Raw genomic sequence first — 53,638 nt, forward strand, 5'->3', positions numbered from 1 at the left:
ACCGGCGCCATATCGCGGGGTGGAGCAGCCCGGTAGCTCGTCAGGCTCATAACCTGAAGGTCGTCAGTTCAAATCTGGCCCCCGCAACCAAATCACAAAACACACACAAAACCCCCGCTCGGCGAAAGCCCGCGGGGGTTCTTGCGTTTGCAGTCGAAGACCGCCCGAGCACTGTCAACTTCTAGTCCGCCGCTCGATCCGATCTCGATTCCCAGCGCTTCAATGCGTTGTAGTGCTGCAGCAGGCTCTTGCGAGCCACGGGGTCGCTCAGGGTCAGCAGGGCAGGGGCGATCGGCCCGTGCGCCTCCGCGGCATAAGGCTTCGCTTGCTGGTCCATTGGCGCCTGGCCGTATGCCTGCGCCTCCTCTGCGAATCCGAGGGAGGCCGGCTGTGATGGCGTGGTCTCGCTGACGAATTGATCCAGTGTCCTGTCGAACAGCCGTTCGAGCTCGCCCAGCATCGTGTGCGACAGGCGGTTCTTGCCCTTCTCGTACTTGTCGACCTGCTGCTGGCGGACCTCCAGGATGACCGCGAGCATCGCCTGCGTCATGCCGGCAGCCTCGCGGCAGGCACGGATATAGGAGCCGATGACCGTGTCAGTCGGACCCGCTCGTTTCTTGGGCATGGTATCTCGATCCCCGCAGTGATCGACGGCTTGCAGTGCTCGGGAGATCGGTTGCAACGCGCTAGAGGTTGCAAGCATTGCGCCGGTACAACGTGACGTAGCGTAATCACTTCCTTTGCGTCATATGTGGGGATTCTGTCCCACATTGCGGTGAGGTCAGCAGGCTTCGAGAGCGCCCAGCGCGCTGGGAGGCGTCCGCCGAGACCATCATCAGACCCCCTGCTGCTTGCGGCGTCGAGAGGCGGCATGCGAGATACCCGTTGGATGAGCCCGGACCCAGCATGTCCTCGACCAGATGCCATGAGCCCGATGACGGCCCCGATCGTGAAGTGCTCGATCTCGGCGCCTATGTCCCGTATTTCCTGACGGCGATCTCGAACACCTGGTCGCGCAGTTCTTCGCGGCTCTACCTCGAGCGCTTTGGTGTCGGCGTCACCGAATGGCGGGTGATCTCGCAACTGGCGATCGAGCCCGCGATCGCGGCCCAGCGGATCTGCGAGGTCATCGGCCTCGACAAGGGGGCAGTCAGCCGCAGCGTAGCCGCCCTGGTGGCGGCCGGGCAGGTCGAGGAGCAGGTCGATTCTCGCGACGCACGGCGCCAACTCCTCAGCCTCACACCGAGCGGCTATGGGCTGCACCGCAAGCTGATCGACGTGGCCACGGCGCGCGAGCAGGTCATGCTGGCGGATCTGTCAGCCGAGGAGCGCGCGCAGTTGATCGGCTTCCTGCGGCGGATCCATGCGAGATTGCCGCAACTGCGGGAGCCCTAGCGAAGCCTGACCGGCCTCCGTCGCGCCCGCGCCCGCGTAGCGCTGCGTCGGCCCGGGCTCAGCGATAGCGCAGGGCTGCAGCGCTGTGCGCCAGCCGCAGGCCCGCGACATCGAGCCCGGGGACGGCGCCGTCGATCACGCGCCAGCGCCCGGCGACCATCACGCGATCGGCCCTGTTGGCTCCGCAGAGGATCAATGCGGCCACCGGGTCATGCGCGCCGGAGAATCGCAGTTCGTCGAGCTTGAACAGAGCGAGGTCAGCCTGCATGCCGGGTGCGATCGCGCCGATATCCGAGCGCCCGAGGCAGCGCGCCGAGCCTTCGGTCGCCCACCGGATCACGTCGCGCGCCGTCACGGCCGTGGCGCTCTCATAGCGCAGGCGATTGATCAGCAGCGCGTGGCGCAATTCCTCCATCAGGTTGGAACCGTCATTCGAGGCCGAGCCGTCGACGCCGAGCCCGAGCGGCGCGCCGGCCGCCACCAGTTCGCGCGTCCGGCAGAATCCCGACGCCAGCACGCCGTTCGAGGTCGGGCAGTGGCAGACGCCGACGCCCGCTTTGCCCAACCGCTCGCATTCCTCACAGGAGAAGTGGACGCCATGCGCGAGCCAGGTCTTCGGCCGCATCCAGCCGGTCTCCTCGAGAAGATCGAGCGGGCGCTTGCCATAGACCTCGAGGCAATAGGCGTCCTCGTCACGGGTCTCAGCGAGATGGGTGTGGAGCGGGGCGTCGAAGCGCGCGGCTAACTCGGCGCTTCTGGCCATCAGCGCAGGTGTGACAGAGAAGGGCGAGCAGGGTGCGAGCGCGATCTGGATCATGCTGCCGGGCGCGGGATCATGGAACAGGTTCAGCACCCGCTCGCTATCGGCCAAGATCGTGTCCTCGTCCTGCACGACGCTGTCGGGCGGCAGGCCGCCATCCTTCTGCGACAGGTTCATCGAGCCGCGAGAGATCGTGGCGCGGATGCCCAGCGCGCGGGCCTCCTCGACGGCGATGTCGACCGCGTTCTCCAGGCCCCTGGGGTAGAGATAATGGTGGTCGGCGGCAGTCGTGCAGCCGGACAGCAGGAGCTCGGTCAGCGCGACGCGCACCGCCAGCCTGAGATCGTCGGGCGTCAGCCGCGCCCACAGCGGATAGAGCGCGGTCAGCCACGGAAACAGCTCCCGGTCGATCGCGGCGGGGTGGGCGCGGGTGAGCGTCTGATAGAAGTGATGATGCGTATTGATCAGGCCCGGCAGGACTACATGGGCCGAGGCGTCGAAGACCTCATCGACGGCGAGGGCAGGGGCCGCGCCTGACGCCACGAGCTCGACGATGTGGCTGCCATCGAGCACGATGCCGCCGCCGGCATTCTCGGCGACGATGCCGAGCGGGTTCCTGATCCAGAAGCGCATGGTCGTGACGTCCAGAAAGCGGGCGGGATTGCCAGGCCCGTTCTAGGGGAAGCAGCGCAGCTTTTGCAAAGCCTGCGCGGCCCCGGTCACGGCCACGGGGCTCAGTTGTCGAAGATTCGGTCGCGGCTCTTGCAGCGATAGCCGACGAAGCAGGTCTGCGTGTCGCGGCTGGGGACCCAGGCCGGCTCGGTCGTCTCGTCGAATTCGCAGAAGCTGCGGTCGCGCACGAACCTGTCATAGGTGAAGCCGCCCGTGCCGAGCACGATCGCGCCATTGGACGCGACGATCTGCCGGTTGGCGCTGCAGATCTGCGTCGTGGTGGAGGGGCGCGATTGCGAAAGTGCCGCCGTGGCCGTCAGGCTCAGCAGCAATGTCAGGACGATGCGTTTCATGAGGTCTCCAGGGGCTCGCGAGTGTCGCTGCATTACCATAACCGAATGGCGGGCGGCCCGTTCCCGCCGCAACGCAGCGCCTTGACGTGGCGGCGCCCTTCCGGCATCGCTCGGCCCGAGCTGCCCGGTTATACCCGGGCATCCCCGCCTTCCTTCATCCATGTCGCCCGGCATGGACCTCGGCCGCACGCCGAGCTTGACGAGAGAGCCCGCGCCATGACGTCCCTGACCGATCTCGCCGCCACCATCGATGCCGCCTGGGAAGCCCGTGCCGAGATCGGGATCACCACCAAGGGTGCCGTCCGCGATGCCGTCGAGCACGCGATCGAGATGCTGGATTCCGGAGAGGCCCGCGTCGCCGAGAAGATCGGCAGCGAATGGGTCGTGCATCAGTGGCTGAAGAAGGCCGTGTTGCTTTCATTCCGCCTGACCGACAACCAGATCATGGCCAACGGCCCCGGTGAGGGCGTCTTCTGGGACAAGGTGCCGTCGAAGTTCGAGGGCTGGGGCGAGAACCGTTTTCGCGCCGCCGGCTTTCGCGTCGTGCCGCCGGCCGCAGCCCGCAAGGGCTCGTTCATTGCGCCCAACGTCGTGCTGATGCCGTCCTTTGTGAACATCGGCGCCTATGTCGACAGCGGCACCATGGTCGACACCTGGGCGACCGTCGGCTCCTGCGCCCAGATCGGCAAGAACGTCCATCTCTCGGGCGGCGTCGGCATCGGCGGCGTGCTCGAGCCGCTCCAGGCCAACCCGACCATCATCGAGGATAACTGCTTCGTCGGCGCGCGCTCTGAAGTCGTCGAGGGCGTGATCGTCGGCGAGGGTTCGGTGATCTCGATGGGTGTGTTCATCTCGGCCTCGACCAAGATCATCAATCGCGCCACCGGCGAGGTCCATATCGGCAAGGTGCCGCCCTATTCGGTCGTCGTCTCGGGCTCGCTGCCCGGCAAGCCGCTGAATGACGGCACGCCCGGCCCCTCGCTTTACTGCGCCGTGATCGTCAAGACCGTCGACGCGCAGACCCGCGCCAAGACCGGCATCAACGAGCTGCTGCGCGACTGATCGCGGCCTGACCTATTCACTGGCAACGGCGGCTGCGGCCGCCGCTGCCGCGGACCCGCGCAACGGCAGCTCCTTCATCTTCATGATGAACAGCAAAGCCATCGCGAAACCGAAGAACGTCGCGGCGAAGACATACTGGAACAGCCGCACCATCGTCTCGCGATCGACCGTCCCGAGCTTCAGCGTCTCGGGCGAGAGCACGGCGCCGGTGCCACCGACGCCCCCGAGCACGATCGCGCCGAACACTGCCACGATAAGCGCGCCGCCGATCTGGCGGAAGAAGTTGGCCACTCCCGTGGCCGTTCCCAGCTGATAGGGCAGCACGGCGTTCTGGATCGAGATCGTGGCGACAGGCAGTAGCGTGCCGAGCCCGACGCTGACGAGCGCGAGGATCGCGCAGAACGGCACCAATGGCATTGTCCCCGCGAAGACCGTCAGCAGCGCCATGCCCACCAGTGCCATGCTCAGCCCGACCAGTGGGACGCGCTTGTAGTGCGTGAGATGCGCGATCGCACGGCCTGAGCTGGTCGCGCCGATCACCGTGCCGCAGGTGAGCGGCAGCAGGCCGAGCCCGGAGGACGAGGCGCTCAGCCCGGCGACGGTCTCGAAATACAGCGGCAGATAGATGGTGAGGCCGATGAAGGTACCCATGCCGAACCCGGCCGCGAGCGTGCCCGAGCGCACGACCTGATTGGCCAGCAGGTCGAGCGGTATCAGCGGCTCGGCCGCGCGCCTCAGCTGCCAGGCGAAGGTGATCCAGAGCAGGACCGAAAGGCCGACCATCCCGACGATGACCGGCGAGCCCCAGGGGTAATAGGTCCCGCCCCAGGAGAGGGCGAGCAGCAGCGACATGGTCGCACTCGTCATCAGCACCGCGCCGAGCACGTCGAGCTTATGCGGGCGCTCATGGCGCGGCAGGCGCTTCAGCGCGGAGCTGGTCATCCAGTAGGCGCCGAGCCCCAGGGGCAGGTTGATCCAGAAGATCACCGACCAGTGCAGGACCTCGGCGATGATGCCGCCTAGCACCGGGCCGAGGACAGAGGCGGAGAAGAAGACGGTGGCGATGTAGACCTGGTATTTGCCGCGCTCCTTGGGCGGCACCATGTCGCCGATGATGGTCTGCGCCAGCGCGATCAGGCCGCCACCGCCCAGGCCCTGAAGGAAGCGGGCGACGACGAGCAGCCACAATGTCGGCGCCAGCGCGCAGGCGATCGAGCCGATGAGGAACACGACGATGCCCGCCAGCATCGTGACTCGGCGGCCATGGATGTCGGCCAGCTTTCCGTAGAGCGGCGTCACCGCCGTCGAGGCCAGCAGATAGGCAGTCACCACCCATGGCAGATGCGTGACGTCGCCGAGTTCGCGCCCGATCGTCGGCATCGCCGTTGCGACGATGGTCTGGTCCAGCGCGGCCAGGAACATGGCGAGCATGATCCCGAAGATGATGGAACGAATATCGGCATGGGTGAGGGGCGCAGCCGGCGCCCCCGTCTCGACCCGCTTGTCCATCGTGAGCGTTCGCCTGCGTAAAGGGAATGGCTCAACTATAGGTCGCGCCTTGGCCATGCGATATGCGCAGGGCGGCAGGACGGTGTTGCGCGCTGCGTCGGTCAGCGCTCCCGACGCAGGACCATCCCGGCATGATGGAGCACGTCATCGACGAAGTCGCCGTCGGCCGTGAAGCCGGTATCGTCGACATAGTCGATATGGTTGCCGGTGATGGTGTAGCGCCCCTGATAGGCGCTCTTGCGATTGCCCCTGGCCTCGTCGTAGCGGCCGTTGGGGAGAAGCTCGTGCCTGATATGGCCGTCGGCGGTGACCCATATGCCGACACAGGGATACGGAGCCGCCCCGGTGCCGGCGTGGCTGGGGGGCTGATCGGTCGTCGTCATCGTGCGCGTGCGCTCCTGAGACTGGCCTCGTCTCGGAGCGACGCCGATCAGGACTAGCCCGAGGAGGATGGTCCTCCGAGGGGCGGTAGGCGCCTTGATGGGATCGCAATGGCCCGTGCTGTCGCTCATGTCCGTGCTCCTCCTCGTGGTCGCGAAGAGACATGAGGATGCAGCGTTGCGCGGAGCAGGGGATAGACAGCTACTCGCGCGTTATTGCCCGATCCGCCAGGACAAGGCCGCGTTCAGCTCTGCTGCGTCACCGCGGCGGGGTCCATCCACATCACCTCCCAGACATGGCCGTCGAGGTCCTGGAAGCCGTGGCCATACATGAAGCCATGGTCCTGCGGCTGGTTGTAGGTCGTGCCGCCGGCCGCCACGGCGGCCTTGACTATCGCGTCCACGGCCTCGCGGTTGTCGCGCGACAGGCAGGTCAGCACCTCGATCGAGCTGGCGGTGTCGGTGATCGGCTTTGGCGAGAAGCCGGCGAATTTCTCGTGGGTGAGCAGCATCGCGTAGATCGTGTCGCTGATCACCATGCAGGCGGCGGTCTCGTCGGTGAACTGGGCGTTGAACGCGAAGCCGAGGGCCTTGAAAAATGCGACCGACCGGTCGAGATCCCTGACGGGCAGGTTGACGAATATCATCTGCGGCATGGCTTTTCCTTCGCTTCCGCGCAGCCCCGGAGGGCGCCGATCGAGACAGTCGCAGCATGCGAAGACATGGCCCCGATGGCAAGGTTTCGGATATGCTCCGGCTTTCAGGGCCGCGTCGTGCCCGTCTGGGGATGAGAAGAGAAACGCAACGATGCCGCTGATCAACGCTCCCGACAGCATTCTCGTCATCATCGATTTCCAGCAGCGCCTGATGCCGGCGATCCATGATGGCGAACGCCTCGTCTCCAATGCCAGGCGGCTGGTCGATGCCGCTGGCCTGCTCGCGGTGCCCATCGTGCTGACCGAGCAGAACCCGGCGGGGCTGGGCACGACGGTTCCCGAGCTTGCCGGCAGCGGCCCCGTCATCGCCAAGATGAGCTTCGATGCCTGCGGTGCGCCGGCCTTTCTCGAAGCGCTCGCTGGTGACAAGGATCTCGTGATCTGCGGCTGCGAGGCGCATGTCTGCGTCGGCCAGACGGTGTTGAGCCTGCTCGACTATCTCCGTCGCGTGATCGTCGTCCAGGATGCTATCGGTTCGCGCGCCCCGGAATCGAAGGAGGTTGCGCTGCGCCGGATGGAACGCCACGGCGCCGAGATCGTGACGACGGAAATGGTGGTCTTCGAGTGGCTGCGCACCGCAGAGCACCCGCTGTTCCGGGCCGCATCCCGCTTGATCCGCTGAGTGCGGAAACCCGTAAGCCGCCTGCCGGTCGTTCGATGTTGCAAGCGCACCATCGGCTCGGCTAGTCCTTAAGGCGAGCCCTCCGGCAATATCTTCCAGCGACAAAAGGCAACGCGATGAAGAAGGTCTACCCAGACGCGAAGACGGCGCTCGCCGGTGCTATCAAGGATGGCATGACGATCATGGCCGGCGGCTTCGGCCTCTGCGGCATCCCCGATCTCCTGATCGAGGCCGTTCGGGAATCCGGCGCGAAGGACCTGACCTTCGTCTCCAACAATGCCGGCATCGACGGCGCCGGCCTCGGCATCCTGCTCGAGACCCGCCAGATCAAGAAGATGATCAGTTCCTATGTCGGCGAGAACAAGCTGTTCGCCCAGCAGTTCCTGGCCGGTGAGCTCGAGCTCGAATTCACCCCGCAGGGGACGCTGGCCGAGCGCATCCGCGCCGGCGGCGCCGGCATCCCGGCCTTCTTCACCAAGACCGGCGTCGGCACGCTTGTCGCCGAGGGCAAGGAGGAGCGCGAGTTCGACGGCGAGCGCTACATCATGGAGCGCGGCATCTTCGCCGATGTCTCGCTGGTGCATGCCTGGAAGGGCGATACCGAGGGCAACCTCGTCTACCGCAAGACCGCGCGCAACTTTAACCCGATGATGGCCTCGGCCTCGCGCATGACAGTGGCGCAGGTCGAGAACCTCGTCGAGGCCGGTCAGATCGACCCCGACCACATGCATACGCCGGGCATCTTCGTGAAGCGCATCGTTCACGTCACCAATGCCGCCAAGCGCATCGAGCAGCGCACCACCCGCAAGCGCGCCGCGTAAGGAGAAGCGACATGGCATGGACCCGTGAACAGATCGCCGCTCGCGCCGCGAAGGAACTGAAGGACGGTTATTACGTCAATCTCGGCATCGGCATTCCGACGCTGGTCTCGAACTACATCCCCGAGGGCGTCTCGGTTCAGCTCCAGTCGGAGAACGGCATGCTCGGCATGGGCCCGTTCCCCTATGAGGGCGACGAGGATCCCGACCTGATCAATGCCGGCAAGCAGACCATCACCGAACTGCCGACGACGAGCTATTTCTCTTCGGCCGACTCCTTCGGCATGATCCGGGGCGGGCATATCGACCTGTCGATCCTCGGCGCCATGCAGGTCGCGGAGAATGGCGACCTCGCCAACTGGATGATCCCCGGCAAGGTGGTGAAAGGCATGGGCGGCGCCATGGATCTCGTCGCCGGCGTCAAGAAGGTCGTGGTGGTGATGGAGCACGTCGCCAAGAACAAGGACGGCTCGGAATCGCCAAAACTGCTCAAGTCCTGCGACCTGCCGCTGACCGGCGCGGGAGTGGTCGACATGGTGATCACCGATCTCGGCGTCTTCTCGATCGACGAGAATGGTGGCGGCATGAGCCTGATCGAGCTCGCCGAGGGCGTCACCCTCGACGAGATCAAGGCGAAGACCCAAGCGTCCTTCAAGGTGGCCCTGTAGAAGCGGCTAACCGTTCACGTCATGGTCGGGCTTGTCCCGACCATCGACGCCTTCGCTGGGCGAACTCGAGACGTGGATGCTCGCCACGAGGGCGAGCATGACGCGGAGCGCTATCGGCCCGACTCCCAGCCGGCCCGTACCAACTCCGGCGCATCGTGCTCGTCCTCGGGCCAACCGATGCAGAGATAGGCGATCAGCTTCCAGTCCGGCGGCGTGCCGAGCGTGGCGGTCAACGCGTCCGGCTCCAGGATCGAAACCCAACCCACGCCGACGCCCGCGACCCGCGCCGCAAGCCAGAACTGCGTGATCGCGGCAACGACCGAATAGTCGAGCATCTCGGGCATGGTGCGCCGCCCGAGCCCGTGGCCGCGCTGTGTCCCGTGATCGCAAAACACGGCGATCTGCTCGGGAGCCTCGTGCAGGCCCTCCAGCTTGAGTTGCGCGTAAAGCTGCGCCCGTTCGCCGTCATAGGCGCCAAGCGCCTGCGCGTTGCATCGCGCAAAACTCTGCTGGATCGCGGCGCGTTGCTCGGCTTGCGTCACGCGCATCCAGCGCCAGGGCTGAGAGTGCCCGACGGAGGGCGACAATTCTGCCTGGCGCAGCAAGGTCTCGACCAGCCCCTCCGGCAGTGGCTCGCGGCGGAACCGCCTGACATCGCGCCGCCAGGCCAGCAACGCGGCGAACTGTGCCGCAAAGCTTGCGTCGAAGACAGGCGGCTCGCTCACGACGCGACGGCGATCGCGTGGAAGAACGACCCTGTCACATGGCCCCGCCGGCTGCCGGCGGGTGCAGGAGCCGATCCGTGCGGGTCCGTCACCACGGCGAAGGGCGGATCCTCGCCGGGCGAGACGGTCGTGGCGTAGTGGAATTCGTGCCCCGTCAGAGCCTCGCCCGTGCGGCCGAGCGGCCCGTCAGCCTGCAGCACGGCGCGGCGATAGCCGAGGTTCATCTTGCGCCTGGCAAAGCTGGTGGACACGCCGAGCAGCCCGGCCATGCCGTGGCTGATGCCATCGGCATCGACCAGCGTCTGCCCCAAAACCATGTAGCCGCCGCACTCGCCATGGACAGGACGTGTCCTGGCGAAATCGCGCAAGCCGGTCATGAAGCGGCTCGCTTGGGCGAGCACGCCCGCATGCAGCTCAGGATAGCCGCCCGGCAACCAGCAGGCGTCGCAGGATTCAGGCGGAGCCACGTCGGCCAAGGGCGAGAACGGCACGATTTCGGCGCCCGCAGCCAGCCAGCCCGCCTCGACATGCGGATAGACGAAGCTGAAGGCCGCATCCCGCGCCAGGGCGATCCGCCGTCCCGGCGCGGGCAGGGCTCGTGCCAGTGCCCCCGCTGCCGGAAGCTGCGTTGCGCCCGCTGCCGCGATCACGGAGTCTAGGTCGATGGCCTGTGCGATCGCATCCGCGAGCGCGTCGAGACGCGCATGCAGGTCGTCCGTCTCGCCTGCCTGCACCAGCCCGAGGTGGCGCTCCGGCAGGATCAGGCTGGCTTCGCGCGGCAGTGCGCCGAGCACGGGCAAGCCGATCTTCGCCATGCCCTGCGCCACTAGGCGGCGATGACGCTCGCTGGCGACCTTGTTCAGGATCACGCCGGCGATGCGGATGCGCGGGTCGTAATGCATGCAGCCGAGCGCAATCGCCGCTGCCGATTGCGCCTGGCCGGAGACGTCGATCACCAGTACGACCGGCCAGCCGAGCAAGGCTGCGATATCGGCGCTCGCGCCGGTATGCCCATCAGGCCCGGGCACCCCATCGAACAGGCCCATCGAGCCCTCGGCGATGACGAGGTCGGCCGCGCCGGCCGCCTGGCCCGCGATCTGGCCGAGCAGGGCATCGGGCATCGCGAAGGAATCGAGATTGGCGCTGGGGGCGCCTGTCGCTGCGGCGTGAAAAGCCGGATCGATATAATCGGGCCCGCATTTCAGTCCGCGCACGGTCAGGCCGCGCTTGACCAGCGCGCGCTGGAGCCCGAGCGTGATCGTGGTCTTGCCCGACCCAGACCGTGGCGCGGCGATGAGAAGTCCCGGCGCGATCATGTCCCGCCGCCCGGCCGGAAGCGCCGGTCGTAGCCGGTCGAATAGAGGGCGCTCTCGTCAAAATCCTCCGCGGCCAGCGCCGGCCCGACCAGGATCAGCGCCGTGCGCTCCAGCCCGGATTCGCGCACCTGTGCCGCAATCGAGGCCAGCGTACCCCGCAGGATGCGCTCGTCGGGCCAGGAGGCGCGGAACACGATCGCGACCGGGCAGTCGACGCCGTAGAGCGGCGTGAGTTCCTCCACCACCTTGTCGATCACATGGATCGAGAGATGCACCGCAAGCGTCGCGCCGGTCTGCGCGAAACTGGCGAGCTGTTCGCGCTCGGGCATCGCCGAGGCGCGGCCAGAGGTGCGGGTCAGGACGAGGGACTGCGCCACGCCCGGCAGGGTGAGTTCGCGCTTCAGCGCCGCCGCGGCGGCTGCAAATGCCGGAACCCCCGGCGTGACGCTGTAGGCAATGCCGAGGCCATCGAGCCGGCGCATCTGTTCGCCGCAGGCGCTCCAGATCGAGAGGTCGCCCGAATGCAGCCGCGCGACATCCTGCCCCGCAGCCTCGGCCTTGCGGATCTCCGCGATAATCGCTTCGAGATCGAGCGGGGCTGTGTCGACGATGCGTGCGTCGGGCGGGCACCAGGCGAGCATCGCCTTGGGGATCAGCGATCCCGCATAGAGGCAGACAGGGGCCGCGGCGATCAGGTCGCGCCCGCGCAGGGTGATGAGATCGGGCGCGCCGGGGCCGACGCCGATGAAATGCACTGTCATGGATTCGCTCTCGCCAGTGCGCAGGTGACGCGTGGCGTGGCGATGCGCGGCAGGACCAGCACGCCGCCGGGCCCCGCCACAGCCAGCGCCGCCGCCTCCGCGACCGAGCCGACGCCAAAGAGCGAGGCGATCCGCGTCGAGCGCGTCGCGCAGGCCGCCTCGAATCCTTTCAGCGCCTCGTCGGGAATGGCGACGAGTTCGGCGCCGCGCGCCTTGGCAAGCGCCACCAACCCCGGCTCAGTCGCGCGCGCGGCCAATGTGGCCAGCCGCGTCACGGACTCGCCGACACATCCGGCACGTTGCAGGGCCTGGTCGAGGCAGGTCGCGAGGTCGGCCTCGCTGGTGTCGGGGCGAAAGCCCATCCCCGCTATCAGGCGTCCGGCGCTCACGGCTTGGTCACGCGCCATTGCGTCACCGGCATCGCGGGACGCCAGCCATGCATGGTGCCGACAGCATCGAGATACTCCACGCCGATCCGGCGCAGGCTGCCGCCATGAGCCTTGAACAGCGCAGCCAGTCGCGCTTCGCCCTCGAGCGTCACGACATTGGCGACGAGGCGACCATTGGGCTTGAGGGCTGCCCAGGCCTGCTCGAAGACGCCCTCGTCGCAGATGCCGCCGCCGATGAAGACGGCGTCCGGGGCGGGGCGCTCGGCAAAGGCTGCGGGCGCCGAACCGACGATCTCGATGCGCAGGGCGCCGAGTTCGATGCGGTTCTGGCCGATCCGCTCTGCGCGTTCCGGCTTGGCCTCGAAGGCCACCGCGCGGTTGCTGGGATGGCGCAGGCACCATTCCATCGAGACCGATCCGGAGCCCGCGCCGACGTCCCAGAGCCGTTCGCCGATGCGTGGGGCCAGCGCTCCCAGCGTGATCGCACGGATATCGGCCTTGGTGATCTGGCCGTCATGGGCAAACCAGCTTTCGTCGAGCCCCGGCGCCAGCGGCACGATGCGCGAGGCGGCATCCGCGACCACCTTAACCGCGATCAGGTTGAGCGGCACGATCCCGTCGAGGGCGAAGGCATCGGCGCGCGCGCTGCGGATGCGTTCGTGCGGACCACCCAGCGATTCCAGGACGGTGATCTCGCTTGCGCCCAGCCCGCGCTCGGTCAGCAGTTTGGCGACCGCCGGCGGCGTGGTTTCGTCCCAGGACAAGGCCAGGATCCGGGCCTTTGGCTGTAACAGCGGCACGATCCGCTGCAGGGTGCGGCCATGCAGCGAGACCAGCCCGCATTCCTCCTGCGCCCAGCGCATCCGCGTGCAGGCCATCGAATAGGACGAGATCTGCGGAATGACCCGCATTTCCTCGGCCGGGATGGCGCGCGCCAGCCCGGCGCCGATGCCGTAATGGAAGGGGTCGCTGGTGGCGAGCACGCAGATCTTGCGCCCGCGCTCGGCCAGGATCGAGGGCAGGGCGTTGCGGAAGGGCTGGGGCCAGGCCCGAACCTCGCCGCGCACCTGATCGCGCACCGGCGCCAGCAAAGCGAGGTGGCGCTCCCCGCCGAAGACGATCTCCGCCTCTTCCAGCGCCGCGCGGCCCGCCGGGCACAATCCGGCCGGGCCGTCCTCGCCGAGGCCGACCAGCGACAGCCAGGGCTCGGAGTTTGAGCGGGTCGACAGGTCAGGCGATTCGGGGGAGACTATTGGCATGACGATCCTCATCCTTGGCGGAACCAGCGAAGCGGCGGCTCTCGACCAGCATCTGGCCGAACAGGCTCCCGATATCCGCGCGGTGATATCGCTGGCGGGGCACACCGTCGACCCGAAACCGACCAACCTGCCGGTTCGCACGGGGGGCTTTGGCGGCATCGAGGGCCTGCGGCGCTATCTTGAGGAGGAAGGCATCGTGGCGGTCATCGACGCCACCCATCCTTTCGCCGCGATCATGCCCTTTCACGCGCAGGCGGCCTGCCTGGCGCAGAGCGTCCCGCTGCTCGCGATTCATCGCAAGCCGTGGAGTCCGTGCCCCGGCGACCGCTGGCATTCCGTGCTCGACATGGCCGCGGCGGCGGAGGCTCTCGGCCCCGAGCCGAAGCGTGTCTTCCTCACGGTTGGCCGGCTCGAGTTGCCTGCCTTCGCGGATGCCCCCCAGCACCACTATCTCGTTCGCGCGATCGAGCCGATCGGCAATCGCCTGCCGTTGCATGACGTCAAGGTTATCCAGCAGCGCGGTCCCTTCCACGCCGATGACGAGGAGGACCTGATGCGCCGCGAAGGCATCGAGGTCCTCGTCAGCAAGAATTCGGGCGGAGACGCCACCTCCGGCAAGCTCCTGGCCGCGCGCCGCCTGGGCCTGCCCGTGGTCATGGTGGAGCGACCGCCGAAACCCGATGTCGAGACCGTCGAGCATATCGATCAGGTCCTGCCCTGGCTGGTGGCGCAGGGGCTCTTCGTCACAGAACGCGGCGTGTAGACATAAGGCGCTGCACCGTCCCGCGTGATCAGGCGGGTGGTCGAGGCGCCGATCATAACCAGCGTCGCCATGTCGGCGGTGGGCGCCGCAGCGATCGCCTCAGCCAGCGTCAGCACGCGCAAGATCTCGTCAGTCCGTCCGACGGCGCGGGCAAAGATCACCGGCGTTTCCGGCGCGCGATGGCTCGCGGCCAGCTCCAGTGCAGCCCCGAGCTGCCAGGGCCGCGCCTTCGAGATCGGGTTGTAGAGACTGATCACGAAATCGGCGGCGAGCACCGCCTCGAGCCGGGCCGTGATGACCTCCCATGGCTTGAGGTTGTCGGACAGCGAGATCGCGCAGAAATCGCCACCAAGCGGCGCGCCCGCTCTGGCCGCCGCCGCCATCATCGCAGTGATGCCGGGCTCGACCCTGATCGGCAGGTCGCGCCAGGCGGCATCGCCGGCCTCCAGAGCCTCGAATACGGCCGCAGCCATGGCGAAGACCCCGGGATCGCCGCCCGACACGACCGCGACCGTGCGACCTTCGGCAGCGAGGCGCAGGGCATGCGCAGCACGGTCGATCTCCACGCGATTGTCCGAGGCGTGCTTGGTCCGGCCCTCCCGTGCCGGGATGCGCTCAAGATAGGGGATATATCCGATCAGGTCGGTGGCTGCGTCGATGGCCGCTTGCGCTGCGGGCGTCAGCCAATGCGCCTCGCCGGGCCCGAGGCCCACGACTGTCAGCGAGCCCGTCACAGCCGCCGTCCTTCGCCGGGAACCAGCACCATCGAAAAATAGGGCGCCTCGTCGTCGGGCTTGTCCGCAAGGTTGGCGATGACCTGCTCGGCCATGGTCGCGCGCTCGACATAGATGGCGCGTTGGAGCAGCCCGGCGGCGATCAGCGCGCGCCGGACCTTGGGCAGGTTGCGGCCGAGCTTCATGATCACGGCGGCGTCGGTGTCGCTCAGGCGTCGCACCAGCTCCGTTTCGGGCAGCGTCCCCGGCAACACTGTGAGGATATCGTCGCCCCAGGTGATCGGCGCGTTGGCGCGCGTCCAGGCGCCGGCCATGCCGGTGACGCCCGGCACGACCTCAATCGGGAAGCGCGGGCTGAGACGCCGCCAGAGATGCATGAAGGAGCCATAGAAGAAGGGGTCGCCGTCGCAGAGCACCGCGACGGTGCGGCCGGCCTCCATCTCGCCGGCAAGCTGTTGCGCGGCCTCGTCGTAGAAGGCGGCGATCGGCCCGCTATAGCCGACATCCTCGACGGGAACCTCGATCGTGACCGGGAAGGCGAGCGCGATCTCGCGAGCCGGATCGGGCGGGATTACGGCATCGGCGGTGACGCGGGCATTGCCGCGCCGGCCACGCTTGCAGAAATGCACGAGCCGGTCGGCCTTGAGGATGATGTCGCGGGCGCGCACGGTCATGTAGTCGGGGTCGCCGGGGCCCAGCCCGACGCCGAAGAGCATTGCTCTGCCCTGTTGAACGCTCACCGGCTCATTCCTTTTCTTGCGCGAGCGCGTTGACGGCAGCCGCCGCCATCGCCGAGCCGCCGCGCCGGCCATGCACGACCAGGAAGGGCACGCGCCCGTCCTGCGCCAGGGCCAGCTTCGATTCCGCCGCGCCCACAAAGCCGACAGGGATGCCGATCACCGCGGCCGGCAGTGGCGCCCCGGCATCGAGCATTTCGAACAACCGGAACAAAGCTGTCGGGGCGTTGCCGATCACGACCAGTGAGCCAGCCAGCTGCGGTCGCCACAGCTCCAGCGCAGCGGCAGAGCGCGTCGTGCCGAGTTCTGCGGCGAGCGCTGGCGTACGGGGATCGTCGAGTGTGCACAGGACGTCGTTGCGTGCCGGCAGCCGCGCGCGTGTCACGCCGTTCGCCACCATCTTCGCATCGCAGAAGATCGGTGCGCCGGCGCGCAGGGCTGCCTCCGTCGCTGCCACGAAATCCGCCGACATCTCGACGTCGCCCGGCAGGTCGGTCATGCCGCAGGCGTGGATCATCCGCACCACGACGCGCGCAGCCGCCACGTCGAAGCGCGCGAGATCGGCCTCCGCCCTGATGATCGCAAAGGAGCGATCATAGATTGCCGCCCCGTCCTGGATATAGTCGTACTTGCTCAAGCCACCGGTCCTGCAATGCGTTTCGCCTGGATCAGGCGGTTGAAGAGGTCTTGCCCGGGCGTGAGGCGCCGGATGATCTCCGAGAGATCATGGTTCGCCTCGGCTAAGTCTCGCGTCGTGCCGCCGACAACCACGTCGTAGCGACCCCCTCGGCCGACCAGCGTGAGGTCGGCGGCGCCGGGATGGGCGCAGGATTTGACGCAGCCCGAGACGTGCAGGCCGACGCCGGCGGCCAGCAAAAGCGAGGCCGCGTGCGCCAGTTGCGCGGCGTCGCTCATCGCGGCGGTTTCCGCGCGCAGGCAGGCCGGCTTGCCGGAACAAGCCTGCACGGAAAGGCGCGGGTCGCCATCGTCGACGATCAGACCGAGCCGCTGCGCGTCCGCGAGCCAGCCGCGCGCCGCGGCTTCCGACAGACCGAGCGCGGCGACGCCGCGCCAGGGCGAGAGACGCAAAGTCGCTGCATGATGCGTCGCCGCCGCGTGTCCCAGCGCGGCGAGGGTGTCCGCGTCGCAGCGGCCAAAGGGCAGGGCGGCGATAGCGGCGAAGCGGCCGGAGCCTGTGGCGAACCGGCCTGCGCGACGGACGGCAGGGCGTGCGGCAGGCGCAGCGATGCCTGGCAAGGACACAAGCGAGGCGAGCGCGTCGGGCGAGAGATCCCGCATCCGACGGATCGCCTCGGGCGCCTGCTCACGACGCAGGGCAAATTCGCGCAGGATCGTGCCGACGACGGCAGCAACCGATTCGAGAGGCACCGGCCCACGCCACTTGTCGCCGGGCAAGCCGATAGCGACAGAGGTCGCGGTCACGCCAACAACCCTGAGATCGGCGGGAAACGCGTCGAGCGCGATTGGCCCGCCATCATCGACGACGACGCATATTTTGGCCGGCAAGCCGGGAATTGTGCTGGCGGCTGTCTCGATGGCCTCGGCCATTGCCGCAGCGTCGATGTGGGCACTGGCACCGTCCTGGAGAAACGCCGACCCCGCCAGCGGCGAGATCAGCGTCAGGCGCTGCGGCCCATCGCCGTCATGCTCTTCGACGAGGCGCTGTTCCAACAGCGCTGCGACCAGGGCCGGATGGGTTTGCGCGCTGATCCCGCGCAACTGCATGTTCCCGCGTGCGGAAATCTCGACCAGCCCGTTGCCATGCTCGCGCGCCAGCGCCGCGATCGCCACAATCTGCGCCGGGGTCAGCACGCCTCCGGGTGGATGCAGGCGCACCAGCCAGCCATCGCCCGTTTCCATCGGCCTGAGCGTGCTCGGGCACCAGCCGCGTCGCAGCGCTGCGCGCTCGGGATTTGCGGCGGCGCTCATTCGGCGGCTCTCGACAGGAAAGCGCCGACCGAGTTGCGCCGGCTCGCCCAGAGGCCGCGGGCTTCCGCATCGAGCAGGCGCGCGCGGATCGCATTGGCTGCCGGCGCGTTGGCGGCCTCGAGCGCGGACCAGATCGCGGGATCGGCGCAATAGGCCTGGAACACGGCATCGAACAGGCCGTCGGACACCGCATCCGTGCTCGCGGCGAAGACGAACACGGTATCGACGGCTTCGGCGAGTTCTGCCACGCCGCGCCAGCCATGCGCGAGTTGACCCGCGATCCAGCGCGGATGCGCCAGGCGACCATGCACGATGCGGGCGATATCCTCTGGCAAGGTCCGGGCCTTCGGCGTTTCGGGGTCCGAGCTGTCAAGGCTGTAGAGCAAGGGTTTCGCTCCCAGTGCCTGCGCCGCGGCTGCGAGCCCGCCGATGACGTCGGCAGCGCTGGACGCCTCGAGAATGTCGCGGCCCGCGGTATCGCTGACGTGGATGAAGGCGTCGGCCGCGGCGATGCGGGGCGCAAAACCGGCATCGGGCGTCGCGGCGCCCTCAGGCCCGCCATAGGCATGGCTCGATGCCGCGAGATAGGCCTGGCCAAGCTCGGCGCGCGTCGCCCAGTCGCCATCGAGCGCCCGGTCGGCCATGGCCGCGCCATAGCGGCCCGGCGCTGCCCCAAAAATCCGCGCGGGCGCCTCGCCGCGGCGGCGTGCGGCGGCGGGTTCGTTCCAGTCGTCGCTTTCGTCGAGCGCGGCGACGGCCCGGCCGGCGGCGTCGAGCTGGGCGATTTGGCTCGGAAACGTATCGCGAAAGGCGCCCGAGATCCGTACCGTCACGTCCAGCCGTGGATGCGCCAGCTTGGGTTGCGGCGTGATCGCGAAGCCGGTGACGCGGGTCGAGGCGTCGTCCCAGAGCGGCGTGACGCCCATCAGAGCCAACGCATGCGCGATATCCTCGCCGCCCGAGCGCAGGGTTGGGGAGGCCCAAAGGTCCATCACGATCCGGCGCGGATAGTCGCCGTGATCCTGGAGATGCCGCGCGATCACGGCCTGCGCCGCCAGCGCCCCCAATCGCGCCGCGGCCCGTGTCGGGATCGCGCGCGGATCGAGTGTAGAGAGGTTGCGCCCGGTCGGCAGCACGTCGAGCCGGCCGCGATGCGGCGAACCGGCGGGACCCGGCGGAATGAAGCGACCGTCCAGCGCGCGCAGCAGGTTCGTGCGCTCGGCCAGCGACGAGACCCGATCGTGCGCCGCGTGCCCAAAAACGTGAAGGCCGTCGCGAAAAGGCAGCTCGGTGATGTCGCAGAGCTGCGCGTCGAGCCGGGTCAGCGCCTCGCTCATGTCGAGATCGGGCGTGACGCCGCAGGCCTGCGCCAGCCCGCTCGCCTGCGCACGGTCGCGGATCTCGCTGGCGACGATCGCGGCGCGGCGCGGGTCCATCAGCTGCGCCTGCTGGAACTCCTCGACGAGATCGCGCAGCAGCGCGACTTCACCGCCAGCGCCCGTGTCCGCCAACTGCGGCGGCAGATGGCCGAGCGTGATCGCCGAAAGCCGACGCTTGGCGGGCGCGGCCTCGCCGGGATCGTCGACCACATAGGGGTAGATCACCGGCAGGCCCTGCGTGATCAGGCGCGGCCAGCAGGCGGCCGAGAGCGCAACGGCCTTGCCCGGCAGCCATTCCGTCGTGCCATGCGTGCCGAGATGGATCAGCGCGTCGACGCCAAGCACCGCGCGCAGGCCGCAATAGAAGGCGAGATAGGCGTGGCCGGGCGGTGCGTCGGGATCGTGATAGCGGGCCTTGCGGTCGGGACTGGGATCGCGCGGCGGCTGCAGGGCGATGATGAGATGGCCGTCGGCGACGATGCGGAAGCGGAAGGCGCCGTCAGCGAAGGCGGCGTCTGTCTCCGGCCCACCATGGGCTGCGTGGAGGGCGTCGCGGGCGCCGGAAGAGATGGTCGCGAGCCAGGCCTTGTAGGTCGCGAGCGAGACCGCGAAATCGGCCGGGCCGGCAGTGAGCGCCTGCATCAACCGCTGGCCGTCGCCGTCATTGCGAGCGGAGCGAAGCAATCCAGCGTCGAGGGGGGCATCCAGGATTGCTTCGCTCCGCTCGCAATGACGAGGGGAGATGGCGTATCCCGCCTCCGTCAGCAATTCGCGGATGGTCAGCACGCTCGCCGGGGTATCGAGGCCGACCGCGAAGCCGGCGCGGCCGCCGCGAGCGGGATAGTCCGACATCACCAAAGCGAGCTTGCGCTGTGCGGGCGGCTTGGCGGCAAGCGCGATCCAGCCCGAGGCGAGATCGGCCAATGCCGCAATGCCGTCAGCTTCGGGCACCAGGTGGCGAGCCGCCAATCCCGTCGCGGCGTCGGCGGTTTCCGCCTTGAAGGCCACGGGGATGGCCCCGAGCCGTCCGTCGAACTCCGGCAGCGCCACCTGCATGGCGAGGTCGACAGCTGACAGTCCGCGTGGCGACGCCTCCCAAGCCTCGCGGGCGCTGCCGACCGGGACAGCCTGGAGCACCGGACAGTCAGCGGCGTCGAGTACGAAATCCGCACCGTCGCGGGCCGAGAAGGCGGTGGTCGTGATCATGAGCGCAGGCTTGCGGGCCGCGATCAGGGCGACAAGTTCGCTGGCGACAGCGGGGTCCTTCAGGCTGGTGAGGGCTAGAACCAATGGCGCGTGGCCGCGTGCCGCGAGCGCCGCAGCGATGGCCTCGCCCATGGCGGTATCGCCTGCGCTGACGCCCGAGCGGTAGACGAGGACGGGAATGAGAGCCCGATCGGAGGGGAGTTTGGCCAGGGCCTCGCACCACGGGAGAGGGGTGGCGGCTTCCCCGAGAGCAAAAAGGGCGGGGAGCGGGATGGGTGGCGTCGCGTCGCTTGCATGGGTGTCGTCGCCTCCAATCGCGCCGGCCACGAGCGCCAGCAGGCGCCGCATATTTTCGGCCCCGCCTCCCGCATGGAAGTAGCCGAGCAACTCGCTTGCCAGCGCTGGAGCAACCGTGCCGTACGCCGCCAGCCGGTCATCGGGCCGATCGTCGCCCGGCAGCACCGCGAGCGCCACGCCTTCGCGCCGGCAGGCCTGTGCCAGCTGCTCGACGCCATAGCGCCAATAGTCGAGCCCGCCGAGGCAGCGCACCAGCACGAACCGGCTTTTCGCCACCGTCGTCTCGATCAGGACATCGACCGAGAGCGGATGCTTGAGCTGGCGCAGCGACGCCAGCCTCACGCTGAGGCCATTGCCCTCCGCGGCCGCTGCCAGCGCCGACAGGTCGCTGTCGGCAAAGGACAAGACCAGCACATCTCCCGGCGGCAAGGCGAGGTCGACGGCGTCTTCGCCGTCGTCGAGCCTGATCTCGCTGGTCGGGAGGAGGTGCATGGTCGGCTCAGCCCGCGAGAGCCGCTTCGACCCCGGCGCGGTCAAATCCCTTGAGGCCGATCACGACGAGCCGGCCGTTGCGGGCTTCACCCTCGGCCCAGGCGCGGTCGAAATGATGACCGATACGCCGGCCGACGCCCTGCACGACGAGCCGCATCGGCTTGCCCGGCACGGCGGCAAAGCCCTTGAGGCGTAGCACGCCCTCGGCTTCGGCGGCCTTCGCGACGCGCGCCGACAGCACCTCGGGCGAAAGCCCTTCCGGCAGCGGCAGGGAGACCGAGTCGAAATCGTCGTGATCGTGATCCTCGCCCTCGCCGTGATGCGAGGGGCGGCCAGCGAGATCGTCCTCTGCTGCTGCTGAGAGCCCGATCACCAGCGCCGGCTCGACCTTGCCATGGCTGGTCTCGACGATCTTGATCGCCTTTGGCAGGTGCGCGGCGATCTCGGCCTTGACCCGCGCGCGGCCGGCTTCGTCGACGAGATCGCTCTTGTTGAGCAGGATCAGGTCGGCGCAGAGGATCTGGTCCTCAAAAACCTCCTCGAGCGGGTTGTCGTGTTCGACCGAAGCATCCTGAGCGCGCTGCGCAGCCAGCGCCTCGGGATCGTCGGCGAACTGGCCCTCGGCCACCGCCGGCCCGTCGACGACCGCGATCACGCCGTCGACGGTGACCCTGCTGCGGATCGCCGGCCAGTTGAAGGCGGTGACGAGCGGCTTGGGCAAAGCGAGGCCCGAGGTCTCGATCAGGATGTGTTCGGGCGGATTGGGGCGGTTCAGCAGCTTTTCGAGCGCCGGCACGAAATCATCGGCCACCGTGCAGCAGATGCAGCCATTGGGCAGCTCGACGACATCCTCGTCGCTGCAGCCGGCGATGCCGCAGCCCTTGAGGAATTCGCCGTCGAAGCCGAGATCGCCGAACTCGTTGACCAGCACGGCCAGGCGTTTGCCGCCGGCATTTTCGAGCAGGTGACGGACGAGCGTGGTCTTTCCGGCCCCCAGAAAGCCGGTGACGATGGTGCAGGGCACTTTGGCGAGGGTCGCGGTCATGATGTCGATCCTTGTTCGCGCGGCGGCATCGGCGGCACGCGCGCGACCACGCCCTTGCGGAAGCAGGCGGGTCGTTCTTTCCAGGGAATGATGCCGTTGGCGCTGGCGGCAAAACGCTGCGCGGCGTCGACGATATCGTCGAGATGGGTTTGGCTATCGAGGTCGCCGATCAGGTAGGTCCATTTGCCGTCGGCGACGAAGGCGAGCGTGCAGGGCCGCTTGCAGACCGACAGGCATTCGACGGCCTGCACGGTGATGCCGTCGGACGCTTCGAGGCGTTCGCTCAGCGCCGTGGCGAGGCCGAGGCCTGGCTGGTCATAGCCCTCTGCCAGGTCTTCGCGCACGCGTCGGCAGACGGTGCAGACATGGATGGTCAGGTCGTGTCGCGACATGGGTCGCCTCCCTCGCGAAACCCAGGGCAACCGGGTACCGGTCGCCGGGGCATGCGAGCGCAAAAGGGGTCGAGCGCGCTCCGCCTCGGGAGCGCGCGAGGCGTCAGGCCCTGGCTGCGCGACGTGTCGCCCAGGGCCAGAGCACGCCGACGGCCAGGCCCGTGACCAGCCAGAGCGCGGCCTGCACCACCAGCGAAAGTGCCGTGAAATGCGCCGCGATCTCGGCTGGAACCTTGCTTTCGGGCGCGACCGGATGCGGTGCGCCGATCACATGCGGGGCGACGATGGCGAGCACGGCGAGCGCCCTGAGCCAGGGCGCATCCATGCGCAGGAAGACGAACAGCCCGCCTGCGGTGGCCAGCGCCGTCGCGATCCACCAGATCTGTCGATGCAGGAGTTCAGCAGCAGCGCTGCCAGGCAGTTCCGGCGCCAGGCCTGCCGCAGGCATCAGCCCGAAGGCGAGAAAGCCGCAAGCGGCCCAGACAAGCGCCCGCCGGTCATCGATCGTCTCGTTGGCCGCGATCATGCCGCCGAGTAGCAGCCCCGCGAACCCGATCGCGGTGGCGACGGTGACCAGAGCGGTGAAGGCGGCGCGCTGGAAACCGTCCTGCGGCTTCCATTCGGCATGCTCATGGCCGGGCGCATCTCGGCCGGGGCCATGGGCCAGGATGATGCGAGCCTCGCCCGCAAAGATCTGCCCGCCGAAAGCGGCATGGGAGGGCGCCTGCGCCCGCATCGCCGTCTCATAGCTTTCTGCCTTGAGGATCAGCGGTGTGGTGGTGACGTGCTGGAGCGCGGCGATGATGAGCCCAGCCAGAAGCCCGGCCAGAAGACTGACCGTGAGTACGCGATTGACCATGACAATCCCCTCAATGGCAGGGGAAGGCGATGGCGTGGCGCGTATCGTGGGCGGCGTTGTGAACGCTGCTCGAATGCGCGAAGCCGACCGTGAAGATCAGTACGCTGCCGAGCAGCAGGGCGGTGATGGCGGCTTTGGCGCGTTCCGAGACGCTGGCCTGGGCCTGGATCGAGGTGGTTGTATTCATACTGGTCTCCTGGCCGCCCCGCCGGCGCCCTGTTGGATTGCGGATCTGATGACGGCAGGTCTCCTGGCTCGCGGATCAAGACATCTTGCGCCGCCTTCCCGGGATCGCTCCCAGTGGCAGATGGCGAAAGACTCACCGCTTACAGTTGCGGGGGCAGCCGCGGTATCGCACCGCGTTCCCTTTTCACCCCGTCTCCGGGGCACCGTCGGTTGCGAGTATTAGCCATGCGGGCTGTGCTGTGCAATGGACCGGCGCATAATCCCTGGCAGCAGATGATGGCGGGCGCTTTGGCATTTTCTGATCTCACCCTCGTCCTCGGTGGCGCACGCTCCGGCAAGAGCCGCTATGCCGAGGCGCTGATCGAGGCGCAGCCCGCGCCCTGGACCTATATCGCGACCGCGCAGGCCTATGATGACGAGATGGCCGCGCGCATCGCCGAGCATCGCGCCAGGCGCTCGGACGACTGGGTCACGCGCGATGCCCCGCTTGCCCTGCCGGACGCGATCCGCGCGGTCGCGCCCGGGCAGCCGATCCTGGTCGACTGCCTGACGCTCTGGCTGACCAACCTGATCCTGGCTGAGCATGACACGGGCGAGGCCGGCCGCGAGCTGATCGCCGCCTGCAAGGCGGCCTCGGCGCCCATCGTGCTGGTCTCCAACGAGGTCGGTCTCGGCATCGTCCCCGACAATGCGCTGGCCCGCAGATTCCGCGACGAGGCCGGGCGTCTCCACCAGAACCTTGCGGCGCAGGCGGCCAGCGTGGTCTTCATGGTCGCGGGGCTGCCGATGAAGGTGAAATGATGGGCAACGACGAGGACGCCGCGCGTCACAAGGCCAAGATGAAAAAGCGCAAGGCGGTGCAGGACGCCGAGGTGGCGGCCAAGACGATCGAGAAGGGCCTGCTGATCGTCAACACCGGTCCCGGCAAGGGCAAGTCGACGGCGGCCTTCGGGCTGATGCTGCGCGCGCTCGGCCATGGCTGGCGCGTCGGCGTGGTGCAATTCATCAAGGGCGCCTGGGAGACCGGCGAGCGCAAAGCGCTCGGGGCCTTCGGCGACCAGATCGTCTGGCACAGCATGGGTGAGGGCTTTACCTGGGAGACGCAGGACAAGGCGCGTGACATCGCCGCCGCGACCCGCGCCTTCGAGAAGGCCAAAGAGCTGATGGCCGACGAGACGATCCGGCTGGTCGTGCTCGACGAGCTCAACATAGCCCTGCGCTACGATTACCTGCCGTTGGCCGAGGTGGTGGCGGTGCTCAGCGCCCGCCGCAGCGACCTGCACATCGTCGTCACCGGCCGCAACGCCAAGCCGGAGCTGATCGAGGCCGCCGATCTCGTCACCGAGATGACGCTGGTGAAGCACCATTTCGCGGCCGGCGTGAAGGCGCAGGTCGGGATCGAGTTCTGAGCCTCAGGCCAGCAACGCGATCGCCGTGCCGAGTGCGGCAAACCCCCAGAGCAGCAAGCAGGCCGTGCGGTAGAGCCTCAGGGCCCGCCTGATATCGCCGGCATTGGCCTGCGCGCGACCGTCGCCCATCCAGCCATCCTCGACGCGCACGGCCCCGTAGATGCGTGGCCCCGCCAGCCGGAGACCCAGCGCTCCAGCCATGGCGGCCTCGGGCCAGCCGGCATTGGGCGAGCGGTGCTGGCCCGCATCGCGCCGGACCGCGCGCGCCGCACCGGCGGCATCCGCCTCGCGGTCGAGTGAGGCGGCGGCGATCAGCAGCAGCGCGGTCAGCCGGGATGCCGGCAGGTTGACGAGATCGTCGAGCCGCGCCGAGGCCCAGCCGAAGGCGAGATGGCGCGGCGTCTTGTGGCCGATCATCGAATCGGCGGTATTGATCGCCTTGTAGAGCGCGATCCCCGGCAAGCCGCCGACGCCGAGCCAGAATGCGGGCGCCACGATGCCGTCCGAAAAATTCTCCGACAGGCTCTCGATCGCGGCGCGCGCCACGCCGGCCTCGTCGAGAACCTCGGGGTTACGGCCGACGATCATCGAGACTGCCTTGCGCCCCTCGTCGAGCCCGCCTTGCTCGAGCCCGGACGCGACGCGCGCGACATGCTCGTGCAGGCTGCGCTGTGCGAGTAGCGTCGAGGCCATGACCGCCAAGGGCAGCAGGCCGAGCGGGCCGAGCATCCGGCACAGCGCACTCAGCGCGAGCGCGACCCCGAGCGTGACCGCCAGCAGGATGGCGAGCGCGCCGACACCCGCCGCCTTGCGCCATGCGAAAGAGGCCTGCTCGCGATTGAAGCTGCGATCGAGCAGGCCGATCAGCGCGCCGAGCCAGGTGACGGGATGGCCGATCCCCGCATACAAGCGCGTGGGATAGCCGAGCGCAGCCTCGATCACGAGCGCGGCGAGCAGCAAGGGCAGGGTCTCGGATGGGCTCATGCGGTGCGGGGACGATTCATGGTTTCAGGCGAAATCTGGCACGGCGGCGATCTCGCCAAGGCGCAGGCGCTGTTTCCCGACGCGCCAAAACCCTGGATCGATCTCTCCACCGGGATCAATCCCGTCTCCTACCCGCTCCCGCCGCTGCCGTTAAGCCTGTGGCAGCGTCTTCCCAGCGCCGCGGACGAGGCTGCCTTACTGAGCGCGGCGCGCACGGCCTACCGGGTGCCTGAGCTTGCCGGCATCGTCGCCGCGCCGGGCACGCAGATCCTGATCGAACTGCTGCCGCGAATTGCGCCGCCGGGATCCGTCGCTGTGCTGGGGCCGACCTATGCCGAGCACGAGGCCTCCTGGCGCAAGGCCGAGCGGGACGTCCGGGCGATCCGCGACCTCGACGATATCGGCGACGCCAGGGTGGTTGTGCTGGTCAACCCCAATAACCCCGACGGCCGCGTCGTCTCGGTTGATCGTCTCGTGAAGCTCGCCGCGACACTGGCCGCCCGCAACGGCCTGCTGGTGGTCGACGAGGCCTTTGCCGATTTCACGCCGGCCATGAGCCTTGTGCCCGCGCTGCCCGCCAGCACGATGGTGCTGCGTTCCTTCGGCAAGACCTTTGGGCTCGCGGGTTTGCGAGTAGGCTTTGCCGTCGGCGCGGCGGAGCTGACGGCACGGATACGCGCTGCGCTTGGGCCCTGGGCGGTGGCCGGGCCGGCACTGGCGATTGCAGCTCGGGCGCTCGCGGACGATGCGTGGCTGGCCGGTGCGGCGCAGCAAAGCAGCGATGGCGCCGCGCGCCTCGATGCTGCGCTTGCCGCGCATGGCAGGATCGTTGGCGGCACCGCGCTGTTTCGCTTGCTCGAAAGCCATCAGGCGCCGGCGCTCTTCGCCCATCTCGGTCACCACGGCATCTATGTCCGGCACTTCCAGCATGACGTGACATGGCTGCGCTTCGGCCTCCCAGGCGATGCCGCCGCCTGGGCCCGGCTGGACGCTGCACTGGATGCCTTCGCCCCCGCGGCCGCATGAGACTTGCATGCGCGCAGCGCCGGGACAGCGCGAGCCCGTGCCGATACAGTCCCGCGCCCTGACATGCCGAGGAATCAGACGCCCATGCCAAACCTGCCCGCCGAGAAGGACCTGACGGTCGGTTTCGCCCACCAAGCCTACGACCTGCAGGCTGAATTCGAGACGCGCGGTTTCAAGACCAACAACGTCACGGTCCGCTCGGTCGACGAACTCAAGGCGCGCGCGAGCGAGTTCGACGTGCTCGTCGTCTCGATGCTCTGGCGCAACGAGGTCATCCCCACGGCCTCGCGCCTGCGCTTCATCCAGTCGGTCAGCGCCGGCACGGACCAGTTCGACAAGGCGGCCCTGGCCGCGGCAGGCGTTCGTCTCGCCAGCGCCCAAGGCGGCAATGAGCGCGCCGTCTCCGAACATGCCATGGCCCTGATGCTGGGCCTGACGCGCCAGCTCCACCTCGCCCGCGACCACCAGACCGCCAAGCATTGGCGCCCGATGATCGCCGACCGCACCGTTCGCGAGGACGAACTCGGTGGCAAGACGCTCGTCATCGTCGGCCTCGGTCGCATCGGCCTGCGGTTGGCCGCTCTGGCCTCGGCCTTCGGCATGCGCGTCATCGGCGTGCGCCGCCAGACGCAGCCCCAGCCCAATGTCGAGACCATCTTGCCGCCCGATCGCCTGCTCGAGGCCATGGCCCAGGCTGATATCGTCGCGCTGTGCTGCCCGCTGACCCCCGAGACCGAGGGCCTGATCGACGCGCGGGCGCTGGCCGCGATGAAGCCGACCGCCCTGCTGGTCAATGTCGCGCGCGGAAAAGTCGTCGATGAGGAGGCGCTGATTGCCTGCCTCCGGGAGGGCCGCATTGCCGGCGCCGGTCTCGACTGCTTCCATGAGGAGCCGATGCCGCCAACCTCGCCGCTCTGGGGCATGCCGCAGGTCATCGTGACACCGCACAGCGCAGGCGAGACCCGCTTCTATGAGGCCAACATCATCGATCTCCTGAGCGAAAATCTCGGCCGTCTGTTGAAGGGCGAGACCGAGCTGCGCAACCAGATCGTCTGAGCCTTCCACACGAGGAGAGCCGTCATCCCGGGCGACCGCACGGAACCCGGGATGACGGCGAGCATTGGAAGAAGTCGCGCCAACGGAGCGGGCTGTCGCCTTCGGGCCTTAGGGCCGCGGGCTGTGCTCGCGCCACCAGCGTCGGACGTCGTCGCGCAGCGCGATCGCGGATCGGTAGGCCGAGCTGGTCCTGATCCAGGCCAGCGCCGTGTCGCGCAGGCGGGCCAGCAGCGTCATCGTCCAGTTCAGCCAGCCATAGGTCAGCAGCTTGTCACGGCCTGCATGGTAGATACGCTCGACGACGATGAAGCTGAACAGATGGGCGACGCCCAACATGATGATCCCCGCCTTGACGCGTCCGTCCGCGATCAGGAACAGCCCGCCGATCTTCGCGGGCTCGGCGATCGCGAAGGGGATGGCGAGCAGCAACAGAATGCCCAGTCGCGGCATCCGCGCGATCGCCAACTCCATGCGCGCGACGATCCGCAGCGACGCGATCGCGTCGACCAACGGCCGGTAGAGCGGTCTCAGCAGCTCGTCGAAGAGCACGAGGGCCGTCAGCAGACCCTTGAGTATAGCCAGCAGAATACGCGAAAGCATCGGGCGTTCGGGAGAAGGCATGGGCGGATCCATATCGGCCGACGGATGAGGCGCGACACTAGCGGGAATATCAGCGCGAATGTCACGGCCTGCGCCGTTCGGTCATTCCAGGGCAGGCCGCAGTCTGCCCTGGAATGACAGATCTAGAGTGCGCCTCCACGAGCATCCTCGAGCACCATTTGCGCGCCCTTCTCGGCGATCATCATGGTCGGGTTGGCGGTGTTGCCCGATGTGATGGTGGGCATCACCGAGGCGTCGATGACGCGCAGGCCCCTGATGCCGCGCACCCGCAGCCGCTCGTCAAGCACTGCCATCGGGTCATCCTCACGGCCCATCTTGGCGGTGCCGACCGGGTGGAAGATCGTCGTGCCGAGCGTCTCGGCTGCCTGCAACAGCGCCTCGTCGGTGGTCGCCTGCGGGCCGGGGCTGTGCTCGTGGGGCCTGAACCGGGCGAGGGCGGCCTGGGCCACAATCTTGCGGGCAAGCTTGAGCGCATCGACCGCAACGCGCTTGTCCTCGTCGGTGTCGAGGTAGTTCGGCGAGATAGCCGGCGCATCCGCCGCCTTCGGGCTCTTCAGGTGGACGCTGCCGCGGCTCGACGGGCGCAGATTGCAGACGCTCGCCGTAAACGCGCCGAAGGGGTGCAGCCCGTCTCCCCATTTGTCGAGCGAGAGCGGCTGGAAATGGAATTGCAGGTTGGCGGTGGCGTAGTCCGGCGATGATTTCGCGAAGGCACCCATCTGCGAGGGAGCCATGGTCAGCGGGCCCGTGCGTCGCGCGGCATATTCGAGCGCCATCAGCGGCCGGCGCCAGAGCTTGGCGTAGTCGCTGTTGAGCGTGCGCACCCCTTCGACCTTGTAGACGGGCCGGATCTGCAGGTGGTCCTGGAGGTTCTCGCCGACGCCGGGCAGGTCGCGCAGCGTGTCGAGACCCAGAGCCTGAAGGCGTTCGCCATTGCCGATGCCGGAGCGTTCGAGCAGGGCAGGCGAACCAACCGCGCCGGCGCTGACGATGACCTCGCCGCTGACATCGACGCGGAGTTGCTCGTCGCCATGTGAGAATTCCACAGCTGTCGCACGGCCGTCCTCGACCACGACGCGCTCGACCAGGACCCGCATCTCCAGCCGGAGGTTGTCGCGGGCATCGATGACCGGCTTCAGGAAGCTGTTGAAGGCGCTGACGCGCAGGCCGCGCTTCTGGTTGACCTGGAAATAGGCCGAGCCCTCGTTGTCGCCGGTGTTGAAGTCCTCGATCTTGGCGATCCCCGCCGCCTCGGCGGCGTCGCGGACGGCGTCGAGGATGTCCCAGCGCACGCGCGGATGCTCGACGCGCCATTCCCCGCCGGAACGATGCTTGCCGTTGGGGCCGGGCGCGACATGGTCCTCGTGCCTGAGGAAATAGGGCAGGACATCGTCCCAGCCCCAGCCGGTCAGGCCACGCTGGCGCCAGCCGTCATAGTCGGCCGCCTGGCCGCGCATATAGATCATCGCGTTGATGGCGGAGCAGCCGCCGACGACCTTGCCGCGGGGGTAAGCCAGCTCGCGCCCGCCGAGTCCGGCCTGCGGCTCAGTCTTGAACAGCCAGTCGGCGCGCGGATTGCCGATGGCGTAGAGATAGCCGACCGGGATGTGAAACCAGAGCCAGTCGTCGCGACCGCCCGCCTCGAGGACCAGCACCTTGGTCTCAGGGTTTGCCGAAAGGCGGTTCGCGATCACGCTGCCGGCCGAGCCCGCCCCGATCACGACATAGTCGAAGCTTCCGATGGTCCTGCGAGGCGACATGGCGTTTCCGAATGCTGTGGCGGGCGCGGTCCCGCTCTCTGGAACCCAGCGTTAATCACAGTGTCGGTTGGCAGCAATGCTGCATGCATGATTGCGCGTGCCAATATCCGCACTAGCATGTTGCAAACGACAGGGGTTGATTTGATGGCGTATCGCGCGGCTGTCGGCAGGCAAAGCCATGTCTTCGCCGATCTCAAGACGCTGCTGGCGAAAGCGACACCTCTCCGGTCCGGAGACGTGCTGGCAGGGCTCGCCGCTTCCAGCATGGAGGAGATGATGGCGGCCCGGATCGCGCTCGCCGACCTGCCGCTGCGGACCTTCCTCGACGAGGCCCTGATCCCCTATGAGGCGGACGAGGTCACCCGGTTGATCGTCGACAGCCACGACGCCGCCGCATTCGCCGTGGTCGGGTCGCTGACGGTCGGCGAATTCCGCGACTGGCTCTGCTCCGACAAAGCGACCGCCGAGGTGCTGGCGAAACTTGCGCCCGGCATCACGCCTGAGATGGCCGCGGCGGTTTCGAAACTGATGCGCAACCAGGATCTCATCCTCGTCGCGAAGAAGTGCCGCGTCGTGACGAAGTTTCGCAACACGATCGGCCTTGCCGGCACCATGGCGGTCAGGCTCCAGCCCAACCACCCCACCGACGATGCCGCCGGCATCCTGGCCTCGACCATCGACGGGCTGAGTTATGGCTGCGGTGATGCCGTAATCGGCATCAACCCGGCCTCCGACAGTCTCGGCACGATCGGCGAGATGCTGCGCCTGCTCGACGCGGTGATCACGCGCTTCGACATCCCGACGCAAGCCTGCGTGCTCACGCATGTCACGAGCTCCATCGCCCTGATCGATCAGGGCGCGCCGGTCGATCTCGTCTTCCAGTCAGTCGCGGGAACCCAGGCGGCAAACGCCTCCTTCGGCGTCACGCTGGCGCTGCTTCAGGAAGGGCTGGAGGCCGGCCGTTCGCTGAATCGCGGAACAGTCGGCGACAACGTCATGTATTTCGAAACCGGGCAGGGCGCGGCTCTCTCGGCGAATGCCCATCACGGCGTCGACCAGCAGACGGTCGAGGCCCGTGCCTATGCGGTGGCGCGCGCCTATGAGCCGCTCTTGGTCAACACGGTCGTCGGCTTCATCGGCCCGGAATATCTCTATGACGGCAAGCAGATCATCCGCGCCGGCCTGGAGGATCATTTTTGCGGAAAACTGCTCGGCGTCCCGATGGGTTGCGACATCTGCTACACCAACCATGCCGAGGCCGACCAGGACGACATGGACACGCTGCTGACGTTGCTCGGGACGGCGGGCGTCAGCTTCATCATGGGTATTCCCGGCGCCGATGATGTCATGCTGAACTACCAGTCGACCTCCTTCCACGACCAGCTCTACATCCGCGAGGTGCTCGGCCTGCGCCGAGCGCCCGAATTCGAGGCCTGGCTTGAGAGAATGGACATCACCGATGCTGCCGGCCGCCTGGCAGCGGGGCAGGGCGGGCAGGTTCTGCTCAGCGCCATGCAGGATCGCGCGGCATGAACGGAGGCAATGACGGCGGCAACCCGCTCTCACCGGCGCAACGCTGGGAGCAACTCGCGACGCTGACCCCGGCGCGCATCGCGCTCGGCCGCTCGGGAGCCTCGCTGCCGACCCGCGAGGTGCTGCGCTTTGGCCTCGCGCATGCCCAGGCCCGCGACGCCGTGCACGAGCCGTTCCGTGCTGCTGAGGTCGCGGCGGCCCTCGGCGGTCTATCGCTTGAGACGATCCAGGTAGCGAGCGCGGCGCGCACCCGCCAGGACTATCTGCGTCGTCCCGATCTCGGGCGCGGCCTATCGCCTGAAAGCCGCGAGGCCCTGGCAGCGCTGCGTGGGAACCATGACCTCGCGATCATCGTCGCCGACGGTCTGTCCTCCACGGCCGTGCACCAGAACGCCGTGCGCTTCGTCGAGGCCCTGCTGCCGCATCTGGAACGCCATCAGCGCAGCCTTGCGCCCATCGTGATCGCCTCGCAGGCACGCGTTGCGCTGGGCGATGAAGCCGCGCACGCGCTCGGTGCCCGAATGGCTCTGGTGCTGGTCGGCGAGCGTCCCGGCCTGTCCTCGCCGGATTCGCTGGGCGCCTACCTGACATTTGAGCCGCGACCCGGGCTGACGGATGCAGCGCGCAACTGCGTCTCGAACATTCGCCCCGGGGGGCTGTCGTTCCCCGCAGCGGCGTGCAAACTCGGCTGGCTGATCGATCAGGCTTTCGCCCGCTCGCTAAGCGGCGTCGAACTCAAGGACGAGAGCGGCGTCGCGCTTGAGCCACCTGCGGACAAGCACTCTATCGGTAGAATATAGCAGGCCGCCGAAACGGCTCGAAATGGCCTCAAAGCGGTGTTCGTTTGCGTGTCTGATCCTGCGGCCAAGTTGACAAGCCAGCCCCTGTTCCTTCAAGCCACGCAATTCTTTCCAACGCCGTGATACCGGCGCTGGCATGTCCCACGAATGCAGTGCGAGCCACGAGATGTCTGATCTGATTGTCCCGGTGATCATCTGCGGTGGCGCGGGCTCGCGGCTCTGGCCGGCTTCACGCGAGGCCTTTCCGAAGCAGTTCATCGCGCTTCTGGGCGAGCAGTCGATGTTCCAGAAGACGCTCTCGCGCGTCAAAGGCGCAGATTTCACCGCGCCCGTGATCGTCACGCACGACGATTTTCGCTTTCTCGTGGCGAGCCAGATGCTCGCCATGGGCATGCAGGGCGACATGCTGCTCGAGCCGATGCGGCGCGATTCCGGCCCTGCCATTGCGGCGGCCGCGGCCTTCGTGCAGGCAAACCATCCCGGTGCGAGCATGATGGTCCTGGCATCCGACCATCTGGTGCTTGACGAGCCGGCCTTCCAGGCGGCGATCCGTACCGGCGCAGGCGCCGCCAAGGCCGGGCGTATCGTCACCTTCGGAATGATCCCCGATCAACCCGCAACCGGCTACGGCTATATCCAGCCGACCGCGTCCGAGGGCGCCGTGCGGACGGTCGAGCGCTTCGTCGAGAAGCCCGATGCCGACACGGCGGCGCGCTACATCGCCGAGGGCTATCTCTGGAACAGCGGCATGTTCCTGTTCCGCGCCGATGCCTTCCTGGCCGAACTCGGCCGTTTCGAGCCCGAAATCGTCAAGGCAGCAACTGATGCCGTCGCCCTGGCACAAACGGATATCGGCTTCGTCCGCCTCGACGCCGCCGCCTTCGAGAGCGCGCCGAAGAAGTCGGTCGACTATGCGCTGATGGAGAAGACCACGCTCGCCAGCGTCGTGCCGGCTTCGTTCGGCTGGTCCGATGTCGGCAACTGGTCGAGCGTCTGGGAGGCCTCGCCACGCGACGACAAGGGCAATGTCGCCAGCGGCGAGGTGGAGCTTTTCGACAGCACCAACTGCTACGTCCAGACCAGCGGCCCTCTGACCGTGCTGATCGGCATGGAGGACGCCGTGGTCGTCGTCGAGGACGATGCCGTGATGGTGACCCATCGCAGCCGGGCCGAGGCCGTCAAGGGCGCCTTCGAGACGCTCAAGCGCGCCTCCCATCCCAGCGTGATCTCGTCGCGCCGTGTCTACCGGCCCTGGGGCTATTACCAGACGCTCGATCTGGGCGAGCGCTTCCAGGTCAAGCGCATCCTGGTCGATCCCGGCCAGAAGCTATCGCTGCAGAGCCATCACCACCGCGCCGAGCACTGGGTCGTGGTCCAGGGCACGGCGATCGTGACCCGCGACAAGGAAGAGGTTCTGCTGCGGGAGAACGAGTCGATCTACCTGCCGCTCGGCTGCGTCCATCGCCTCGTCAACCCCGGAAAGATCCCGCTCGAGATCATCGAGGTCCAGTCCGGCAGCTATCTTGGCGAGGACGATATCGTCCGCTACGAGGACATCTACGCCCGAGTGTGATGGCGTTGGGGCAGCAGTTGATGCCCCCGGCGGCCATCCCCTTGCCCTGGCGGCCGGTTTCCACTACATCGCCCCTGTCCGAAGGGCCGTGATCCCATCACCGCCGGGGGCAGCCGTCATGGCTTGCTCCCGCGTCGTGTTGGAGACGGATCGTTCGGATACGGATCTGAATCGGCGGCAAAGCGCCGTCCGTTCCAGCCCAGACGCTTCATGCGCGGGCGGAAGCGGGCAGGCCTCTCGCGAGGCGCCGACGGTGACGACCCGGATCGCAGCACTAACCCAAGTAGCGCTTGCCGGTTCGAGCGGAGACGCAGCCGGCGTCAGGAGAATACATGTCAGCGGTTGATTTTAATTCGGGTCGCGAAGATTTCGCGTCCCTTCTCGAGGAATCCTTCGGCCAGAACGAAGCCCTCGAAGGTTCGGTCATCAAGGGCATCGTCGTCGCCATCGAGAAGGACATGGCGATCATCGATGTCGGCTTGAAGACCGAAGGGCGCGTCGCGCTCAAGGAATTCAACGGCCCCGGCCGTGACCAGGACATCAAGGTCGGCGACGAGGTCGAGGTCTATCTGGACCGGATCGAAAACGCGCTCGGCGAAGCCGTCATCTCGCGCGACAAGGCTCGCCGCGAGGAGAGCTGGGTCAAGCTCGAGAAGGCCTTCGAGGCCCGCGAGAAGGTCTCCGGCGTTATCTTCAACACCGTCAAGGGTGGTTACACCGTTGACCTCGACGGCGCCGTGGCCTTCCTGCCGCGTTCGCAGGTCGACATCCGCCCGATCCGCGACGTCGGCCCGCTCATGGGTCAGCCGCAGCCCTTCGAGATCCTCAAGATGGATCGTCGCCGCGGCAACATCGTCGTGTCGCGTCGCACCGTGCTCGAAGAGACCCGCGCCGAGGCTCGCTCCGAGCTCGTGGCTTCGCTCGAAGAGGGCCAGGTCATCGACGGCGTCGTCAAGAACATCACCGAATACGGTGCGTTCGTTGACCTCGGCGGCATCGACGGCCTGCTGCACGTCACCGACATGGCCTGGCGCCGCGTCAACCATCCGTCCGAGGTTGTGACCATCGGCCAGACGGTCAAGGTCAAGATCATCAAGATCAACCAGGACACGCACCGCATCTCGCTCGGCATCAAGCAGCTGCTTGCTGATCCGTGGGATGGCATTGCCGCCCGTTACCCCGTCGGTGCGCGCCTCAAGGGTCGCGTCACCAACATCACGGACTACGGCGCGTTCGTCGAAGTGGAGCCGGGCATCGAAGGCCTCATCCACGTCTCCGAGATGTCTTGGACCAAGAAGAACGTCCACCCCGGCAAGATCGTGTCGACCTCGCAGGAAGTCGACGTCGCGATCCTCGAGGTCGATCAGGTCAAGCGCCGCATCTCGCTGGGTCTCAAGCAGACCCTGCGCAACCCCTGGGAGGTCTTCGCGGAGACCCATCCGAGCGGTGCGGTCGTCGAAGGCGAAGTCAAGAACAAGACCGAATTCGGCCTGTTCCTGGGTCTCGAAGGCGACATCGACGGCATGATCCATCTCTCCGATCTCGACTGGAACCGTCCGGGCGAGCAGGTCATCGAGGAATACAAGAAGGGCGATATGCTTCAGGCTGTCGTTCTCGATGTGGACGTCGAGAAGGAGCGTATCTCGCTCGGCCTGAAGCAGCTCGGCGGCGATCCCTTCGTGGATGCCGGTGAGTTCAAGAAGGGCCAGGTCGTGACCACCGAGGTCATCGAGGTCAAGGAAGCCGGTCTCGACGTCAAGATCGTCGGCACCGACATGACCACCTTCATCAAGCGCGCCGAAATCGCACGCGAGCGCTCCGAGCAGCGCCCCGAGCGCTTCGCGGCTGGCGAAAAGGTCGACGCTCGCGTCATCCTGTTCGACAAGAAGGCCCGCAAGATCCAGGTCTCGATCAAGGCTCTGGAAATGGCCGAAGAGAAGGAAGCAATGGCTCAGTTCGGCTCTGCCGACTCCGGCGCTTCGCTCGGCGACATCCTGGGCGCCGCCCTCAAGAAGGCCGGCACCGACAAGAAGTGATTGTTCGGCTGCTTCGGCAGCCGGCCCATCAGACCAGCCCGCGCGGAGCAATCCGCGCGGGCTTTTGTTTCGGCTCTGTCCGTCATTCCCGGGCGGAGCGAAGCGCAGATCCGGGAAGCTCGTCGACCAGAAGACGCTGGTCTCCGAGACCGTCGGGTCGAGCCCGACAATGATGCAGAGAAGCAGGACCACCACCATGACCACCGCGGCGATCGGCATCGATTTCGGCACCACCAACAGCGTCGTCGCACTGGCCCGTGCCGACGGCTCGGTCGAGACCCGCTCCTTCGCCACGCAGGGCGGGGCGGTCGATGCCTATCGCTCGGCGCTGATGTTCTGGCGCGAGGGCCGGCCGCCCAAGACCCATATCGCCCATGTCAGCGGTCCCGACGCGCTCGACATGGCGCTCGGCATGACCACCGAGCACCGCTTCCTGCAGTCGCTCAAGACCCATCTTTCGAGCCGCGCCTTCCAGGAGACGCGCCTGTTCGGCAAGCTTTTCCAGCTCGAGGACCTGATCGGCGTCTTCCTCAGCGACCTGACCAACGGGCTCGACGACCTCGCCACCACCCCGCTCGTTTCTGGACGTCCCGTCGTCTTCGCCGGCGATCGTCCCGACGAGGAGCTCGCGCTCGGGCGGCTGACGCGCTCCTATGCCAAGGCCGGGATGCCGACCGTCGACTTCGCCTATGAGCCGCTGGGCGCCGCCTATTGGTACGCCCGTGACCTGAAGCAGCCGCAGACCATGCTGGTCGCGGACTTCGGCGGCGGCACCAGCGACTTTTCCGTGATGCGCTTCGAGCCCGGCGGGGCGGGGCGGCTGGACGCGATCCCGCTGTCCCATTCCGGCGTCGGCGTCGCCGGCGACACGTTCGACTATCGCATCATCGAACACGCGATCTCACCGCGCCTGGGCAAGGGCACGGATTATCGCTCCTTCGAGAAGCTCCTGCCGATCCCGGCGCATTACCACGCCGCCTTCGCACAATGGCACCGGCTCTCGCTGATGAAGAGCCGCGAGACCATGGCCGAGCTCAAGGCCCTGATCCGCGACGCAGTCGAGCCCGGGAAGGTAGAGGATCTGCTGACCGTGATCGAATATGATCTGGGCTATGAGCTCTATCGTGCCGTCTCCGCGACCAAGATCGCGCTGTCGGCCCATGACGAGACCACGCTGAGCTTCCGCCAGATGGATGTCGAGATCGAGAGCGTGATCAAGCGCAGCGATTTCGAGCGCTGGATCGCCGATGATGTCGGCGCGATCGAGACCGCGCTCGACAAGGCGTTGGCGGAAGCCAATGTCTCTGCAGGCTCGATCGAGGCCGTGTTCATGACCGGCGGCACCTCGCATGTGCCGGCCGTGCGGGCGCTGTTCGACCGTCGCTTCGGCGCATCGCGTGTTCATATCGGCGACGCCTTCCGGTCGGTGGCGAGCGGGCTTGCGTTGCTCGCCTTGGACCGGGCGCGCGCCGGCGTCGCGGCCTGAGCCGTTCGCGTCCGCATCCTCCTGCCTTGCCCCTCCGGCGAGGCGGGACTACACCACCAACCCGAAGCCGACAGGAGCGCATGATGTCGTCCGATGCCGATCTGCTCGCAGACCGTCGCAGCCTGCGGCGAAAACTGACGCTCTGGCGGCTGCTCGCCGCCTTTGGCGTCGTCGCCGCCGCAATCGTCGCAGGGCTCGCCTGGACAGGGCGGGCGCCTGGCACGATCTCCCAGGCCCATATCGCGCGCGTCACGATTTCCGGCTTCATCTCCGGCGACAGGCGCACGCTCGAGCTGATCAAGTCGCTCGAGGAGAGCCGTGCGGCGGCGGTCCTGGTCAAGATCGACAGCCCTGGCGGCACCGTCACGGGGTCCGAGGCCCTCTACGACGCCCTGCGCCTGCTTGCCGCCAAGAAGCCGGTGGTGGCCGTGGTCGATGGCCTCGCGGCGTCGGGCGGCTATATCGCGGCGATGGGTTCGGACCGCATCGTCGCTCGCCAGACCTCCCTGGTCGGGTCGATCGGCGTGCTCTTCCAGATCCCCAATGTCGGCCAGCTCATGAACACGATCGGCGTCAAGCTCGAGGAGGTGAAGTCGAGCCCCCTCAAGGCCGCGCCGAACGGTTTCGAGCCGACCTCGCCCGAGGCGAGGGCCGCACTGCAGCGCGTCGTCGACGACAACTACGACTGGTTCAAGCGGCTGGTCCGCGAGCGCCGCAAGCTCGCCGAGACCGAGATCTCCATCGTCTCCGACGGGCGCGTGCATTCGGGGCGGCAAGGCCTCGCCCTGAAGCTCGTCGACGAGATCGGCGGCGAGCCGGAGGCCATCGCCTGGCTCGAACGCGAGAAGGGCGTCGCCAAGGATCTCAAGGTCCGCGACTGGCGCCGCCGCAGCGAATCCTCGTCCTTCAATCTATGGAGCATGAGCGAGTCGCTTGCCCGTGCGGCAGGCTTCGAGGCCGCAGCCTCGATCATTGCCCGTGCTGCCGAGCAGCCTGTCGGTTTGCGGCTTGACGCGCCTCTGGCGCTCTGGCAGCCTGCAGGCGAAAAGTGACGTTGAAACAAGCGGTTATATTGGAACAATGATCAAATCCGAACTCGTTCAACGCATCGCCGAGCGCAACACCCATCTCTATCAGCGCGACATCGAAAACATCGTCACCGCCATCCTCGACGAAGTCGTCAAGGCACTGGGCCGCGGCGACCGTGTCGAGTTACGCGGCTTTGGCGCCTTCTCGCGCAAGGCGCGCTCGGCCCGCATCGGCCGCAACCCCCGCACGGGCGACGCGGTCGAGGTCGAGGAGAAGTTCGTGCCGGTCTTCAAGACCGGCAAGGAATTGCGCCTGAGGCTCAACGGCAAGGCTTGACGCCTCTCTCGGCCCTCATCCCGAGGCACCGCGATGTGCGGCGTCGCGTCCTGTCGGAACGGCGCCCAGGACGAGGGCTCGCGATAGTCGCGGAAAGGACAGTCGCATGAAATCCTTCTTCAAGGCCCTGATCATCGTGCCGGTCGCTTTGCTGACGGTGCTGTTCTCTGTCGCCAATCGTGCGCCCGTGCGGGTCTCCTTCGACCCCATCAGCCGCGATGCGCCGACCCTGGCCTACGACCTCCCGCTTTTCGTCATCGTCCTGGCTGCGCTGGCGGTCGGTATCCTGCTCGGCGGGTTCGCCGCCTGGCTCGCTCAGGGCAAGCATCGCAAGGCGGCGCGCCGCAATCGTCGCGAGGTCGAAACCCTGCGCGGAGAGACGCAGATGCTGCGCTCGGCCGTGCCCGATTCCGCGCTGCCGGCGCTGACAAGTGGTCGCAATTGATGAAGCTCTTCAACTCCGCGGACGTCGACGCCGCGCTGAATTTCGCTGGCCTTATCGACACTCTCGACACAGCCTTTCGCTCCGAGGCGGTGACGCCGCCGCGCACGCAGCACGACGTCAAGCGTCCCGACGGCGACCCCGCCGTGCTGCTCGTGATGCCGGCATGGAGCGCGCCCGACGCCGCGACGCCCTATCTCGGCACCAAGATCGTCTCGGTCTTCTTCGGCAACGGCAAGCGCAACCTGCCCGGCGTGATGGGCGCCTACCTGCTGATGGATGGCGAGACCGGCACGCCGCTCGCTGTCATGGACGGCAATCGCCTGACCCTGTGGCGCACGGCCGCCGCGTCGGCGCTCGCAGCGCGCTACATGACGCGCGAGGATGCCAGCCGGATGCTGATGGTCGGCGCTGGCGCGCTCGCGCCCTTCCTGATCAAGGCCCACCGCGCGGTTCGCCCGCTGACCGACATCGCGATCTGGGCGCGCAGGCCGGAAGCTGCCATCGCGGTTGTCGAGGAATTGGCGCGCGACGGAATCGACGCGCGCGCTGTCACCGATCTTGAGGGGGAGGTCCGCACGGCAGACCTGATCTCCTGTGCGACCAACGCGACCGAGCCGCTGATCCACGGCAAGTGGCTGAAGCGCGACGCCCATCTCGACCTGATCGGCGCCTTCACCATGCACATGCGCGAGGCTGATGCCGAGGCTCTCCACCGCGCCCGTGTCATCGTCGATTCCCACAAGGCGGTCGGGGAGGGCGGCGACGTCGCGATCGCTATCGCCGAGGGCTCCTACAGCGAGGACCGCATCGCCGGCACGCTGGCCGATCTCTGCCATGGCCGGATCGTGGGCCCCGCCGAGGATGGCGGGATCACGCTGTTCAAGTCGGTCGGCGTGTCGCTCGAGGACCTTGCGGCGGCGATATCCGTCTGGGAGCAGTCGACAGCCGCCTGACCGGAGGCGAGATCAGACCCGGACGGGAACGCCGCCGATGGCGCCAAGCAGCCACAGCACGACGACGATGGCGAGCACGAGGCCGAGCACGCCGCCCAGCCCTGCCGTGCCGTAGCTGCGATGTCCGTAATAGCCGCCGCCGCCGAGAAGAATGATCAGCAAGACGATGATCAGGACCGTGGACATGGCAGTTCCTCCAAAACCGCGTCGCAGCCTGGCGCGGCGACTGGGATTGCGGAGAGAACGTCCGGCCCGTCAGCCCGGTTCCACTCGCGCGGCTATTCGGCCCTGATCCCGACCTCCCTGATCAACTCGCCCCATTTCTTCTGTTCGCTCAGCACGAAGGCGGCGAGTTCAGCCGGGGAGTTGCCGACAGGCTCCGCCGCGAGCACGTCCATCTTGGCCCGGACGCCCGTATCGGCGATCGCTGCCTTCGTCGCCGCCTGAACCTTGTCGATCACGGCCTGCGGCGTCTTGGCGGGTCCAAACAGCGCGAACCACGACGAGACGTCGAAGCCGGGCACGAGCTCTGCGATCGGCGCGAACTCCGAGGCGGTCGGTGAGCGCCGCGCCGTGGTCACGCCGAAACCGCGGATCGTGCCGGCGCGCGCCTGCGGCAGGGCGGAGGTGATGTTGTCGAACATCAGGTCGACGCGCCCGCCGATCAGGTCCTGGATCGCCTGTGCTGAGCCGCGATAGGGCACATGGACCATCTTGGTGCCGGTGAGCTTCTGGAAGAGCTCGCCAGCGAGGTGGATCGAGGTGCCGACTCCCGAGGATGCATAGGTCAGCTTGCCGGGATTGGCCTTGGCATAGGCGATGAGTTCGGCCGTATCCTTGACCGGCAGGTCCTTGCGGACGACCAGTAGGTTCGGGACCATCGCGACCATGGTGATCGGCGCAAAGTCCTTGAGCGGATCGTAATTGACCTTGCTGTAGAGGAAGGGATTGGCGACCAGCCCCACCGACACGATCAGCAGCGTGTCGCCATTGGGCTCGGCCCGCGCCACGGCCTCGACGCCGATATTGCCGCCGGCGCCGGGGCGGTTCTCGACCACGATATTGGTTCCCCAGCCATGTCCGGCCTTGTCGGCCACGAGCCGGCCGAGGATGTCTGTCGCACCGCCCGGCGTGAACGGTACGACGAGCTTCAGCGTCCGTCCCTCCGGCCAGTTGCCTTGCGCGAAGCTGGCATCGGGCAGCGCGAGGATCGCGCCAAGGCCGCCGAGCAGCGCGCGCCGGTCGATTGGGAAATCGGTCATGGTCATCTCTCCCCGTTGCAGTTTGCGCGGAACGTTGCGCCCGCTTGCCGCCTGAAAATCGAGGCTGACGGCCCGGTCGAAGCTTGTCCAGAGGGTAATCAGTTGAACAGGACGCGCTTGACCTTTGCCCCTTGACGCGGCGAGTCTGCGCTCATGCGCGCACTCCTTCGTCGAATCACGCCCCTGTTGCTGCTGGCAGTGGCTGTCTTCATCTCGTCGCTGGCACAGGCCCAGGACACCGCTGACCAGGAGGCAAAGCGCCGGGCCGCCAACATCGCTGCGTTCCCGGATGCCGCGCGCGCCCTGTTCGGGCAGAAGACGACGCCTGCCAACATGCGCGCGCGCGCGATCGGCTCCTACGCGAAAGGCTGCCTGGCCGGCGCGACGGCGATGCCGGTCGATGGGCCGAGCTGGCAGGTGATGCGGCAGAACCGCCAGCGCAACTGGGGCCACCCGGTCCTGATCGACTACCTCGAGGGGTTCGCCAGGGACGTACCTGCGATCAATGGCTGGCCAGGCCTGCTGATCGGCGACATCTCGCAGGCGCGCGGCGGCCCGATGCTGACCGGACATGCCTCGCACCAGATCGGACTCGACGCCGATCTCTGGCTGACCCCGATGCCGAGGGGCAAGCTCGACGCCAACCAGCGCGAGAACATGTCCGCCGTCAACATGGCCCGTGCGGACTGGCGCGACGTCGATCCCAGGCACTGGTCATCGGCGCAGACCAAGCTGATCAAGACGGCGGCGGGCGATCCGCGCGTAGAGCGCATCTTCGTCAATCCGGCGCTGAAGGTCGCGCTCTGCCGCGAGGCCGGTGCCGACAGGGCCTGGCTCAACAAGGTTCGCCCGATCTGGGGCCACAACTATCACTTTCACATCCGCATGAGCTGCCCCGCCGGAATGGCGGGCTGCGTCGGCCAGGAGCCGCCGAACTTCGGCGATGGCTGCGGCGAGGAGCTGACGGGCTGGATCGAGCGCCAGCGGGCCGCGATCTTCGCGCCGCCCAAGCCACCGCGCACCGGTCCAGCCCCCAAGCCGAAGCCGCCGATGTCGCTGGATGCGCTGCCCGCCGAGTGCCGTCAGGTGCTGGTCTCGCGCTGAGAGCGGCCTGCGTTCAACGTCATCGCGAGCGCAGCGAAAGCAATCCAGGAGACGTAGGCCGTGAGGCCCTGGACCACTCCACGGCCGGTGCAGTCAGCCAATCCGGCTCGATCTCAGCGGCGCTGCGTCTTGCCCGGGCCATAGGCAAACGGGTCGTGCTGCGGCGTGATTGCCGGCTGGGCCTGGTCGTAGCCCTCCTGGTCGACCACCCCGGTGCCGTCGTCGTCGCCCACGATCATCTCCTCTGTGGGGGGCACCGAGCCCGGCAGCGTCAGCGGGCCGCGCTGCTCGCTGGGCAAGGGACGCGCCGAGAAGCCGGACTGCCTGCGCGGCGGGTTCAGCGGTTCGGTTCCGGGTTCGTCGATATAGCGCCGCTGCGCATCGAGGCTCTGGCCCTGCGTGCGGTTGTTCACGATCGGATAGCTGCCCTGCACGGCGCCCGGCGGACGCAGGCCGTCGCTGGGTTGTCGCAGCAGCGGTCCGCTGGCGACCATCGGTGCGGGCTGCCGGGGCGCCGGCTGCGCCGAGAGATAGGGGCGTGCAGGATCGGGCGGCTGCAGATTGTAGTTGGGCTCGTATTTGATGATCGGCTTGCAGATGTGGCGGCCCTTCGAGTGGCGCGCGAGATCGATGTGGAAATGATCGTAATGCATCGGGTCAGCGCCCGGCCCGAGCACGGTCGAGAAGTGCTGGCAGGCCCCGACAAAGACTTCACGCAAGAAGTTCTGCTCCTCGGGCGAGCCGCGCCAGCCATCCTTCACGGTGATGTTGCGCCCATCGTTCAGGCGGAAGGAGAACACGTCGACGGCATTGCCGAAGGCATGCTCGGAGGTGCGGCTCGTGGCCGTGCCGTTGTTCATGGCGCGGCAGGAATAGGAGCCCGCGCGCAGCTCGATGACCTGAGCCCCCAGCACGTTCTGGGCCGCCGGCTGCACGACCTCGGCCAGCCATTTGTCGGTGGTCGCAACGACGGGGCAGGACAGCGTCGCGGCGCTGGTCAGGCCGATTCCGCCATTGGAAAAGGCCGCGACCTTCAGCGGCTGCTCCATGCCGCAGGTGCCGGGCCCGTCGATCGCCTTGCCGCGCAGGCTGACATAGGACGAGATCTGGACCTGGCGGGATGCCATGCAGGCGGCCTCCGCCTGATCGCGCCAGGCGGCGCGCTGCGGTTTCTGGAATTTTCCGCACCCGGCGAGACCGGAACCGATGATGCCAAGAGCGATGAGGGCGAGATGAGAGCGTCGCATGACCGATCAAATGCGACCCGTTTGGTGAACGGTTTCTCAACCCGGTGAGCCCGCCGCGCCACAGCAGGATTAACTTTGGCGCGTCGGTTAACGGGAGGTTAGCGGCCCTTGTCATGCCCCGGAGGCCTAACCATGAGGCAGGCGCGGCGCTGGTGCAGGCACCACAGGCCATGCGACACAACGGAGCGATACGGAGATTTTCAAGGCATGACAGGCAAGGCCCGCATCATATTTCCCGTGTTGATGTCGGGCGTCATGGCGTTCCTGATGACGGCGCTGGTGACCTGGCTCAACCTCGGATTGCCTGCCGATTTCATGACGCGCTGGTTGCAGGCCTTCGCCATCGCCTGGCCCTGCGCGGCGGGAGCGGCCTTCGTTGCGATCCCGTTGGCGCGTCGCGGTACGGCGCTGATCCTCAAGCTGGTCGGAGAATAGCATGCTGAGCATCCGCGACATCGTCTCGCGCATTGCAACGGGGCAGACCACGCCACAGGCGGAACTCGCCCGCAGCGCCGGCCTGGTTGCGGCGCGCGAACCGGAACTGAAGGCTTTCGCCAGTCGCCCGGATGACATGCAGCCCGGCGTGGGACCGCTTGCCGGCATAGCCTGCGGCGTCAAGGACATCATCGACACCGCCGACCTGCCGACCCGGCAGGGCTCGTCGATCTACCGGGACTGGCTGCCCCGTGCAGACGCCGCGATCGTGATGGCGCTGAAGGCCGCCGGCGCGAGCGTCGCGGGCAAGACCCACACCACCGCCTTCGCCTTCCTCGACCCCGCGCCGACCCACAACCCGCACGATCCTGCCGCCAGCCCCGGCGGCTCCTCCGCCGGCTCGGCGGCAGCCGTCGCGGCCTGCGTGATCCCGCTGGCCATCGGGACGCAGACGGGTGGCTCGGTGATCCGACCGGCTTCCTATTGCGGGGTTGCAGGCATCAAGCCGTCGTTCGGGTTGCTGTCGACCGTGGGGGTCAAGACGTTTTCATGGACGCTCGACACGCTCGGATTGATGGCGTCGAGCGCCGACGATCTCGGGCTGGCAATGGCCGCGATCGCGCGCCGCCCCGAACTGGACACAGCCGCTGCTGACCTGCGGGGCCTGCGTATCGGCGTCACCGCGCAGGAGTTTGCCGGCGCGGCGGAACCGGCGTCGCTCGCTGCGTTGCGGCACCTGCGCGAGCGTGCAGGGGCTGCCGGTGCGATCATGGTCGACATCGAGACGCCTGACGCGCTGGCTGCGACCTTCCACGCGCATGGCCCGCTGCAGGCCTATGAGGCCACGCAGGCCCTGGCCTGGGAGTATGCCCGGCACCGCGACGCCTTGCCGCCCAAGCTGCGGGCCTATCTCGACGAGGCCAGCGAGACGACAGCCGAGCAGTATGACGAGGCGCGCCGCACCACCCATCGCGGCCGGCGCGCGGCGCATGACTTCTTCGCGGAAGTCGATGTCATGGTGAGCATCTCGGCGCCCGGCGAGGCGCCCGAGACCATGGCCTCGACCGGCGATTCCAAATTCAACCGGCTATGGACTTTGCTGGGCACGCCCTGCCTGACGATCCCGGTATTGCGCGGCGCGCGAAATCTTCCGGTCGGGATTCAGGTGATCGGCGCCTTCGGGGCAGATCAAAACGTCATTGCGGTGGCGAAGGCCTTGGAAAAGCTTTTCGACGCAAAGCGTTGACTTGTTTTGTCCCCAAATCATTTCAACGATTTAACCCCCTGTTAGCCATACTGTTCGATGCGCCGCAGTCTTGCCGCCTTCGTGCCCCCTTGCGGCCACGCGCGGTTCTGCTAGCGTAGGTGACAGGTCAATGACACAGGAGGATGTGATGAGCCTCACGCTACGTCTCGACCGGTTGGTCATGGGTGCAGCCTTCGCATTCATGATTGCGATCGTGCTGGGAGCGTTCTGACAGACGTCAGTCTCGCGTCGATAGGACCACAAGAGCCATCGAGAAACGCCGCCGGACAGAAATCCGGCGGCGTTTTTTCGTTCTATCCGCAGGTGAGGGCGAAGGGGTACCTCAGGTTTCGGGGCAGGGGCTCTCGGTGACCTGCCATGACATCATGTTGATCACACGCCCGCAGGCGGCCAGGCGACGCCCCTGCGTGGTGCGGATGCAGGACGTCGCGCCTTCCGCGATCTTGCGGCCGTCGTTCCAGCAGAAGCAGAGCGGTTCCGGGGCCTGCGCCAGCCGTGGCGGGTCGAGCGGCTGCGCGGTCTGGGCAGCGGCTTCGAACGTGGCGAGCAGGATTGCGGCGGTCAGCGCCGCCAGGCCGAAACGCCAGATTGTCCTCGCTGAGATCCCGCGCATGGCTCGGTCCCTCCGCGGCCGGTGCCGAGCCGGCCGGGCAGCCTTCAGTTTAGCACGGGATCGCAACCGGCCAAAGCTTTCCGAGAGACGGCCGCGCGCTCTGCCCGCGCCGTAGCGGGTCGTGCCGAGGCATCGCCGGCCGCATTGGAACGTCAAGAGCTGTCCCGCCTCTGGCGAGTACCATTGCAAAAGACTGATGCTATAGCGATCAATAGTCGGCCGCCGCCTGTCCGTTTGGAAATGGTGTGCGCTGCAATATTCTGCGTTTTTCAACCACGCTTGTTGGCGCCGGAAAAACCTTTGCACGATGTCCTTGAACTGGCGCCAACAATTCATGCGGCGCCCGCGTCACTTATGGACTTGCAAGGGAAAGCGCCCATGCCCATATTCGCGGCAACAGAGCCCGAGGGGGGCTTTCTTGGAGGACTCATGTCACTGATTTCGCTGTCCCGTCGTGGCCGTGTCATCGCCGTCTTTGCCGGCGCCCTGCTGCTCGCGCCCATCGTCGCTGAGGCGCGTCCGGGCGGCGGCAAGAGTTTTGGCAGCCGTGGCATGCGCACCCAGTCGGCGCCGGCCCCGACTGCGACCGCGCCCAATGGCGCCCAGCCTTTCCAGCGCAGCGCGACCCCTTCGCCGGCCGCTCCCTCGGCCGGCATGGCCGGGGCCGCGCAGGCAGCGCGCCCGTCAATGGCGCGCAACATGATGATGGGCATCGGCGCCGGCCTTCTCGGCGCGGGCCTGTTCGGCATGCTGTCGGGCTCCGGCTTCTTCAGCGGCCTGGCCTCGCTTGCCGGCATGATGGGCTTCCTGCTGCAGATCGCCCTGATCGGCGGCGCCATCTGGCTGGCCATGCGCTACTTCCGCCGCCGCAACGAGCCGCAGCTCGCCACCGCCGGTGGTCCGATGTCGCGCGAGGCCTATCAGTCGCAGCCTGAGCAGCCCCGCATGGCAGCAATGGGTGGCGGCATGGGCGGCGCTGCCGTGAAGGCAGTTCCGATCGAGCTTGGCGAGCAGGACTTCGGCCATTTCGAGCGCCTGCTCGGCGAGATCAACGCCGCCTACTCGAACGAGGATGAGGGTGGCCTTCGCCGGCTCGTCACGCCGGAGATGTTCGGCTATTTCGATGCCGATCTTTCGGAGAACGCGAAGAAGGGCTTCGTCGACCGCGTCTCGGACGTGAAGCTCCTGCAGGGCGATCTCTCGGAAGCCTGGCGCGAAGGCACGGCCGACTACGCCACCGTTGCGATGCGCTTCAGCCTGGTCAACGCTCTCTACGAGCGCGCCTCCGGCAAGGTGGTGGATGGCAACCCCAACGCCACCCAGGAGGTCACGGAGCACTGGACCTTCGTGCGCGAGCGTGGCGGTGACTGGAAGCTCTCGGGCATCCAGACCGCAGCCTGATCAGGCCGACCAGAGATACAGAGACGGCCGGGGCGACCCGGCCGTTTTGCGTTGTGGCCAGCTTTTGGGTGTCGCGGCTACGCGATCCGTCCTATATGCCGCCAATCGCATTCCCGCGCCGTCATCCCGGGTCTACGCTGCATTTCGCATGGGATGACACGTGGCTTCTTCCCCATCTGCCAGAGGATCACATTCCATGACCGACATGCGTCTCGTTGTCGTCGGCGCCGCCGGGCGCATGGGGCGGATGCTGATCAAAGCCATCTCGGAGACGCCGGGTTGCATGCTGTCTGCTGCGATCGAGCGCCCGGGCTCCTCCTTCATCGGCCAGGATGCAGGCGTCCTCGCCGGCTTGCCGGCCATAGGCGTGGCGGTGAGTGACGAGGCGCTGCCAGCCTTCGTCGAGGCGGAAGGCGTGCTCGACTTCACCACGCCTGACGCAACCGTCGCCTTTGCCACGCTGGCTGCGCAGGCCCGTATCGTCCACGTCGTCGGCACGACCGGTCTCGAGCCGCAGCACATCGCGAGGCTTGAGGCGGCCGGGCGCCATGCAGCCATCATTCGCTCCGGCAATATGAGCCTCGGCGTCAACCTGCTCGCCGCGCTCGTACGCAAGGTCGCGGCCACGCTGGGCACTGATTGGGACATCGAGATCCTCGAGATGCATCACCGCATGAAGGTCGATGCACCCTCTGGCACAGCCGTGATGCTGGGCGAGGCCGCAGCGCAGGGCCGGGCAGTCGAGCTCGCCGAGAGCCGTGTCGCGGTCCGCGACGGCCATACCGGCGCCCGCGCGCCGGGTACGATCGGTTTCGCCACGCTGCGTGGCGGCACGGTCGTCGGCGATCACAAGGTCGTCTTCGCCGGGGCCGGCGAGCGGCTTGAGCTCTCGCATATCGCCGAGGATCGGGGTCTGTTCGCGCAAGGAGCGGTCAAGGCGGCGCTGTGGGGCAGGGGTCGCAAGCCCGGGCTCTATGCGATGTCCGATGTGCTCGGCCTCGACAGTCTCTGAGCCGCTGCGATGACGCGCCTCGTCGTCGCGCCGGGCGTCGTGCATTGGCCCGGATACCTCGCGCCGACGCAGCAGGCGGCGCTCGTGGAGGAACTGCGTGAGGCCGCACGACAGGCGCCGTTCTTCCATCCGCGCATGCCCAAGACCGGCAAGCGGTTCTCCGTCCGCATGACCAATCTGGGCTCGCTCGGCTGGGTCTCGGACATCGACGGCTATCGCTACCAGCCGCTGCATCCCGAGACCTCGCAGCCCTGGCCGGCGATCCCGGATGTTCTGCTCGACACCTGGAAAGCCCTCTCTGGCTATCCGCATCCGCCAGAGGCCTGCCTCGTCAATTTCTACGAGGCGAGCGCCAGGATGGGCCTGCATCAGGATCGCGACGAGCAGGATTTCGACGCGCCCGTGCTGTCCCTGTCGCTCGGTGACACCGCCGTCTTCCGCATCGGCGGAACTACGCGCGGCGGCAAGACCGCCTCGCTCAAGCTCGCCTCTGGCGATGCGCTGCTGTTCGGCGGAGAGGCGCGGCTGGCCTATCACGGCATCGACCGGATTCTCGCTGGCTCGTCCGCCCTGCTGCCGCAGGGCGGCCGGATCAACCTGACCTTGAGGCGCGTCACCAGGCCGATCTGAGATAGATACTGTCGTTCAGCTCTTGCCAGGCAGTGTGGGGAACGACCAGCCCAGCAGGATCGATCCGGCGCGCAGCCCGAAGCCGACCAGGACACCGCCTAGCATGACCCAGAGCGATGGGATGGACAGGCTTGCCAGCACGGCCGTCGCGGCTGCGCCACCAGTCGCCGCCGTCACGTAGAAATCGCGGCTCCAGAGCACCATCGGCCGCTCGCCGGCAAGGATGTCGCGCAGGATGCCGCCGAATGTCGCGGTCATCGCGCCCAGCGCAATCGCCGACAGCATCGGCACGCCGACATCAAGCGCCTTGAACGTGCCCACCACGGCGAAAAGCGCCATGCCGGCCGCGTCGGCCCAGATCAGCAGGCGCTTGCCGGCCCAGCCTTCGAGCATGCCCGGGCGGGCATAGGCCAGCGCCCAGGAGCTGAGAGCGACCGCTGTGCAGACCAGCAAATCGGAGGGGTCACGGACCCAGAACACGATGCGGTCGAGCACCAGGTCGCGCAGCGTGCCGCCACCGACGCCGGTGACGGTTGCCAGCAGGATGAAGCCGAACGGGTCCATGCCCTTGCGGGCCGCCACCAGCGCGCCCGTCAGGGCAAAGACAGCAACGCCGGCGGCTTCGAGCACGGCTCAGTCGCCGGACGGCGTGCTGGTGTCGCTCTCGGAGGCGGAGGGCTCTTGGACCTTCGGTGCGCCTGCGGAAACGCCGACCAGCGCCGGCCGCAGCACGCGCTCGCCGATCTTGTAGCCGGACTGCACGACCTTGGAGACCATGCCCTTGGGCGTCTCGGCATCGGGCGCCTCGAACATCGCCTGATGCATGTTGGGGTCGAACTTCTCGCCCTGCGGCTCGATCTTGCGCACGCCATGGCGCTCGAGCGTCTTGAGCAATTCGCGCTCGGTGAGTTCGACGCCTTCGATCAGTGCATTCAGCGCGACATCGCCCGATTTCGCGGATTCAGGCACGTTCTCGAGGCCGCGGCGCAGGTTGTCGGCCGAGCCGAGCATGTCGCGGGCAAAGCTCGTGACCGCATAGGACTTGGCGTCGCTGATCTCGCGCTCGGTGCGGCGGCGGAGATTCTCCATATCCGCGAGCGTGCGCAGCAGCTTGTCCTTGAGGTCGTCGCGCTCGGCTTCGACCCGGGTCAGTTCGCCGGCCAGGAAAGCCTCCGGTGAAGCCGGGGCGCCAGCGTCTTCGGTCTCAGGGGTGGGTTCGTCCATCGCAGGGTTCTGCGTCATCGCGTCATCCAATTCCGATCAGATGGGCGGCTGGCGCAATCGAGAGCACGCAACCGCATTCGTGGCCGATATCGGGCTTATGGCCGGTGAAATCAAGCACGAGCCGCCGCTTTGGTTCGCGCTGCGCCAGGCTTTTCATGCTCGAAGGCAAAGACATCCAGCAGCGCCTTGCGGATCGCCAGCTGGCGCGAGGTCGAGACGATCTTGGCCGCAGTGAGATCGGTGACATAGAACACGTCGACGGCCTTCTCGCCAAAGGTCGCGATATGGGCGGAGGCGATGTTGAGGTTCAGCTTACCGATCGCGGTGGTGAGATCGTAGAGCAGGCCAGGCCGGTCGAGCCCCGAGACCTCCAGTACCGAATGGCGGGCCGACAGCACATTGTCGATGATGACCTCCGGTGCGACCTGGAAGGTCTGGCCGCGCGGAGGCGGAGCCCGGCGCTGGGCCACGAGGTCGGCGATCTTGATCTCGCCCTTGAGCGCGCGCTCGATCGCGGCGGCGATACGCTCGGCGCGTCGCAGTTCATCGTCGTCGCGCTCGAAGGCGCGCGAGACCGAGATCGTATCGAGCACGAGCCCGTCGGTCGTGGTGAAGATCTGGGCGTCGACTATGTTGCCGCCGGCCGCCGCGCAGGCGCCGGTGATGATCGCGAGCAGGCGCGGATGGTCGGGCGCCAGGATCGTCAGTTCGGTCACGTCGCGGAACTGGTCGGTCTCGACCAGCGTCGCGGTGGTGCGGCCGGCTGCCTCTGCCTCGCGCAGGAAGCGCGCGTGCTTTTCCTGCCGCGCGAGATCGGTCTTGATCCAGTAGGGCGCGTAATGGCGCGCCAGATAGGCGTCTCGCTCGGCGGCCTCCCAGTCGGACAGGCATTCCTTGAGCGCGTCCTGCTTCTTCTCGACCCGCGCCTTGCGCTCGATCGCCGAATGGCCGCCGGCCAGCACGATCTCGGTCTCGTAGTAGAGTGTGCGCAGGAGCTGGCCTTTCCAGCCGTTCCAGACGCCGGGGCCGACGGCCTTGATGTCGGCGACACTGAGGATCAGCAGCAGCTTCAGCCTTTCAAGCGTCTGCACTGTCGCGGCAAAGGTCTCGATCGTCTTGGGGTCGCCGAGATCGCGGCTCTGGGCGATCATCGACATGTCGAGATGATGCTCGATCAGCCAGGCCACGGTTTCGGTCTGGGCTTCGTTCAGTCCGAGCCGGGGGCAGAGTTTTCGCGCGATCCGGGCGCCGGCAATCGAGTGATCCTCGATCCGCCCCTTGGCGATGTCGTGCAGCAGCAGCGCGACATAGAGCGCGCGCCGGTTGTTGATCGTCGGCATGATCTCATTGGAGAGCGGGTGCTCGGTCTCGAGGCCGCCCGCGTCGATCTCCGCCAGCACGCCGATCGAGCGGATCAGGTGCTCGTCGACCGTGTAGTGGTGATACATGTTGAACTGCATCATCGCGACGACGCGGCCGAAATCGGGAATGAACTTGCCCAGCAGCCCGGATTCGTTCATCCGCCGCAGCACTGCCTCGGGCGAGCGCCGTGCCGTCAGGATCTCGAGGAAGATCCGGTTGGCCTCTGGGTCGTTGCGCATCTGCGGCGTGACCAGTCGCAGCGACTGCGTCACCAGCCGGCTGGCGTCGGGGTGGATGGCGACGTCGTCGCGGCTGGCAATGGCGTAAAGCCGCAGGAGATTGACCGGGTCGCGCCGGAAAGCGTCGTCGTCGATCACGTTGAGCCGCTGGCTCTTCAGCGTGAAGTCGGGATGGCCGAGCGCGCGCACGCGCTTGCGCTTGGCGAAGGAGCCGAGCAGCCGCGACAGTGTCGCCCGCGGCTTCTGCTGGCGTGCCTCCAGCGCCGCGCAGACGATAGCGGTGAGATCGCCGACATCCTTGGCGACGAGGAAATACGCCTTCATGAAGCGCTCGACAGGCGCCTGTCCGCTGCGCCCGGCATAGCCGATCGCGGCGGCGACCTGGCGCTGCAGGTCGAAGGACAACCGCTCCTCGGCGCGCCCGGTGATGAAATGGATCCAGCAGCGCACGCGCCAGAGGAATTCCTCCGAGCGCTCGAACAGCTGCAATTCCTTGCGATCGAACAGGCCGGCGCCGACGAGATCGCGCACGTCCTCCACGCGATAGGCATATTTCGCGATCCAGAACAGGGTGTTGAGGTCGCGCAGGCCGCCCTTGCCGTCCTTGACGTTGGGCTCGACCAGATAACGCGAGGTTCCGGCCCTGCGCACGCGCGTCTCGCGCTCTGCGAGCTTGGCCTCGGTGAAGGCCGGGGCAGTGCCGTCGACGACCTCGGCCCCGAAGCGGCGCACCATTTCCTCGAACAACCCGCGGTCGCCGGTCAGGAAGCGCGCCTCGAGCAGGGCGGTGCGGATCGTCATGTCGCCACGCGCCTCGCGCACGCAGTCTTCGACCGAGCGCACGGAATGGCCGACCTTCAGCTTCAGGTCCCAGAGCGGGTAGAGCATGGCCTCGATCACGCTCTCGCCCCAGGCCGTCTGCTTGTGCGGGAACAGGAAGAGCAGGTCGACATCCGACCCCGGAGCCAGCGTGCCGCGGCCATAGCCGCCGACCGCCACCACGGCGATGTGCTCGGAGGCCGACGGGTTCACCGCAGGGTAGAAGTGCTCGGTGGCCGCCACGTGCAGGCAGGAGATGATGCCGTCCATCGTCGCCGAAATGCGCTTGGCACAGGCGAGGCCGTTGCGCGGCCCGGCCAGCAGAGCCTTGGCCGAGGCGTGCCCTTCGTCGAGGACATCGCGCAGCGCCGCGACCAGTTCCTGCCGGATTTCGACATGCGACGATCTGCCAAGCCTGCGCACGAGCGTCGAAACCGCCGCAGCCGGGCTTGCAAGGACTTCACTGAGCGCGAGACGGGGTTGATCGGTGACGAGCGACAAGGCGTCTACCTCTGCAAGGCTTCTAGTCTG

55 protein-coding genes, 1 tRNA gene and 1 riboswitch are annotated in these 53,638 nt (G+C 67.4%); of the genes, 26 read left to right on the plus strand and 30 right to left on the minus strand.

The window, feature by feature from the left end; genetic code table 11:
* The first annotated feature begins 13 nt into the window (after window positions 1-13).
* Window positions 14-90: transfer RNA gene (locus AC1D2L_RS09900), tRNA-Met, on the plus strand.
* Window positions 91-181: 91 nt separating this feature from the next.
* Here the strand turns inward: AC1D2L_RS09900 and AC1D2L_RS09905 are convergent.
* A complete protein-coding gene (locus AC1D2L_RS09905) occupies window positions 182-625 on the minus strand; it encodes a helix-turn-helix domain-containing protein (protein WP_476845688.1) in 444 nt (147 codons plus the stop codon).
* Window positions 626-906: 281 nt separating this feature from the next.
* On the opposite strand from AC1D2L_RS09905, the gene AC1D2L_RS09910 reads away from it, so the two are divergent.
* Window positions 907-1,395, plus strand: a complete 489-nt coding sequence (locus AC1D2L_RS09910; RefSeq protein ID WP_476845689.1) for a MarR family winged helix-turn-helix transcriptional regulator — start codon at window positions 907-909, stop codon at window positions 1,393-1,395.
* Between the two features lie 58 nt (window positions 1,396-1,453).
* On the opposite strand, the gene AC1D2L_RS09915 is transcribed toward AC1D2L_RS09910, so the two are convergent.
* Entirely contained in the window at window positions 1,454-2,788 is a 1,335-nt protein-coding gene (locus AC1D2L_RS09915) for an 8-oxoguanine deaminase (RefSeq protein WP_476845690.1), read from the minus strand.
* Window positions 2,789-2,889: 101 nt separating this feature from the next.
* On the minus strand, window positions 2,890-3,180 hold the full coding sequence (locus AC1D2L_RS09920) for a hypothetical protein (protein WP_476845691.1): 291 nt from the start codon (window positions 3,178-3,180) through the stop codon (window positions 2,890-2,892).
* 216 nt (window positions 3,181-3,396) lie between these two features.
* Between AC1D2L_RS09920 and dapD the strand changes: the two genes are divergently transcribed.
* Window positions 3,397-4,242: a 2,3,4,5-tetrahydropyridine-2,6-dicarboxylate N-succinyltransferase gene (dapD, locus tag AC1D2L_RS09925; RefSeq protein ID WP_476845692.1), complete on the plus strand. Its 846-nt coding sequence runs from the start codon at window positions 3,397-3,399 to the stop codon at window positions 4,240-4,242.
* A gap of 12 nt (window positions 4,243-4,254) precedes the next feature.
* Here the strand turns inward: dapD and AC1D2L_RS09930 are convergent, their stop codons facing one another.
* The 3 genes from AC1D2L_RS09930 to AC1D2L_RS09940 all read right to left on the minus strand — a co-directional run bounded on the left by AC1D2L_RS09930 (window position 4,255) and on the right by AC1D2L_RS09940 (window position 6,787).
* On the minus strand, window positions 4,255-5,751 hold the full coding sequence (locus tag AC1D2L_RS09930; RefSeq protein ID WP_476845693.1) for an MDR family MFS transporter: 1,497 nt from the start codon (window positions 5,749-5,751) through the stop codon (window positions 4,255-4,257).
* Window positions 5,752-5,852: 101 nt separating this feature from the next.
* The gene (locus AC1D2L_RS09935) at window positions 5,853-6,134 is read right to left on the minus strand and encodes an Atu4866 domain-containing protein (protein WP_476845847.1); all 282 of its coding nucleotides are present in this window, start codon (window positions 6,132-6,134) and stop codon (window positions 5,853-5,855) included.
* 242 nt (window positions 6,135-6,376) lie between these two features.
* Window positions 6,377-6,787 (minus strand): VOC family protein, encoded by a 411-nt coding sequence (locus tag AC1D2L_RS09940; protein WP_476845694.1) that lies wholly within the window; start codon window positions 6,785-6,787, stop codon window positions 6,377-6,379.
* 151 nt (window positions 6,788-6,938) lie between these two features.
* Here AC1D2L_RS09940 and AC1D2L_RS09945 point away from each other — a divergent pair, with 151 nt between their 5' ends.
* From AC1D2L_RS09945 to AC1D2L_RS09955, 3 genes are all read left to right on the plus strand, one after another.
* The gene (locus AC1D2L_RS09945; protein ID WP_476845695.1) at window positions 6,939-7,469 is read left to right on the plus strand and encodes a hydrolase; all 531 of its coding nucleotides are present in this window, start codon (window positions 6,939-6,941) and stop codon (window positions 7,467-7,469) included.
* Between the two features lie 116 nt (window positions 7,470-7,585).
* Window positions 7,586-8,290 carry a CoA transferase subunit A gene (locus AC1D2L_RS09950; protein WP_476845696.1) on the plus strand — a complete coding sequence of 235 codons (705 nt, stop codon included), beginning with the start codon at window positions 7,586-7,588 and terminating at the stop codon, window positions 8,288-8,290.
* Between the two features lie 11 nt (window positions 8,291-8,301).
* Window positions 8,302-8,955, plus strand: coding sequence for a 3-oxoacid CoA-transferase subunit B (locus tag AC1D2L_RS09955; protein WP_476845697.1), 654 nt, complete (start codon window positions 8,302-8,304; stop codon window positions 8,953-8,955).
* A 110-nt stretch (window positions 8,956-9,065) separates the two neighbouring features.
* On the opposite strand, the gene bluB is transcribed toward AC1D2L_RS09955, so the two are convergent.
* Genes bluB through cbiE form a run of 5 tightly spaced genes read right to left on the minus strand, consistent with a single transcriptional unit; the run spans window position 9,066 to window position 13,405 of the window.
* On the minus strand, window positions 9,066-9,680 hold the full coding sequence (bluB, locus tag AC1D2L_RS09960) for a 5,6-dimethylbenzimidazole synthase (RefSeq protein WP_476845698.1): 615 nt from the start codon (window positions 9,678-9,680) through the stop codon (window positions 9,066-9,068).
* A complete protein-coding gene (locus AC1D2L_RS09965; RefSeq protein ID WP_476845699.1) occupies window positions 9,677-10,996 on the minus strand; it encodes a cobyrinate a,c-diamide synthase in 1,320 nt (439 codons plus the stop codon). The genes bluB and AC1D2L_RS09965 overlap by 4 nt, the downstream gene beginning before the upstream one ends.
* Window positions 10,993-11,757: a precorrin-4 C(11)-methyltransferase gene (gene cobM / locus AC1D2L_RS09970; RefSeq protein ID WP_476845700.1), complete on the minus strand. Its 765-nt coding sequence runs from the start codon at window positions 11,755-11,757 to the stop codon at window positions 10,993-10,995. Before cobM ends, AC1D2L_RS09965 begins: the two co-directional genes overlap by 4 nt.
* On the minus strand, window positions 11,754-12,146 hold the full coding sequence (locus AC1D2L_RS09975) for a cobalamin biosynthesis protein (RefSeq protein WP_476845701.1): 393 nt from the start codon (window positions 12,144-12,146) through the stop codon (window positions 11,754-11,756). The genes cobM and AC1D2L_RS09975 overlap by 4 nt, the downstream gene beginning before the upstream one ends.
* Complete coding sequence (gene cbiE / locus AC1D2L_RS09980; RefSeq protein WP_476845702.1) at window positions 12,143-13,405, minus strand: precorrin-6y C5,15-methyltransferase (decarboxylating) subunit CbiE; 1,263 nt, start codon at window positions 13,403-13,405, stop codon at window positions 12,143-12,145. The genes AC1D2L_RS09975 and cbiE overlap by 4 nt, the downstream gene beginning before the upstream one ends.
* On the opposite strand from cbiE, the gene AC1D2L_RS09985 reads away from it, so the two are divergent.
* Window positions 13,404-14,168 carry a cobalt-precorrin-6A reductase gene (locus AC1D2L_RS09985; RefSeq protein WP_476845703.1) on the plus strand — a complete coding sequence of 255 codons (765 nt, stop codon included), beginning with the start codon at window positions 13,404-13,406 and terminating at the stop codon, window positions 14,166-14,168. The genes cbiE and AC1D2L_RS09985 overlap by 2 nt on opposite strands.
* Here AC1D2L_RS09985 and cobJ read toward each other — a convergent pair.
* The 9 genes from cobJ to AC1D2L_RS10030 all read right to left on the minus strand — a co-directional run bounded on the left by cobJ (window position 14,111) and on the right by AC1D2L_RS10030 (window position 23,446).
* Window positions 14,111-14,902 (minus strand): precorrin-3B C(17)-methyltransferase, encoded by a 792-nt coding sequence (gene cobJ, locus AC1D2L_RS09990; RefSeq protein ID WP_476845704.1) that lies wholly within the window; start codon window positions 14,900-14,902, stop codon window positions 14,111-14,113. The two genes, AC1D2L_RS09985 and cobJ, sit on opposite strands and share 58 nt — an antisense overlap.
* Window positions 14,899-15,618 carry a precorrin-2 C(20)-methyltransferase gene (locus AC1D2L_RS09995; RefSeq protein ID WP_476845848.1) on the minus strand — a complete coding sequence of 240 codons (720 nt, stop codon included), beginning with the start codon at window positions 15,616-15,618 and terminating at the stop codon, window positions 14,899-14,901. Before AC1D2L_RS09995 ends, cobJ begins: the two co-directional genes overlap by 4 nt.
* A gap of 28 nt (window positions 15,619-15,646) precedes the next feature.
* Window positions 15,647-16,276 carry a precorrin-8X methylmutase gene (locus AC1D2L_RS10000; RefSeq protein WP_476845705.1) on the minus strand — a complete coding sequence of 210 codons (630 nt, stop codon included), beginning with the start codon at window positions 16,274-16,276 and terminating at the stop codon, window positions 15,647-15,649.
* Window positions 16,273-17,589 (minus strand): precorrin-3B synthase, encoded by a 1,317-nt coding sequence (gene cobG, locus AC1D2L_RS10005; RefSeq protein ID WP_476845706.1) that lies wholly within the window; start codon window positions 17,587-17,589, stop codon window positions 16,273-16,275. Before cobG ends, AC1D2L_RS10000 begins: the two co-directional genes overlap by 4 nt.
* Window positions 17,586-20,963, minus strand: coding sequence for a cobaltochelatase subunit CobN (gene cobN / locus AC1D2L_RS10010; protein ID WP_476845707.1), 3,378 nt, complete (start codon window positions 20,961-20,963; stop codon window positions 17,586-17,588). Before cobN ends, cobG begins: the two co-directional genes overlap by 4 nt.
* A 7-nt stretch (window positions 20,964-20,970) precedes the next feature.
* A complete protein-coding gene (gene cobW / locus AC1D2L_RS10015) occupies window positions 20,971-22,008 on the minus strand; it encodes a cobalamin biosynthesis protein CobW (RefSeq protein ID WP_476845708.1) in 1,038 nt (345 codons plus the stop codon).
* Window positions 22,005-22,400, minus strand: a complete 396-nt coding sequence (locus AC1D2L_RS10020) for a DUF1636 family protein (protein WP_476845709.1) — start codon at window positions 22,398-22,400, stop codon at window positions 22,005-22,007. The genes cobW and AC1D2L_RS10020 overlap by 4 nt, the downstream gene beginning before the upstream one ends.
* 103 nt (window positions 22,401-22,503) lie before the next feature.
* Window positions 22,504-23,259 carry a CbtA family protein gene (locus tag AC1D2L_RS10025; RefSeq protein ID WP_476845710.1) on the minus strand — a complete coding sequence of 252 codons (756 nt, stop codon included), beginning with the start codon at window positions 23,257-23,259 and terminating at the stop codon, window positions 22,504-22,506.
* 10 nt (window positions 23,260-23,269) lie between these two features.
* Entirely contained in the window at window positions 23,270-23,446 is a 177-nt protein-coding gene (locus AC1D2L_RS10030) for a CbtB domain-containing protein (protein ID WP_476845711.1), read from the minus strand.
* Window positions 23,447-23,482: 36 nt separating this feature from the next.
* Window positions 23,483-23,668: riboswitch (cobalamin riboswitch) on the minus strand.
* Between the two features lie 50 nt (window positions 23,669-23,718).
* On the opposite strand from AC1D2L_RS10030, the gene cobU reads away from it, so the two are divergent.
* Together cobU and cobO are read left to right on the plus strand one after the other, a co-directional pair.
* A complete protein-coding gene (gene cobU, locus AC1D2L_RS10035; RefSeq protein ID WP_476845849.1) occupies window positions 23,719-24,246 on the plus strand; it encodes a bifunctional adenosylcobinamide kinase/adenosylcobinamide-phosphate guanylyltransferase in 528 nt (175 codons plus the stop codon).
* The gene (gene cobO / locus AC1D2L_RS10040) at window positions 24,246-24,854 is read left to right on the plus strand and encodes a cob(I)yrinic acid a,c-diamide adenosyltransferase (protein WP_476845850.1); all 609 of its coding nucleotides are present in this window, start codon (window positions 24,246-24,248) and stop codon (window positions 24,852-24,854) included. Before cobU ends, cobO begins: the two co-directional genes overlap by 1 nt.
* A 3-nt stretch (window positions 24,855-24,857) precedes the next feature.
* On the opposite strand, the gene cbiB is transcribed toward cobO, so the two are convergent.
* Window positions 24,858-25,838, minus strand: a complete 981-nt coding sequence (cbiB, locus tag AC1D2L_RS10045) for an adenosylcobinamide-phosphate synthase CbiB (RefSeq protein WP_476845712.1) — start codon at window positions 25,836-25,838, stop codon at window positions 24,858-24,860.
* A gap of 18 nt (window positions 25,839-25,856) precedes the next feature.
* Here cbiB and cobD point away from each other — a divergent pair, with 18 nt between their 5' ends.
* Both cobD and AC1D2L_RS10055 read left to right on the plus strand, forming a co-directional pair.
* On the plus strand, window positions 25,857-26,864 hold the full coding sequence (gene cobD, locus AC1D2L_RS10050) for a threonine-phosphate decarboxylase CobD (protein ID WP_476845713.1): 1,008 nt from the start codon (window positions 25,857-25,859) through the stop codon (window positions 26,862-26,864).
* A gap of 84 nt (window positions 26,865-26,948) precedes the next feature.
* Window positions 26,949-27,920, plus strand: a complete 972-nt coding sequence (locus AC1D2L_RS10055) for a D-2-hydroxyacid dehydrogenase (protein ID WP_476845714.1) — start codon at window positions 26,949-26,951, stop codon at window positions 27,918-27,920.
* A 108-nt stretch (window positions 27,921-28,028) separates the two neighbouring features.
* Here the strand turns inward: AC1D2L_RS10055 and AC1D2L_RS10060 are convergent, their stop codons facing one another.
* Both AC1D2L_RS10060 and AC1D2L_RS10065 read right to left on the minus strand, forming a co-directional pair.
* Window positions 28,029-28,541: a hypothetical protein gene (locus AC1D2L_RS10060; protein ID WP_476845715.1), complete on the minus strand. Its 513-nt coding sequence runs from the start codon at window positions 28,539-28,541 to the stop codon at window positions 28,029-28,031.
* A gap of 122 nt (window positions 28,542-28,663) precedes the next feature.
* Window positions 28,664-30,301 (minus strand): GMC family oxidoreductase, encoded by a 1,638-nt coding sequence (locus tag AC1D2L_RS10065; RefSeq protein WP_476845716.1) that lies wholly within the window; start codon window positions 30,299-30,301, stop codon window positions 28,664-28,666.
* 144 nt (window positions 30,302-30,445) lie between these two features.
* Between AC1D2L_RS10065 and AC1D2L_RS10070 the strand changes: the two genes are divergently transcribed.
* The 9 genes from AC1D2L_RS10070 (at window position 30,446) to lhpI (ending at window position 40,492) form a co-directional block, all read left to right on the plus strand.
* Window positions 30,446-31,834, plus strand: coding sequence for an ethanolamine ammonia-lyase subunit EutB (locus AC1D2L_RS10070; RefSeq protein WP_476845717.1), 1,389 nt, complete (start codon window positions 30,446-30,448; stop codon window positions 31,832-31,834).
* The gene (gene eutC, locus AC1D2L_RS10075; protein ID WP_476845718.1) at window positions 31,831-32,634 is read left to right on the plus strand and encodes an ethanolamine ammonia-lyase subunit EutC; all 804 of its coding nucleotides are present in this window, start codon (window positions 31,831-31,833) and stop codon (window positions 32,632-32,634) included. The genes AC1D2L_RS10070 and eutC overlap by 4 nt, the downstream gene beginning before the upstream one ends.
* A gap of 166 nt (window positions 32,635-32,800) precedes the next feature.
* A complete protein-coding gene (locus tag AC1D2L_RS10080) occupies window positions 32,801-34,207 on the plus strand; it encodes a mannose-1-phosphate guanylyltransferase/mannose-6-phosphate isomerase (RefSeq protein ID WP_476845719.1) in 1,407 nt (468 codons plus the stop codon).
* A gap of 332 nt (window positions 34,208-34,539) precedes the next feature.
* Window positions 34,540-36,243 carry a 30S ribosomal protein S1 gene (gene rpsA, locus AC1D2L_RS10085; protein WP_476845720.1) on the plus strand — a complete coding sequence of 568 codons (1,704 nt, stop codon included), beginning with the start codon at window positions 34,540-34,542 and terminating at the stop codon, window positions 36,241-36,243.
* A gap of 196 nt (window positions 36,244-36,439) precedes the next feature.
* Window positions 36,440-37,729 carry an Hsp70 family protein gene (locus tag AC1D2L_RS10090; protein ID WP_476845721.1) on the plus strand — a complete coding sequence of 430 codons (1,290 nt, stop codon included), beginning with the start codon at window positions 36,440-36,442 and terminating at the stop codon, window positions 37,727-37,729.
* 83 nt (window positions 37,730-37,812) lie between these two features.
* Window positions 37,813-38,781: a signal peptide peptidase SppA gene (sppA, locus tag AC1D2L_RS10095; protein WP_476845722.1), complete on the plus strand. Its 969-nt coding sequence runs from the start codon at window positions 37,813-37,815 to the stop codon at window positions 38,779-38,781.
* A gap of 28 nt (window positions 38,782-38,809) precedes the next feature.
* Window positions 38,810-39,094, plus strand: a complete 285-nt coding sequence (gene ihfB / locus AC1D2L_RS10100; protein WP_476845723.1) for an integration host factor subunit beta — start codon at window positions 38,810-38,812, stop codon at window positions 39,092-39,094.
* A 106-nt stretch (window positions 39,095-39,200) separates the two neighbouring features.
* Window positions 39,201-39,539: a LapA family protein gene (locus tag AC1D2L_RS10105; protein WP_476845724.1), complete on the plus strand. Its 339-nt coding sequence runs from the start codon at window positions 39,201-39,203 to the stop codon at window positions 39,537-39,539.
* A complete protein-coding gene (gene lhpI, locus AC1D2L_RS10110; protein WP_476845725.1) occupies window positions 39,539-40,492 on the plus strand; it encodes a bifunctional Delta(1)-pyrroline-2-carboxylate/Delta(1)-piperideine-2-carboxylate reductase in 954 nt (317 codons plus the stop codon). Before AC1D2L_RS10105 ends, lhpI begins: the two co-directional genes overlap by 1 nt.
* 12 nt (window positions 40,493-40,504) lie before the next feature.
* Here lhpI and AC1D2L_RS10115 read toward each other — a convergent pair whose 3' ends face one another.
* Both AC1D2L_RS10115 and AC1D2L_RS10120 read right to left on the minus strand, forming a co-directional pair.
* Window positions 40,505-40,678 carry a DUF3309 family protein gene (locus AC1D2L_RS10115; RefSeq protein ID WP_476845726.1) on the minus strand — a complete coding sequence of 58 codons (174 nt, stop codon included), beginning with the start codon at window positions 40,676-40,678 and terminating at the stop codon, window positions 40,505-40,507.
* A 92-nt stretch (window positions 40,679-40,770) separates the two neighbouring features.
* On the minus strand, window positions 40,771-41,754 hold the full coding sequence (locus AC1D2L_RS10120) for a Bug family tripartite tricarboxylate transporter substrate binding protein (protein WP_476845727.1): 984 nt from the start codon (window positions 41,752-41,754) through the stop codon (window positions 40,771-40,773).
* A gap of 153 nt (window positions 41,755-41,907) precedes the next feature.
* Here AC1D2L_RS10120 and mepA point away from each other — a divergent pair, with 153 nt between their 5' ends.
* The gene (mepA, locus tag AC1D2L_RS10125; protein WP_476845728.1) at window positions 41,908-42,858 is read left to right on the plus strand and encodes a penicillin-insensitive murein endopeptidase; all 951 of its coding nucleotides are present in this window, start codon (window positions 41,908-41,910) and stop codon (window positions 42,856-42,858) included.
* Between the two features lie 113 nt (window positions 42,859-42,971).
* On the opposite strand, the gene AC1D2L_RS10130 is transcribed toward mepA, so the two are convergent.
* Window positions 42,972-43,985: an extensin-like domain-containing protein gene (locus tag AC1D2L_RS10130; RefSeq protein WP_476845729.1), complete on the minus strand. Its 1,014-nt coding sequence runs from the start codon at window positions 43,983-43,985 to the stop codon at window positions 42,972-42,974.
* 327 nt (window positions 43,986-44,312) lie between these two features.
* On the opposite strand from AC1D2L_RS10130, the gene AC1D2L_RS10135 reads away from it, so the two are divergent.
* Both AC1D2L_RS10135 and AC1D2L_RS10140 read left to right on the plus strand, forming a co-directional pair.
* Window positions 44,313-44,540, plus strand: a complete 228-nt coding sequence (locus AC1D2L_RS10135; protein WP_476845730.1) for a DUF2798 domain-containing protein — start codon at window positions 44,313-44,315, stop codon at window positions 44,538-44,540.
* A 1-nt stretch (window position 44,541) separates the two neighbouring features.
* Window positions 44,542-45,786 carry an amidase gene (locus AC1D2L_RS10140; RefSeq protein ID WP_476845731.1) on the plus strand — a complete coding sequence of 415 codons (1,245 nt, stop codon included), beginning with the start codon at window positions 44,542-44,544 and terminating at the stop codon, window positions 45,784-45,786.
* 343 nt (window positions 45,787-46,129) lie between these two features.
* Here AC1D2L_RS10140 and AC1D2L_RS10145 read toward each other — a convergent pair whose 3' ends face one another.
* Complete coding sequence (locus tag AC1D2L_RS10145; RefSeq protein ID WP_476845732.1) at window positions 46,130-46,420, minus strand: hypothetical protein; 291 nt, start codon at window positions 46,418-46,420, stop codon at window positions 46,130-46,132.
* A gap of 429 nt (window positions 46,421-46,849) precedes the next feature.
* On the opposite strand from AC1D2L_RS10145, the gene AC1D2L_RS10150 reads away from it, so the two are divergent.
* The 3 genes from AC1D2L_RS10150 (at window position 46,850) to AC1D2L_RS10160 (ending at window position 49,463) form a co-directional block, all read left to right on the plus strand.
* Window positions 46,850-47,821, plus strand: coding sequence for a Tim44 domain-containing protein (locus AC1D2L_RS10150; protein WP_476845733.1), 972 nt, complete (start codon window positions 46,850-46,852; stop codon window positions 47,819-47,821).
* 205 nt (window positions 47,822-48,026) lie between these two features.
* The gene (dapB, locus tag AC1D2L_RS10155) at window positions 48,027-48,833 is read left to right on the plus strand and encodes a 4-hydroxy-tetrahydrodipicolinate reductase (protein ID WP_476845851.1); all 807 of its coding nucleotides are present in this window, start codon (window positions 48,027-48,029) and stop codon (window positions 48,831-48,833) included.
* Window positions 48,834-48,842: 9 nt separating this feature from the next.
* Complete coding sequence (locus AC1D2L_RS10160) at window positions 48,843-49,463, plus strand: alpha-ketoglutarate-dependent dioxygenase AlkB family protein (protein ID WP_476845734.1); 621 nt, start codon at window positions 48,843-48,845, stop codon at window positions 49,461-49,463.
* 15 nt (window positions 49,464-49,478) lie between these two features.
* Here the strand turns inward: AC1D2L_RS10160 and AC1D2L_RS10165 are convergent, their stop codons facing one another.
* From AC1D2L_RS10165 to AC1D2L_RS10175, 3 genes are all read right to left on the minus strand, one after another.
* Window positions 49,479-50,093 (minus strand): trimeric intracellular cation channel family protein, encoded by a 615-nt coding sequence (locus tag AC1D2L_RS10165; protein WP_476845735.1) that lies wholly within the window; start codon window positions 50,091-50,093, stop codon window positions 49,479-49,481.
* Window positions 50,094-50,096: 3 nt separating this feature from the next.
* On the minus strand, window positions 50,097-50,705 hold the full coding sequence (gene grpE, locus AC1D2L_RS10170) for a nucleotide exchange factor GrpE (protein WP_476845736.1): 609 nt from the start codon (window positions 50,703-50,705) through the stop codon (window positions 50,097-50,099).
* A gap of 92 nt (window positions 50,706-50,797) precedes the next feature.
* Window positions 50,798-53,608 carry a [protein-PII] uridylyltransferase gene (locus AC1D2L_RS10175; RefSeq protein WP_476845737.1) on the minus strand — a complete coding sequence of 937 codons (2,811 nt, stop codon included), beginning with the start codon at window positions 53,606-53,608 and terminating at the stop codon, window positions 50,798-50,800.
* Window positions 53,609-53,638: the final 30 nt, after the last annotated feature.

The sequence above is a fragment of the Allobosea sp. P1_B10 genome, from assembly GCF_056406735.1.

Excerpts from the sequence above, each read along its gene's own strand:
- AC1D2L_RS09905 (WP_476845688.1), bottom strand. The coding sequence starts at position 625 with ATGCCCAAGAAACGAGCGGGTCCGACTGACACGGTCATCGGCTCCTAT.
- AC1D2L_RS09910 (WP_476845689.1), top strand. The coding sequence starts at position 907 with ATGTCCTCGACCAGATGCCATGAGCCCGATGACGGCCCCGATCGTGAA.
- AC1D2L_RS09915 (WP_476845690.1), bottom strand. The coding sequence starts at position 2,788 with ATGCGCTTCTGGATCAGGAACCCGCTCGGCATCGTCGCCGAGAATGCC.
- AC1D2L_RS09920 (WP_476845691.1), bottom strand. The coding sequence starts at position 3,180 with ATGAAACGCATCGTCCTGACATTGCTGCTGAGCCTGACGGCCACGGCG.
- dapD (WP_476845692.1), top strand. The coding sequence starts at position 3,397 with ATGACGTCCCTGACCGATCTCGCCGCCACCATCGATGCCGCCTGGGAA.
- AC1D2L_RS09930 (WP_476845693.1), bottom strand. The coding sequence starts at position 5,751 with ATGGACAAGCGGGTCGAGACGGGGGCGCCGGCTGCGCCCCTCACCCAT.
- AC1D2L_RS09935 (WP_476845847.1), bottom strand. The coding sequence starts at position 6,134 with ATGACGACGACCGATCAGCCCCCCAGCCACGCCGGCACCGGGGCGGCT.
- AC1D2L_RS09940 (WP_476845694.1), bottom strand. The coding sequence starts at position 6,787 with ATGCCGCAGATGATATTCGTCAACCTGCCCGTCAGGGATCTCGACCGG.
- AC1D2L_RS09945 (WP_476845695.1), top strand. The coding sequence starts at position 6,939 with ATGCCGCTGATCAACGCTCCCGACAGCATTCTCGTCATCATCGATTTC.
- AC1D2L_RS09950 (WP_476845696.1), top strand. The coding sequence starts at position 7,586 with ATGAAGAAGGTCTACCCAGACGCGAAGACGGCGCTCGCCGGTGCTATC.
- AC1D2L_RS09955 (WP_476845697.1), top strand. The coding sequence starts at position 8,302 with ATGGCATGGACCCGTGAACAGATCGCCGCTCGCGCCGCGAAGGAACTG.
- AC1D2L_RS09965 (WP_476845699.1), bottom strand. The coding sequence starts at position 10,996 with ATGATCGCGCCGGGACTTCTCATCGCCGCGCCACGGTCTGGGTCGGGC.
- cobM (WP_476845700.1), bottom strand. The coding sequence starts at position 11,757 with ATGACAGTGCATTTCATCGGCGTCGGCCCCGGCGCGCCCGATCTCATC.
- AC1D2L_RS09985 (WP_476845703.1), top strand. The coding sequence starts at position 13,404 with ATGACGATCCTCATCCTTGGCGGAACCAGCGAAGCGGCGGCTCTCGAC.
- cbiE (WP_476845702.1), bottom strand. The coding sequence starts at position 13,405 with ATGCCAATAGTCTCCCCCGAATCGCCTGACCTGTCGACCCGCTCAAAC.
- AC1D2L_RS09995 (WP_476845848.1), bottom strand. The coding sequence starts at position 15,618 with ATGCTCTTCGGCGTCGGGCTGGGCCCCGGCGACCCCGACTACATGACC.
- cobG (WP_476845706.1), bottom strand. The coding sequence starts at position 17,589 with ATGAGCGCCGCCGCAAATCCCGAGCGCGCAGCGCTGCGACGCGGCTGG.
- cobN (WP_476845707.1), bottom strand. The coding sequence starts at position 20,963 with ATGCACCTCCTCCCGACCAGCGAGATCAGGCTCGACGACGGCGAAGAC.
- cobW (WP_476845708.1), bottom strand. The coding sequence starts at position 22,008 with ATGACCGCGACCCTCGCCAAAGTGCCCTGCACCATCGTCACCGGCTTT.
- AC1D2L_RS10020 (WP_476845709.1), bottom strand. The coding sequence starts at position 22,400 with ATGTCGCGACACGACCTGACCATCCATGTCTGCACCGTCTGCCGACGC.
- AC1D2L_RS10025 (WP_476845710.1), bottom strand. The coding sequence starts at position 23,259 with ATGGTCAATCGCGTACTCACGGTCAGTCTTCTGGCCGGGCTTCTGGCT.
- AC1D2L_RS10030 (WP_476845711.1), bottom strand. The coding sequence starts at position 23,446 with ATGAATACAACCACCTCGATCCAGGCCCAGGCCAGCGTCTCGGAACGC.
- cobU (WP_476845849.1), top strand. The coding sequence starts at position 23,719 with ATGATGGCGGGCGCTTTGGCATTTTCTGATCTCACCCTCGTCCTCGGT.
- cobO (WP_476845850.1), top strand. The coding sequence starts at position 24,246 with ATGGGCAACGACGAGGACGCCGCGCGTCACAAGGCCAAGATGAAAAAG.
- cbiB (WP_476845712.1), bottom strand. The coding sequence starts at position 25,838 with ATGAGCCCATCCGAGACCCTGCCCTTGCTGCTCGCCGCGCTCGTGATC.
- cobD (WP_476845713.1), top strand. The coding sequence starts at position 25,857 with ATGGTTTCAGGCGAAATCTGGCACGGCGGCGATCTCGCCAAGGCGCAG.
- AC1D2L_RS10055 (WP_476845714.1), top strand. The coding sequence starts at position 26,949 with ATGCCAAACCTGCCCGCCGAGAAGGACCTGACGGTCGGTTTCGCCCAC.
- AC1D2L_RS10060 (WP_476845715.1), bottom strand. The coding sequence starts at position 28,541 with ATGCCTTCTCCCGAACGCCCGATGCTTTCGCGTATTCTGCTGGCTATA.
- AC1D2L_RS10065 (WP_476845716.1), bottom strand. The coding sequence starts at position 30,301 with ATGTCGCCTCGCAGGACCATCGGAAGCTTCGACTATGTCGTGATCGGG.
- AC1D2L_RS10070 (WP_476845717.1), top strand. The coding sequence starts at position 30,446 with ATGGCGTATCGCGCGGCTGTCGGCAGGCAAAGCCATGTCTTCGCCGAT.
- eutC (WP_476845718.1), top strand. The coding sequence starts at position 31,831 with ATGAACGGAGGCAATGACGGCGGCAACCCGCTCTCACCGGCGCAACGC.
- AC1D2L_RS10080 (WP_476845719.1), top strand. The coding sequence starts at position 32,801 with ATGTCTGATCTGATTGTCCCGGTGATCATCTGCGGTGGCGCGGGCTCG.
- rpsA (WP_476845720.1), top strand. The coding sequence starts at position 34,540 with ATGTCAGCGGTTGATTTTAATTCGGGTCGCGAAGATTTCGCGTCCCTT.
- AC1D2L_RS10090 (WP_476845721.1), top strand. The coding sequence starts at position 36,440 with ATGACCACCGCGGCGATCGGCATCGATTTCGGCACCACCAACAGCGTC.
- sppA (WP_476845722.1), top strand. The coding sequence starts at position 37,813 with ATGTCGTCCGATGCCGATCTGCTCGCAGACCGTCGCAGCCTGCGGCGA.
- ihfB (WP_476845723.1), top strand. The coding sequence starts at position 38,810 with ATGATCAAATCCGAACTCGTTCAACGCATCGCCGAGCGCAACACCCAT.
- AC1D2L_RS10105 (WP_476845724.1), top strand. The coding sequence starts at position 39,201 with ATGAAATCCTTCTTCAAGGCCCTGATCATCGTGCCGGTCGCTTTGCTG.
- lhpI (WP_476845725.1), top strand. The coding sequence starts at position 39,539 with ATGAAGCTCTTCAACTCCGCGGACGTCGACGCCGCGCTGAATTTCGCT.
- AC1D2L_RS10115 (WP_476845726.1), bottom strand. The coding sequence starts at position 40,678 with ATGTCCACGGTCCTGATCATCGTCTTGCTGATCATTCTTCTCGGCGGC.
- AC1D2L_RS10120 (WP_476845727.1), bottom strand. The coding sequence starts at position 41,754 with ATGACCGATTTCCCAATCGACCGGCGCGCGCTGCTCGGCGGCCTTGGC.
- mepA (WP_476845728.1), top strand. The coding sequence starts at position 41,908 with ATGCGCGCACTCCTTCGTCGAATCACGCCCCTGTTGCTGCTGGCAGTG.
- AC1D2L_RS10130 (WP_476845729.1), bottom strand. The coding sequence starts at position 43,985 with ATGGCATCCCGCCAGGTCCAGATCTCGTCCTATGTCAGCCTGCGCGGC.
- AC1D2L_RS10135 (WP_476845730.1), top strand. The coding sequence starts at position 44,313 with ATGACAGGCAAGGCCCGCATCATATTTCCCGTGTTGATGTCGGGCGTC.
- AC1D2L_RS10140 (WP_476845731.1), top strand. The coding sequence starts at position 44,542 with ATGCTGAGCATCCGCGACATCGTCTCGCGCATTGCAACGGGGCAGACC.
- AC1D2L_RS10145 (WP_476845732.1), bottom strand. The coding sequence starts at position 46,420 with ATGCGCGGGATCTCAGCGAGGACAATCTGGCGTTTCGGCCTGGCGGCG.
- AC1D2L_RS10150 (WP_476845733.1), top strand. The coding sequence starts at position 46,850 with ATGTCACTGATTTCGCTGTCCCGTCGTGGCCGTGTCATCGCCGTCTTT.
- dapB (WP_476845851.1), top strand. The coding sequence starts at position 48,027 with ATGCGTCTCGTTGTCGTCGGCGCCGCCGGGCGCATGGGGCGGATGCTG.
- AC1D2L_RS10160 (WP_476845734.1), top strand. The coding sequence starts at position 48,843 with ATGACGCGCCTCGTCGTCGCGCCGGGCGTCGTGCATTGGCCCGGATAC.
- grpE (WP_476845736.1), bottom strand. The coding sequence starts at position 50,705 with ATGACGCAGAACCCTGCGATGGACGAACCCACCCCTGAGACCGAAGAC.